Raw genomic sequence first — 57671 nt, 5'->3', positions numbered from 1 at the left:
ATCCAGACCACCGAAGCCGACGAATTCATCTACCACGAAATGCTCACCCACGTGCCGATCCTCGCCCACGGCACCGCCAAGCGCGTGCTGATCATCGGCGGCGGTGACGGTGGCATGCTGCGCGAAGTGACCAAACACGCCAGCGTCGAGCACATCACCATGGTCGAGATCGACGGCACCGTGGTCGACATGTGCAAGGAATTCCTGCCGAACCACTCCAAGGGCGCCTATGACGATCCACGCCTGAACCTGGTGATCGACGACGGCATGCGTTTCGTTGCCACCACCACAGAAAAATTCGACGTGATCATCTCCGACTCCACCGACCCGATCGGTCCGGGCGAAGTGCTGTTCTCGGAGAACTTCTACCAGGCCTGTCACCGTTGCCTGAACGAAGGCGGGATCCTCGTGACCCAGAACGGCACGCCGTTCATGCAGATCGACGAAGTCAAAACCACCGCCGGTCGCCTGCGCAGCCTGTTCCCGGACTGGCACTTCTATCAAGCGGCCGTGCCGACCTACATTGGCGGTTCGATGACCTTCGCCTGGGGTTCTACCAACCCGGCTTACCGCAAGCTGAGCCGTGAAACCCTGCAGCAGCGCTTCATCGGCAGCGGCATCGTCACCCGCTACTACAACCCGGAAATCCACATCGGCGCGTTCGCGCTGCCACAGTACGTGCTGCAGGCGATCAACAAGCCAAGCAACGACTGACGCACTATTCCCGGATCGGTGATAGATCCCCTGTGGTGAGGGGATTTATCCCCGACCGGCTGCGCAGCAGTCGTAAAATCGGCAGACGCGTTGGAACTGACACTATGCGTTCGCTGAATTCAGGGACGCTTCGCGCCCATCGGGGATGAATCCCCTCGCCACACAAGCCTGTTTCCCCATCGGTTAATTTTTTTTCATGTTCGTGCGCCGCAATCCTTTTGAACGATCAATCTCGCCAAAAGTCGAGATACTAGTAAGCCCATTTGCGGGTTTGATCGAGGAGGCACCGATGCAAAAGTGGAAAGTCACTTTCGTGGACGATCATGGTGAAATTGTCGATGAGGTGTTCGAGCGCGCGGAATGCCCCAGTGATGACGAGGCTGCACGCCTGATCAAGGAACGGCTCCTGCCGGTGGCCGCCAAACTGGATCTGAACGATCTGGAAGGGCGAACCCCTGATGCGGGCGTCAAAAGCCTCGAAACCCAGAACAGCATCAAGATCCGCAGCATCACTCCAATCTGAAAATCTTCCTTTCATCCGAAACAACCAGGCCTTGGCAGCAGCTCTATCTTGGGGCTACTCTGCAAGCGAGATCAGCGAACGAATCGCTAAGGTCTGGTCTTGTCAGCTACATGCTTGTTTCCCGCCGGCAACCGGGTTGCCGATGTACTTCTGGCCTGTAAGGCCCGGGGCGGGAATACGGAAAGTCTATCCATCTATCCGAGGGGGACGTTTCATGAGCACAGCCTATCAAGAAGACATCAGCAGCAACGTACTGCGCCGCATGAAAGAAGGCGGTTTCGACTTTTCCCGGTTCCATCCCATCGAGTTCTACGCCATTTTCCCGGACGAGGAGCGGGCGCGCAGGGCGGCGGGCAAATTTCGTGGTGAATCCATCAATGCCCAGGTCAGTGCGCGCGAAGATGGCGCCTGGTCACTGGAACTGAGCAAAGTGATGCACGCGACCTATGACGACATTGGCGATTTCGAGCAGGGCTTTTCTGCCGTGGTCGAGCCGCTGGGCGGCATCATCGAGGGCTGGGGCGTCAAGCAGGAGGTGCGCAACCGCCATCGTCTGAACTGATCTCTGGTTTCAGGTATTGAGCAACGGCTGACCTTCGGGTTGGCCGTTGTCGTTTTCAAAGATCAAAAGATCGCAGCCTCCAGCAGCCCCTGCACCAATCACCTGCAGGAGCTGCCGGAGGCTGCGATCTTTTGCTTTTTACTTTCAAAACATTTCAGAAAGGCAAAAAAAAGCCACCGGAGAGGGTGGCTAAAAGGGAAGACCGATAAGGAGAGGAAACCGGTCAGGGTTACGGCCTGCGGGGACTGCGTGGGCAGTCCGGATCAGTGGAGCTGAAGCCTTCAGTGGGGAAGTTTTCAGCGGATGCGCCGATTATCCGCAGCCCGACGCAAGCAGTGAAATCAACTCTGACTATGCTGGTGATAGGCGATGCAGTGCGTCGCAATGAAGCGGGGGCAATCCTGTTGGAGCATTTGCCGCACAGGAATGGTGCGGTGTTTGCGGCTTGATTATCCAACCGATTGAAATCAAAGCGTTTATGCCGATGGCACGGGCCTTGCGAAGGCCTGTAGGTCCGGGTGACAAGGAGTACGGCATGATCCGCACCTATTTTGATGAAATGTACGATGCCGGCGGCCAGGTCCGCCCGCATTACCGGGAGTTCGCCCGCTGGCTTGCCGACACGCCTGACGAGTTGCTGGCGCAACGGCGGCGCGAGGCCGACCTGCTGTTCCACCGGGCCGGGATCACCTTCACGCTCTATGGCGACGAGCAGGGCACCGAGCGCCTGATTCCCTTCGACACCATTCCGCGCAGCATCCCCGCCAGCGAGTGGCGGACCGTCGAGCGCGGCTGCATCCAGCGGGTCAAGGCGCTGAACATGTTCCTCGCCGACCTCTATCACGAACAGCGCATCATCAAGGCCGGGATCATCCCCGCCGAACAGGTGCTGGCCAACGAGCAGTACCAGTTGGCGATGCAGGGCCTGGACCTGCACCGCGATATCTATTCGCATATCTCCGGCGTTGATCTGGTGCGCGACGGCGACGGCACCTACTACGTGCTCGAAGACAACCTGCGTACCCCGAGCGGCGTCAGCTACATGCTTGAAGACCGCAAGATGATGATGCGCCTGTTTCCGGAGCTGTTCGCTGCCCAGCGCATCGCGCCCATCGATCACTACCCGAACCTGTTGCTCGACACCCTGAAAAGCTCCAGCCCGATCGACGACCCGAGCGTGGTGGTACTGACGCCGGGGCGCTTCAACAGTGCGTTCTTCGAACACGCCTTTCTGGCACGGGAAATGGGCGTCGAGTTGGTGGAGGGCGCGGATCTGTTCGTGCGTGACGACAAGGTCTTCATGCGCACCACCGACGGGCCGAAAGCGGTGGACGTGATCTACCGGCGTCTCGACGACGCTTTCCTCGACCCGCTGGCGTTCCGCCCGGACTCAATGCTCGGCGTGCCGGGACTGTTGTCTTCCTATCGCTCGGGCAACGTGGTGCTGGCCAACGCCATTGGCACCGGCGTGGCGGACGACAAGTCGGTGTACCCGTTTGTCACCGACATGATCCGCTTTTACCTCGACGAAGAGCCGATCCTGAAGAACGTGCCGACCTGGCAGTGCCGCAACCCTTCGGAACTTTCCCACGTCCTGGCCAATCTGCCGGATCTGGTGGTCAAGGAAACCCAAGGCTCCGGCGGTTACGGAATGCTGGTGGGGCCGGCGGCGACGGCGGCGGAAATCGATGCATTCCGCGAGCGGATCAAAGCCAAACCCCACGCGTACATCGCGCAGCCGACGTTGTCACTGTCGACCTGTCCGACCTTTGTCGAAAACGGCATTGCACCACGCCATATCGACCTGCGTCCGTTTGTACTGTCTGGCCGCGAAACCCGGGTCGTGCCCGGCGGTTTGACCCGTGTCGCCCTGCGTGAAGGCTCCCTGGTGGTGAATTCCTCCCAGGGTGGCGGAACCAAGGACACCTGGGTGGTCGAGGATTGAAGGAAGCTTGCCATGTTAAGTAGAACTGCCTCGGATCTGTACTGGATGTCGCGTTACCTGGAGCGGGCGGAAAACCTCGCGCGGATGCTCGATGTCAGTTATTCGCTGTCGCTGATGCCGCAGGACGGTCGCGGCGACGGTCTGCACGAGCTGGCCATGCCGCTGCTGATTACCGGCACCCTCGACGATTACCTGGAGCGTCATGGCGAACTGCATGCCGAACGCCTGCTGCACTTTTTCGCCCTCGATGCGGCCAACCCGGCGAGCATCTACAGCTGTCTCGGCGCGGCGCGGGCCAGTGCGCACGCGGTGCGTGGACGAATCACCGCAGACATGTGGGAGAACATCAACGCCACCTGGCTGGAGATTCGCGGCATTGCCGAGCAGGGCCTCAGCCGATACGGAATGAGCCGTTTCTGCGAGTGGATCAAGGAGCGCTCGCACCTGTTCCGGGGCGCGTCCTACGGCACGATCATGCGCAACGATGCATTCCGCTTCATTCGCCTGGGCACCTTCATCGAGCGTGCAGACAACACGCTGCGCCTGCTCGATGCGCGCTACGAAATGGCTGGCGATCAGGCCGAGGCCGTCAGTGACGGCACCGCCCACGCTTACTATCAATGGAGTGCGCTGTTGCGGGCGCTGTCGTCTTTCGAGGCCTACACCGAGATCTACCGCGACGCCCCCGGCGCCCGGCATGTCGCCGAGCTGCTGCTGTTGCGCGCCGATGTCCCGCGTTCGTTGCGTGCCTGCACCGAGGAAATCGACCAGATTCTCGCCCAGTTGCCGGGGGCCAACGGCCGTCCGGCGCAACGTCTGGCCGCTGAGATGGACGCGCGTCTGCGCTACACCGGCATCAACGAAATCCTTGCCGAAGGCCTGCACGCCTGGCTCACCGAATTCATCCCGCTGGTGCGCCAGTTGGGCAATGCGATTCACAGTTCATACCTGGAGGCTGCATGAGACTTTCCATTAGCCACGAGACCACCTATCACTATGAAGATCAGGTGCGGGCGAGCATCCAGTATCTGCGCCTGACCCCGCACGACAGCGAGCGTCAGCACGTATTGAGCTGGCAGCTTGACCTGCCGCGACCGGTGCGCGCGCAGCTCGATCCGTTCGGCAACATCTTGCATGTGCTGACCATGGACGAACCGCACGAAGCGATCATTATCGGCGCCCGCGGCCAAGTGGATATCGACGAGTTGCGTGAGGCCGAGCATGAGAGTCAGTCGGCGCTGCCGTTCCTGCGTTTCACTCGCCTGACCGAGGCGGACGAAGCGTTACGTACGTTTGCCGAAAAATCCTGCAAGCAGCGACGTGACCGCACCGCCCTGATCGATCTGATGCACGGCTTGAATCAGCACATGACCTACACGCCGGGCTCCACCGAAGTCGACACCAGTGCCGCCGAAGCCTTTGCCGGGCGCGCCGGGGTTTGCCAGGATCACACTCATGCCTTTCTCGCCTGTGCACGCAGCCTGGGGATCCCGTCACGCTACGTTTCCGGCTATCTGTACAGCGAGGACGCCGAGCATCTGGCCAGCCATGCCTGGGCCGAAGCATGGCTGGATGACGCCTGGTACAGCTTTGACGTGACCAACCAATTGGCCCGCCCGGAGCGGCACTTGAAACTGGCGGTGGGCCTGGATTATCTGGATGCCTGCCCGGTGCGCGGCATGCGCCGGGGCGGGGGGAGCGAGCAGATGCATGCGAAGGTGTTGGTGTCGCCGACGCCAGTCATTTCCGTGCAGCAACAGTAGATCCGGGATACCGCTATCGCTGGCAAGCCAGCTCCCACAGGTTATGCGCTGACTCTGAAGCCGCGGTAATCCTGTGGGAGCTGGCTTGCCAGCGAAGAGGCTGGTGATATCACCGCAACGCTTATGGCTTGATCTTGCGCCCAGCCATGTGCTGCAAATAGCCAATCAACAACTGCAAATCCGCCTCCGGCAACACCTCCGCCGAAAACCCCGGCATCTTCGCCTGCGGCCACTGGCGCAAACTCTGTGGATCACGAATGTAGCGCTTGAGGAAGTCCGCGTCGAAATACTCGGTTGGGTTGTACGGGATGTTCAGGTCCGGTCCGAACTGCGCATCGCCCGCACCGTTCAAGCGGTGGCAGGCCAGGCAGTTCTTCTGGAACAGCGCAAAACCCTGATTCACCGGGTCATTCGCTTTCAGCGCGGGATCCGGCAACAGGGCAGGGAAGCGCTCGGCCACTGGCGCCATGCGCTTGATGCTTGCCACCTGGAACGGCCATTGTTCCGGGCTGATATTGCCGGCCTGCGCGTCGGTCCATACCAGATAGAACGGCCCTGCGCTGTGCTTGCCTTCGGACAGCGGCGGCCACGGCTGCGCCGGGTCTTCGATCGCCAGCCAGGCCCGTGCGCCTTTGGTATTGAGCAACGGTGCAGCGCTGAGCTCGGCGGCAAAGCCGTCCAGCGCCACCGCTTGCAGATGATCGCCCGGTTTGATGCCCGTGAGCAGCGCCGCGACCGGGACGGCGCGATAAGTCATGTCCTTCTTGTAAGACACATCATTTTTGATGGTCAGGGTTTGTACCTGAGGGTGCTTGAGCAATTCCTCGGTCTGCCAGGTGTGATGGGTTGCGCCGAGCTGCAGATCCAGCTGTGCGGCAGACAAGGGCATGCTCAGCAGCAAGGCCCAGAACACAATGAGCGTTTTCAAATGATCGCCTTCCATGTCGTAGGAGTGCGCAAAGGTTGGCACAGCCACGCTGGCCCGGGAAGCGGGCCAGTCACATTGTTGATGGCAATGAAATGCACCCGGCCGTTGAGTCAGCCAATGACCTTGGTCAGGTTCGGCAAAATCAGCAACAGCGTGGTGGCGAAAAGAATGAGCCCGGCTTGACGAACTTTCGGTTGTTTGAACATGGCTTGACCGCCTTTATTGTTATTTCCTGATGTTTGCCTGCATATCCATGACGGCAAACGCTGCACTTCCTGTAGAAGAACGTCGGCCCCGGCAAAACCCGACGACCCTGACGTACATGTACTACCTTAGAGCCCGCGTCACGCGCGGCTTAGATCCATTTCGTATGTATTTACTGCTGCTGGCAATAAAAAAGACATGAGGCGTATTGCCAGCTTCTGCGCCGACCGCTTGCTAGACAACTCGCTGACCTGAACCGGTTCACCTGAAGGTGGATGACCGTCCGTCTGAGCGTGCGCGTCAACATCATTGAGCGCTGTGGTCATTGAATCCTCGACGGCGCGGGATAACAGTGAAACCACGAAATTCACTCACCGCACAGGTTCGAGGACGTCATGACCCAAGCTTTGATTTTCGATGCGCTGCGTACGCCCCGCGGCAAAGGCAAGGCCGATGGCGCGCTGCACAGCGTCAAACCGGTGAATCTGGTCGCGGGGCTGTTGACCGCACTGCAGAGCCGTACCGCGCTGGACACCAGCCAAGTCGATGACGTGGTACTCGGTTGCGTCACGCCGATTGGCGATCAGGGTTCCGATATCGCCAAAACCTCGGTGCAGGTGGCGGACTGGGACGTCAGCGTTGCCGGTGTACAGATCAACCGCTTCTGCGCTTCCGGTCTGGAAGCGGTGAATCTCGGCGCCATGAAAGTCCGCTCCGGTTTCGAGGATCTGGTGGTGGTCGGTGGCGTCGAGTCGATGTCGCGGGTGCCGATGGGCAGCGACGGCGGCGCCTGGGCGCTGGACCCGCAGACCAACCTGCACAGCCACTTCACCCCGCAGGGCGTTGGCGCGGATCTGATCGCTACCCTTGAGGGCTTCAGCCGTGAGGATGTCGATACCTATGCGTTGCACTCGCAGCAGAAAGCTGCGCGGGCACGGGCCGACGGTTCGTTCAACAAGTCGTTGGTGCCGGTGCAGGACCAGAACGGCATTATCCTGCTCGACCACGACGAATTCATTCGCGCCGAATCGACGATGGAAGGCCTGGGCAAACTCAAGCCAAGTTTCGAAATGATCGGTCAGATGGGGTTTGATGCCACCGCGCTGCGGGTTTACAGCCACGTCGAGCGAATCAACCACGTACACACGCCGGGCAACAGCTCCGGGATCGTCGACGGTGCGGCGCTGATGTTGATCGGCTCCGAAGCCAAGGGCCGTGCGCTGGGTTTGCAGCCTCGGGCGCGTATCGTCGCCACGGCGGTGACCAGTACTGACCCGACGATCATGCTCACCGGCCCGGCGCCGGCCACCCGCAAGGCACTGGCCAAGGCCGGTTTGCGCGTGGAAGACATCGACCTGTTCGAGGTCAACGAGGCGTTTGCTTCGGTGGTACTCAAGTTCATCAAGGACATGGCGGTCGACCCGGACAAGGTCAACGTCAACGGCGGCTCGATCGCCATGGGCCATCCGCTGGGCGCCACCGGTTGCGCGATCCTCGGCACCTTGCTCGATGAGCTGGAAACCCGGGGTCTGCGTTACGGCCTGGCGACGCTGTGCGTCGGCGGCGGCATGGGCATTGCCACCATCATCGAACGCCTTTGAGCCCCGAATTCAAGGAATCTTGTTATGAGCGAAGCCATTCGTTACGAAAAAGGTCAGGACGCCATCGTCGTGCTGACCATCGACATGCCGGGCCAGAGCGCCAACACCATGAACGCCGTATACCGCCAGGCCATGGGCGCCTGCGTCGCGCGGCTGGTGGCGGAAAAAGACAGCATTGCCGGGGTCATCATCACCTCGGCGAAGAAAACCTTCTTTGCCGGCGGCGATCTCAATGAGCTGATCAAGGTCGGTAAACCCGAGGCCAAAGCGTTCTATGACATGGTGCTGGGCCTCAAGGGGCAATTGCGCACCCTGGAAACCCTCGGCAAACCGGTGGTCGCAGCGATCAACGGTGCGGCGCTCGGCGGAGGCTGGGAAATCTGCCTGGCGTGCCATCACCGGGTGGCGCTGGACGATGCGGCGGTGCAACTCGGTCTGCCGGAAGTAACCCTCGGACTGTTGCCGGGCGGCGGCGGGGTGGTGCGTATGGTGCGTATGCTGGGGATCGAAAAGGCGCTGCCGTATCTGCTCGAAGGCAAGAAGATCCGCCCACAGCAGGCGTTGCAGGCCGGTCTGATCGATGAGCTGGCGGCGGATCGTGACGAGTTGCTGGCCAAGGCGCGCGCCTGGATTGTCGCCAACCCGAGTGCGGTGCAGCGCTGGGATGTGAAGGGCTACCAGATTCCCGGCGGCACGCCGTCGAATCCGAAGGTCGCGCAGATGCTGGCGATTGCGCCGTCAATCCTGCGCAGCAAGACTCAGGGCACGCTGCCCGCGCCGGAGAAAATCCTCTGCGCGGCGGTGGAGGGCGCGCAGGTCGACTTCGACACCGCGCACCTGATCGAAACGCGTTACTTCACCGAACTGACCACCGGGCAGATTTCGAAAAACCTGATCGGCACCTTCTGGTTTCAGCTCAACGAAATCAATGCCGGCGGTTCGCGGCCGCAGGGCTTTGAGCCCTATGTCACGCGCAAGGTCGGTGTGCTCGGCGCAGGCATGATGGGCGCCGGTATCGCCTTCGTCAGTGCTTCGGCCGGTATCGACGTGGTGCTCAAGGACATCAACCTGGCGGCGGCCGAGAAGGGCAAGGCCCACTCGGCGGCATTGCTGGACAAGAAAGTCGCCCGTGGGCAGATGACGGCTGAAAAACGCGAGGCGGTGCTGGCACGGATCCAGGCCAGCGAGAGCGATGCCGATCTGGCGGGTTGCGATCTGATCATCGAGGCGGTGTTCGAAGACCGTGAACTGAAGGCCAACGTTTCCTCTGCAGCGCAAAAGATTGTCGGTCCTGACGCGGTGATTGCCTCCAACACATCAACGTTGCCGATCACCGGACTGGCGACGGCAGTACCCGATCAGAGCAAGTTCATCGGTCTGCATTTCTTCAGCCCGGTGGACAAAATGCCGCTGGTGGAAATCATCAAGGGTGCGCAGACCAGTGCTGAAACCCTGGCGCGTGGTTTCGACTTCGTCCTGCAGATCAAGAAAACCCCGATCGTGGTCAACGACAGTCGTGGCTTCTTTACCTCGCGGGTGTTCGGCACTTTCACCAACGAAGGTATCGCCATGCTCGGCGAGGGTGTGAGTGCGCCGATGATCGAGACCGAAGCGCGCAAGGCCGGGATGCCGGTCGGGCCGCTGGCGATCTCCGACGAAGTTTCCCTCAGCCTGATGAGCCATATCCGTCAGCAAACGGCCAAGGACCTGCAAGCGGAAGGGAAACCGCTGACAGAGCATCCGGCGTTCGCTGTGATTGACTTGCTGCTCAACGAATACAAGCGCCCGGGCAAAGCTGCCGGCGGGGGCTTCTACGATTACCCGGCGGGTGGTCAGAAGCATCTGTGGCCGGAGCTGAAGACGCGTTTCGAGAAGGCTGACGGGCAGATTTCGCCGAAGGATGTGCGTGATCGTCTGCTGTTCGTGCAGGCCCTGGAAACCGTGCGCTGTGTGGAGGAGGGCGTGCTGACTTCGACGGCGGATGCCAACGTCGGCTCGATCTTCGGCATTGGATTTGCCCCATGGACCGGCGGCGCATTGCAATTTATCAATCAGTACGGCGTGCAGGACTTCGTCGCACGCGCGCAGTATCTGGCCGAGCAGTACGGCGAGCGCTTTGCGCCACCGGCGTTGTTGCTGGAAAAAGCCGCGAAAGGCGAGTTGTTTTAAGTGATCGGCTGAGCGCTGCGGGGCTTGCCTTGCCGGGGTGTTTCAAGGCAGGCTCTGGGTGTTCATTATTCCCATCACGTGTCAGGTATTTTTTATGTCGCTACGCATCTGCATTCTGGAAACCGACATCCTGCGTCCGGAACTGGTCGATCAATATCAGGGTTACGGGCAGATGTTCCAGCGCCTGTTCTCGCAGCAACCGATTGCCGCCGAGTTCACCGTGTACAACGTGATGCAGGGTGAATACCCAAGCGACGATCTGACCTTCGATGCGTACCTGATCACTGGCAGCAAGGCCGATTCGTTCGGCACCGACCCGTGGATCCAGACTCTCAAGCAATACCTGCTGACCCGTTACGAGCGTGGCGACAAGCTGCTCGGCGTGTGCTTTGGCCATCAACTGCTGGCGCTGTTGCTGGGCGGCAAGAGTGAGCGCGCCACTCAGGGCTGGGGTGTCGGCACCCACAACTACAAACTGGCGGCCAAGGCGCCGTGGATGAGCCCGGTGCGGGAAGAGCTGACGTTGCTGATCAGCCACCAGGATCAGGTCACGGCGTTGCCGGAAAACGCCACGGTCATTGCCTCCAGCGATTTCTGCCCGTTTGCCGCGTACCACATCAACGATCAGGTGCTGTGCTTCCAGGGCCACCCGGAATTCATCCACGACTATTCGCGGGCACTGCTGGATCTGCGCCAGGACGCGCTGGGGTCACAGATCTATTCCCAAGGCGTGGCCAGCCTGGAGCAGGAGCACCATGGCACCACCGTGGCGGAATGGATGATGCGGTTTGTGGCGCACAAGCCAGAAGCTGCTTGATAGCAGATCAAAAGATCGCAGCCTGCGGCAGCTCCTACAGGGTGTACACCATCCCAATGTAGGAGCTGCCGCAGGCTGCGATCTTTTGCATTTGCTTCCCTATAACCACCCCGACCTCTTGAAACTCGCCCACAAACTCACGCACCCCACCGTGATAAACCCCAGCACAGCGAAATAGCCGTAATGCCAGCTCAGCTCCGGCATGTTCTGGAAGTTCATCCCGTAAATCCCCGCCACCGCCGTCGGGAACGCCAGAATCGCCGCCCACGCGGCAAACTTGCGTTGCACCACACTTTGCCGTGACGCCTCCAGCAACACGCCGATCTCGATGGTCTGGCTGGCAATGTCCGCCAGCGTTGTCAGGTCTTCCATCTGCCGCGTGACGTGAATCTGCACGTCGCGGAAGTACGGGCGCATGTTCTTGTCGATGAACGGGAAACTCAGTTTCTGCAGCTCCTCGCCAATCTCCACCATCGGCGCTGCATAACGGCGCAGGCGCAACACATCGCGGCGCAGGCCGTGAAGTTTCTGGATGTCATGCTCGTTCAACGCACTGCACAGCACGTTGCGCTCCAGTTCATCAATCTCGGCATGAATCGCTTCGCCGACTGGCTGGTAGTTTTCGATCACGAAATCCAGCAGTGCATAGAGGACGAAATCTTCGCCGTGCTCGAGCAACAGCGGCCGCGCCTCACAGCGCTGGCGGACATGCGCATAGGACGCCGAGTGGCCGTTGCGGGCGGTGATGATGTAGCCCTTGCCGGCGAAGATATGCGTTTCGATGAACTGCAAAATCCCATGCTCGCGGATCGGCGAGTAGGTGACGATAAACAAGGCGTCACCAAAGGTTTCCAGCTTTGGCCGGCTGTGTTTTTCCAGGGCGTCTTCGATGGCCAGTTCGTGCAGGTTGAACTGGCGTTGCAGATTGGCCAGCTCCTGAGCGTCCGGCTCTTCCAGACCGATCCAGACAAAATGCCCGGTTTTTGCGGCCCAGGCGGCGCCTTCGTCAAGCGTGATATTGGTGACTTTCTTACCGGCGCTGTAAACCGCAGCAGCAACAACTCGACCCATGGTGGTGATTCACTTCTTCTTGGCAGATGGCAGGGAATACAAGGCTTCAGCTTAGCCGTGTCGCTGCTTGAGAGTCAGTGAAATCTGCACAGTTCACCCGGCAAAAGAAAACCCGCACGAGGCGGGTTGGTTTTTCACGCAGCTTGCAGCTGCTGATCCATCGCGGCGATGCATTCCCGCATCTGTTCACGGCACTGGGACATGAGCATGGGCATGTCATCCATGGTCAGCCCGGCTGTAGGAATCGCCGGCAGCGAGCGTATGAGAATTTTCCCGCTGCGCCAGCGGTTCAGGCGCATGTGCTTGATGTAGCTGCTGACGCATACCGGCACAATCGGCACACCGGCGGCGATCGCCATCTGGAACGCGCCTTTCTTGAATGGCAGCAGTTCTTCACCGAGGTTGCGCGTGCCTTCCGGGAACACCCAGATCGACGTGTCTTCGTGTTGCAAGGTGTGGGTGGTGGTGAGCATCGACTTGCGCGCCTTGTGCGCGTTCCCACGATCAATCAACACGTTGCCTGCCAGCCAGAACAGTTGCCCGAACAGCGGCACCCATTTCAGGCTTTTCTTGCCGATGCACACAGTCCGCCGGGGCACCACGTTGCCGAACACGAACAGGTCGTAGTTGGACTGATGGTTGGCAACGATCACGCAGCTGTCGGGCTTGTTCATCAACGGGCCGACATCAGCCTTCACACGCAAACGCAAAATACACATGGCAGGTAGCGCGTAGAGGCGGGCGCACAGTCGGCTGTTGTCCGGGTTGAACGGACGGCACAGCCCGAGGATCACGCCCAGCACGCCGGCCAGAATAAAGTGCAGGCCCATCAATAACATACGAAACACAAACAGCATTTTCAGGCCCCACCGGGACAAAAGGTGGCGCAGTGTACGGATGTGCACTGTTTTCGGCAATTGCTGCTATAGAGTGCGGAGATAGGCGATGTTTAAGCGCATGTTTCCGAGTCGACCGTCAGACCCGTCCTAGAGCCGTTGATGCTTGATCAACCGAACGCGCAGGAAAAAGCCCGACACGACGGTCGGGCTTTTCTTCGGCTTGGGAAGCGTGGGTTTAACCCAGATGCTCCTGATCCTGAATGATCGCGTTGTCGAGGGCTTCGAGCAGTGCCTTGCGCACTTTGAGCTTGGTGTTCTTGTGCGCGTTCATGTTGATCTTCTTCAACTGACGCGCTGCTGCCAGGGCTGCACCTTGCAGCTCTTCGGCAGCCACCACCTTGTCGAGGAAACCGGCATCCACCGCGCTTTTTGGATCAAACATCTCGCCGTTGATCACCGAGCGGTGGAACGCCGAGCGACGCAGGCGATCACGGGCCAGCTCGATGCCGGCGTGGTGCATGGTCATGCCGATCTGCACTTCGTTCAGGCCGATGCTGAACGGGCCCTCAACGCCGATGCGGTAATCGGCAGACAACAGCAGGAACGCGCCTTTGGCCACCGCGTGACCAGGGCAGGCGACAATCACCGGGAACGGATGAGAGAGCAGGCGGCGGGCGAGGGTCGAGCCAGCAGTGACCAGCGCCACGGCTTCTTTAGGCCCGGCGGTCATCACCTTCAAGTCATAGCCGCCCGATAGAATTCCCGGCTGACCGGTAATGATCACGATGGCACGATCAGTCTTCGCCTGATCCAGCGCCGCGTTGAACGCCGCAATCACGTCCGGGGAAATGGCATTGACCTTGCCGTTGTTCAAGGTCAGGGTCGCGATACCGTCTTCGAGGTGGTAGGCAATCAACTCACTCATGACGCTATTCCTTGTAAGAAAGATGGGCAGACGTTACCCACCACCGCAGGCCAGGTAAAGCGCCGTGACTGACCCACCAGTCACCGTTTCCGGCCGCGCCCGGCGTAGCACGCCGTTCTGCTTCTATATAAAAGGGTGGCCGTCACCAGAGATTGTCCGGTTTGCCATCGGCCAAGGTGGGACGAAACGCCTTTATGCCTTAAGCGCATGAAAATTCTGAAAAAAAGTTTGCCATCAGAAAAGCTTTCGACTACATTAGCGCGCCTCGACAGACAGAACATGTTTGAAGAGATACGGTGAAGTGTCCGAGTGGCTTAAGGAGCACGCCTGGAAAGTGTGTATACAGGAAACTGTATCGAGAGTTCGAATCTCTCCTTCACCGCCAAATTCAATACACAAAACCCCTGATTTCGAAAGAGATCAGGGGTTTTGTGGTTTCTGGCGTCTGGATTTTAATCCGCTGCGCAAGTTGCGCTGGCAGTGTTCGGCCAGGAGGGTCATAGCACATTACAATCGCCACTTTATCCGCAGAAAAAGGACGGTTCCCATGATCATCTCCACCACCCACGCCATCGAAGGCCGCCAGATCACCGCGTACCTGGACATTGTCAGCGCGGAGTCGGTGCAGGGCGTCAATGTGATTCGTGATCTGTTTGCCGGCATGCGCGACTTTTTCGGTGGGCGCTCGCAGACGCTGGAGCGGGCGTTGAAAGAGGCGCGGGTTCAGGCGACGGACGAGATCAAGGAGCGGGCTCGAGCGTTGCAGGCGGATGCGGTGGTCGGGCTGGATTTCGAGATCAGTATGCCGGCGGGCAAGGGCGGCATGGTTGTGGTGTTCGCGACCGGCACAGCGGTCAAGTTGCGTTGAGGTTGTGCAGGTCAGCGCCATGGCTTGGATCCCTTAAGCTTCAGGGCGCCTTCGGGCACTGGGATGTTGAAGAGGTGTAGGCCATTCGTCGGGCATCGGTCGAACTGAACCACAAGTCCAGTAATGACCGGCTAGTCTCAAAAGCCTTGGAGGTCGATATTTTTTCGGGCAAAAGGGCTTTGCCGGTGTCGATCTATTGCAAAGGGGAGAGGCTATGACTGATCCGTATATCGAAGATGATGGAGCCGAGTTTTCATTCAACAACTGTGTCCGTTGCGGCCAGACGGAGTACCAATCGGGCTTTGGCGAGGACCCGGTGCAGACCGGCAAGATCAAGTCCACTACGCCCAAGGGGCCGAAAGCCAAATTCCTTCCGAAGGTTTCGGCCCGTTCAAGAAAGTAAGGTGAGACCAAACAACCCCGTCTATTAACGGGGTTTTTTATGCCTGATGTTTATGAAAGGAAATCTCCTACAAGTGATAGGGCAGATTCGGTTTTTTTTCACAAACTTTTCACGTCCACGGACGTAGGGTGAAGCCATCCGTTAGAAAGCAAGTCTCCAGCCCGTCTCCCCAGCGGGCTTTTTTTTGCCTGCAATAAAACCTTTTGCAAAAACGCTGTCCAATCGGCGCCTAGTGCTCGGCGGCAGCTGATTTTTCTGGACTTCAGCGCGTCGGCAGCTTTCAATCTCGGCCCCTTTTTGGTCTCCCTATTTTTGAGGTTTTTGTCATGCGTCTAACATTGCCCGCTCTGGTTCTGGGGCTTCTGGTTGCTCAAGGTGCGGTGGCTGGTGAAGGCACTGCGGCACTCGGCGGCGGTCTGGGTGGTGCGCTGGGTAATGTGGTCGGCCAGAAAATGGGCGGCAGCACCGGCGCGGCGATTGGTGCCGGTGTTGCAGGCGCGGCCGGCAGTGCGATGGCCGCCGGCAAAGGCAGCCGCACCAAGGCGGCTATCGGCGGTGGTGTCGGCGCGGCCGGTGGTTCGGTGATCGGCAACAGCCTGGGCGGCCGAAATGGCGCGACCATTGGCGCCGGCCTGGGTGGCGCTGCCGGTGGTGCCGTCGGCGCCAACCTGTCCAAAGGTCACAAGCGTCACTGATTGCGAACGTTGTCAGAAAAAGCCCGGCTCGACCGGGCTTTTTCATGGCTGAACGTTTTTCCGAAAAATGTCTCCAATCTGACATAGGCCCTGTGGGCATTCCGTCCCGATTCGGGAACTGTGAGGTTCAAATGCGTTTGTCATTATCTGCACTGTTTTTCGGATTACTGGTCGCCCAAGGTGCGATGGCCGCCGGCGATGGTAGCGCCGCCGTCGGTGGCGGACTGGGCGGTGTGCTCGGTAACGTGGTCGGTGGCCAGCTCGGCGGCAGCACTGGTGCCGCGGTTGGCGCAGGCGTCGGTGGCGCAGCAGGCAGCGCGGTCGGAGCGAATAAACACAATCGCACCGAAGCCGCCATTGGCGGTGGCTTGGGTGCTGCCGGCGGCTCGGTGGTTGGCAATAGCCTGGGCGGCTCCACCGGCTCCGCCATCGGTGCCGGTTTGGGCGGTGCAGCCGGTGGTGCGGTGGGCAACAACCTGGGTGACGATGGCGGAAGCGGGCATTCCGGCGGGGGGCACAAGCACAACAAGTACAAACACAAAAACCGCCATCATTGATTGAATATTCGAAAGGAAACCCGGCCTGGTGCCGGGTTTTTCGTGTCTGGCGGTCGGACACTGGAACGATTGGCTGTAGGGCTTTTCGAACGTTATACAACCCACCCGACATAGAGGTTTGCCATGACGCCCGAAACCGAAGGCAAGGAAGAAAAAGGCCCGAGCGGTTTACCGTTTATCAATGATCCGGGCAACGAGGATCCCGGGTCGCTGATGGATGATGCGACCGTGCCGTTGAATGATGCGGATGAGGCTTTGGATGATTATGAAGAGGAGGAGGACGAGCAGTGATTGCTTGTCTGTCCAATGAGGAATAGCCCGGCTACTCAGTCGCGCACTTGAAAAAAGTGCGCGGACTTTGCGGGGATCACAAGGAAAAAAGTCGGGAAATCAGGCGTTATCTGTAGGGCATTTCGCTAAACATCAGCGAGTCATTCCACGGCCGGTAAGCATTGCCCGTTGCTCAATGTCTGCTGGCCTCGCTATGCTGCTGAACCCATTAATCAGATCCAAGCAGCGGCGCCGGCCGCGCCGCCCGGGATGTTTTTGATAACGGATCCGATGATGAATGCACCGATGAAGACGTTTGGCCCGATCAAGGCCGTGATTTTCGACATGGACGGTTTGCTGCTGGACACCGAGGGCATCTACACTGAGGTCACCTCGCTTATTGCCGAGCGTTACGGGCGGACCTTCGACTGGAGCGTTAAACAGAACATCATCGGTCGCGGCGCCAATGATCTGGCGAACTACGTGGTGCAGGCGCTTGATCTGCCGATCAGCGCTGAAGAGTTTCTGGTGATCCGCGAGCCGCTGATGCGTGAACGCTTTCCCAATGCTCAGGCGATGCCGGGCGCGGAGGAGCTGATTCGCCACCTCAAGGCACACAACATCCCGATCGCCGTGGGCACCAGTTCGTCGCGACAGTCGTTCGGCCAGAAAACCACCTTGCACCGCGACTGGTTTGCGCTGTTCGACTTCATTGTCACGGCGGACGACCCGGAAGTCGGCGCAGCCAAGCCGGCGCCGGACATCTTCCTCACTGCGGCCCGGCGTCTGGGTGTCGCGCCTGAGGATTGCCTGGTGTTCGAGGATTCGCCGTTTGGCGTTACCGCTGCGAAAGCGGCGGGGATGACGGCCATCGCGATTCCCGACGCGGCCATGGCTGATGAAAAATACGCTCACGCCGACGGGATTCTGCGCACGCTCAAGGCGTTCACCCCGAGTGCCTGCGGTTTGCCAGCGCTGGAGTGGGCTTGATCTCCCAGTAACGCGCCCATAAAAAACGCCGCTCTCTGTAAAGAGGTGCGGCGTTTTTTGTACCCGGGATTCAGCGCAATCAGGCGCCGAAACCACCGTCTATGGTCAGGCTGGCACCAGTGATGTAGCCGGCTTCCGGGCCCACCAGATAGGCGACGAAACCGGCGATTTCATCGGCAGTACCGTAACGGCCCACCGCCATCAGCGGGATCAGGCTTTCAGCGAAATCACCGTGCGCGGGGTTCATGTCGGTGTCGACCGGGCCGGGTTGCACGTTGTTGATGGTGATGCCACGCGGGCCGAGGTCGCGGGCCAGGCCTTTGGTCAAACCGACCAGTGCCGATTTGCTCATCGCGTACACACCGCCACCGCCGAAGGGCATGCGGTCGGCGTTGGTACTGCCGATGTTGACGATGCGCGACCCTTCGCCCATGTGCTTGGCGGCTTCCTGAGAAGCGATGAACACGCTGCGTACGTTGATCGCCAGCGTCTGGTCGAAGTCTTCCAGTTTGAAGTCTTCCAGCGGCGCGATGGCCAGGACGCCGGCGTTGTTCACCAGAATATCCAGGCGGCCAAAGGCGTCGACGGTGGCGCTGACGGCGTTGCGGATAGCGCCTTCGTCGGCGCTGTCGGCCTTGATCGCCAACGCTTTGCCGCCGTTGGCGGTGATGCTGTTTTGCAATTCTTCGGCCTTGGCGGTGGAGCTGACGTAGGTGAATGCGACAGCGGCGCCTTCGGCGGCCAGACGTTTGACGATGGCGGCGCCGATACCACGGGAACCGCCTTGAATCAGAGCGACTTTGCCGCTGAGGTGTTGAGTGGTCATGTTCGATCTCCAGAAAATTCAAGGCGGGGTGCCTTGTTGTTGGAGCCGAGTATCGGCCTCGCATCGACAACCGTGTAGCCCATGATTGCTATAGTCTGTGTAAACCAGAAGTTTATAGTGGCGATCATGGAAACTTTCAGCAGTATCGAATGCTTCGTGCGCAGCGCCGAAGTCGGCAGCTTTGCCGAGGCCGCCCGGCGCTTGAGCCTGACCCCGGCCGCCGTCGGCAAGAGTGTGGCGAAGCTCGAGGTGCGGCTCGGTGTACGGCTGTTCCAGCGTAGTACACGCAGCCTGACCCTGACCGAGGCCGGCAAGCTGTTTTTGAGTCAGGTCAGTGGCAGTTTGACGACGATTCAGAATGCGGTGGCCAATCTGTCGAGTGTGGAAGGACTGCCGGCGGGGACGTTGAAAGTCAGCATGGGCACGGTGTTCGGGCGTTTGTACATCGTGCCGTTGCTGCAAGAGTTTTTACGTCGGTTTCCGGCGATCAACCCGGACTGGCATTTTGATAACCGTCAGGTCGACTTGATTGGGCAGGGTTTCGACGCGGCGATTGGCGGGGGCTTTGAATTGCCCCAAGGCGTGGTCGCACGCAAGTTGGCACCCGCGCATCGTGTGTTGGTGGCGTCTGCTGACTACCTGCAAAAGCACGAGGCGATTGCCGAACCGGACGACCTGCAACGTCACGATGGCATCCTGATTCGTTCGCCGCAAACCGGTCGTGTGCGCTCCTGGCAGTTGATCAGCAGCGGCAGTCAGCTCTGTCAGCCCTTGACCCTGAAGACGCGAATGACCATGAGCGACTCCGAAGCCGCCTGCGCCACGGCAGCGCAGGGGCTGGGGATCGCGCTGGTCAGCATGCCGTTTGCCGTAGGGTATCTGGAGGCTGGCACATTGCAGCGCGTACTGCCGGACTGGTACATCGATGACGGCAACATTTCGATCTACTACGCCGAGCATAAATTGTTGCCGGGCAAGACTCGGGCGTTTGTCGATTTTGTGATTGAGCAGTTTGCTCAGAAGGGGTTGGCGCAGCGGTTCAGTGCTGTTTGAGCAGGACTTTGGGACCGAGGTGTGGCCATCGCGGGCAAGCCACGCTCCCACAGGTTCTTCGTCGTTCACATGATGGTGATACAACGCGAAACCTGTGGGAGCGAGGCTTGCCCGCGAAGAACGATAACGCGGTCTACCGGGCAAACCGCTCCGCCCAGCCTATGATCTGTTTCGGCCGCGGCGTCGCATAGGTCCGCACCTTGGACGTCGACAACCCCAGCCGCACCAGCGATTCAGCAATGGTCACCGCCGCCGTCACGCCGTCCACCACCGGCACCCCGGTACGGCGACGAATCTGTTCGTCCAGCCCGGCCATGCCGCCGCAGCCCAGACAGATCACTTCGGCCTTGTCCTGGGTGACTGCCAGTTCCGCCTGTTGCACGATGGCTTCCAGCGCCCGTTGTGGCTCGTGCTCCAGTTCCAGCACCGCCAGACCGCTGGCCCGCACCGATGCACAGCGATCCCACAAGCCGGACAGTTTCAGCCGATCCTCGATCAGCGGCACGGTGCGATCCAGCGTCGTGACCACCGAATAGGCGTGGCCGAGAAACATCGCAGTGCTGGCGGCGGCGTCGGTGATGTCCACCACCGGCACGTTGAGCAGTTCCTGCAAACCTTCGCGACCGTGTTCGCCGTAACCCGCCTGAATCACCGCGTCGAACGGTTGGTCGTAGGACATCACCCGATCCATCACGGCGATGGCCGCCAGATAACTTTCGAAATTGCCTTCCACCGAGTCGGCGCCGAAGAACGGCGTCAGACCGACGATTTCCGTACCGGGGGCAGCGACCGCTTGCGCCGAGCGGGCGATGGCCTGGGTGATGGATTCGGTGGTGTTGACGTTGACCACAAGAATACGCATGAGAAGTCCTTATTGCGGGCAGTTCAGCGGCCCGAAGTCCGGGCCGCGAGGAAATTAATGGCTGACGTTATCGACGGCGATGGATTCGCCGCTGACGTCGGCGTAGTGCGGCTGACGCTTGGCGATGATCAGGTAGAGCAGGGCGGCGATGCCGGCACCCACCAGCCAGGAGAATGGCGAAATGCTGTGGAAACCCGGGACCAGCGCCAGGACGATGGCAATCAGCGCTGCCGGAATGAACGCCGCCACCGCGCGGAAATTCACCCCGCGGCTGTAGTAATAGGCACCGTCGGGATCTTCGCTGTACAACTGCGGGACGTGGATCCGGCCTTTGCGGATCAGCCAGTAGTCGACCATGATCACGCCGTACAACGGGCCGAGCAGGGCGCCGAGGCCTGAGAGGAAATACACGATTACCAGTGGGCTGTTGTAGAGGTTCCACGGCAGGATCAGCACGGCGATGGTCGCGCTGATGAGCCCGGCGCGGCGGAAGGTCAGGTATTTCGGCGCCAGGTTGCTGAGCACGAAGGCCGGGGCGACGAAGTTGGCCATGATGTTCACCGCCACGGTGACGATCAGGAACGCCAGGCAACCGAGCACCAGAAAGAATGTGTTGGGAATCGAAGCGATGATTTCGGTCGGGCTTTCGATGACCCGCCCGTTGATCTGAAATTGCGCGCCGCAGAGCAGGACGGTGATGGCAGCGAACACCAGAATATTGACCGGCAGGCCCCAGAAATTGCCGACCTTGATGGTTTTGCGGCATGGCGAGGAGCGGGCGAAGTCGCAGAAATTCAGGATCAGCGTGCCGTAGATCGCCAGCCACAGCGCGCCGCCGGCAAAGATGTTGCGCCACATCTCGCCACCGGTCAGCGGGTCGCGGATCGACCAGGCGATGGTCGCATTGGCCTGGGTGTACATCCACGCGGCGAGCGCGGCGACGGTCAGCAGAATCACCGGCCCGGCAAAGGCTTCGTAACGGCGGACCATTTCCATGCCATAGGCGAGGATCGCCAGTTGCACGAACCAGATCACCACGAAGCACACCCAGCCCAGCGTTGACAGGCCGAGAATCGAGTTGTGGTCGTAATCGGCGAACCCGGGGTGAATCGCCGTCAGCAGCACGCGAAATACCACCGACGCCAGATACGTCTGAATGCCGAACCAGGCGATGGCGATCACCGCGCGAATCAACGCCGGAATCTGCGCGCCGTGAATGCCGAAACTGATCCGGCTGATCACCGGAAACGGCACCCCGGTTTTCTGCCCCATGTAGCCGGACAGGTTCATGAAGAAGTACACCAGCGCCGCACCGATCCCCAGTGACAGCAGAATCTGCCAGCCGCCCAGGCCCAACGCATACAGGCCGATGGCGAACGAGTAGTTGGCGATGTTGTGCACATCGTTGGTCCACAGCGCGAAGATGCTGTATTTGCCCCAGCGCCGACCTTCGGCCCGGGTCGGTGCGAGGTCACTGTTGTGCAGGCGTGGGCTCAGTTGTAGCGGGGCGGCCAGAGCCGCGTCGGGTGATGGTTGGTCGAGGGCAGAGGCGGGCAGATTCAACGCGATGTTGTTGGAGAGACTTGTACGCATTCCGGCAGGCTCCTGATGGGCGGGGCCGCGATGACTGTGCATGAGCTCAGGGCTCGACAAATCTTCGTCGCGGCCAGCAAACATCACTGGTTACGGGGCATCTGCAGCCTGTACGGGATAGGGCGCTTCAGGCTTGCGGATCGAAAGTGTGGATAGATGTTTTGCAGTTTTGTATACAAAACATGTATGCATCAAAGCCAGATCTGTGCCAGTTAGCGATCTATGGAGCGCTGCGCTCATTTCGAAAAGTTATCAATGAACGCTAAGTGGTTGAAAATATTTGGTTATAAATTGACCGATTGAACAGGTATTTATTTTTTGCGGGGGATTTTGCGGAGGTGGCAAGACAGAGGCGTTTTGCCAAGGGATGTAACTTTTCAGGGCGCTAAAACAAAAAGTGCACACATAAATGGCACCGATGGTGACATTCGTGTGTACACATTTTTAAGGTCGCACAGGTGCAAAAAAGTGGGAGCGAGCCTGCTCGCGAATGCGTTGAATCAGTCAGCGAAGATGTCGACTGAGATTCCGCATTCGCGAGCAGGCTCGCTCCCACAGGGGATGTCAATGGATTTAGAGATCAGGCCTTGCTGATGATATTTCCCGCATGCAGCCCGCACTCTTTCTGCGTGGCTTCTTCCCACCACCAGCGGCCTTCGCGTTCGTGCTGGTTCGGCAGGACCGGGCGGGTGCAGGGTTCGCAGCCGATGCTGATGAAGCCGCGCTCATGCAGGCTGTTGTAGGGCAGCTCGAGCATGCGGATGTAGCCCCAGATCTCTTCGCTGGTCATTTGCGCCAGCGGGTTGAATTTGTACAGGGTGCGTTCCGGGGTGGAGAACGCGGTGTCGATTTCCAGCACCGCCACGGCGCTGCGGGTGCCCGGGCTCTGGTCGCGACGCTGGCCGGTGGCCCAGGCTTTGACGCCAGACAGTTTGCGGCGCAGCGGCTCGATCTTGCGGATGCCGCAGCATTCGCCATGACCGTCCCTGTAGAAGCTGAACAGGCCTTTTTCCTTCACGAACGGTTCGAGTTTCGTGTAGTCCGGCGACACCAGTTCGATATCGATCTTGTAGTGCTCGCGCACCTGATCGATGAAGCGATAGGTTTCCGGATGCAGGCGGCCGGTGTCGAGGCTGAACACCTTGACGTTCTTGTTCAGCTTCCAGGCCATGTCCACCAGCACCACATCCTCGGCGCCACTGAAAGAGATCCACAGTTCATCACCGAACTCGGCGAACGCGAGTTTCAGGATGTCCTGGGCGGATTTGTTGGCATAGGTCGTGGCGAGTTCCACGACATCGAACGTTGGGCTCATCAGGGCGGCTTCCTACAGGTCGGTGGCGCTGGGCGCTCTATATGGCGCCGATGGTAACAAAAAGCGGCGGAGTAAGGGGCGCCCGCTGCGTTGCGCGGTCGCGGGGGAGTCGCTAGAGTTCGGGCTCGCTCGACTCGATAATCACTACAAACGGGAGTGTCTTGTGGAAATTGCTTGCCTGGATCTTGAAGGGGTACTGGTACCGGAAATCTGGATCGCCTTCGCCGAAAAAACCGGAATCGAATCCCTCAAGGCCACGACCCGGGACATTCCCGATTACGACGTGCTGATGAAGCAGCGTCTGCGCATCCTCGACGAGCACGGCCTGAAGCTCTCGGACATTCAGGAAGTGATCGCCACCCTCAAGCCGCTGGACGGCGCGGTGGAGTTCGTTGACTGGCTGCGCGAGCGCTTCCAGGTGGTGATTCTCTCGGACACCTTCTACGAATTCTCCCAGCCGCTGATGCGCCAACTGGGCTTCCCGACCTTGCTCTGCCATCGCCTGATCACTGACGACAGTGGGCGGGTGACCAGTTATCAACTGCGTCAGAAAGACCCCAAGCGTCAGTCGGTACTGGCATTCAAGAGCCTGTACTACCGAGTGATTGCGGCGGGCGATTCGTACAACGATACGAGCATGCTCGGCGAGGCGGACGCGGGGATTCTGTTCCATGCGCCGGACAACGTGATTCGCGAGTTCCCGCAGTTCCCGGCGGTGCATACGTTTGCCGAGCTGAAGCAGGAGTTCCTCAAGGCTTCGAACCGCGACCTGTCCTTGTAACCCTCAATCCCTCTGTAGGAGCTGCCGAAGGCTGCGATCTTTTGATCTTGATCTTGATTGTTTAAAAACAGGATCAAAAGATCGCAGCCTTCGGCAGCTCCTACAGGGGTTGCGTCATTCAGAGGTTTTGCAGGGTTTCGAGGAGGATTCGGACCTTGGTAATCGACTCCTGATACTCCGCCTGCCAATCCGAATCAGCCACGATCCCGCCACCCCCCCAGCAACACACCTGCCCATCCTTGACCAACAGACTGCGAATCGCGATGGAGCTGTCCATCTCGCCGCGTACGTCCAGGTACAGCAGCGAGCCGCAATACAACCCGCGTCGCGTCGGCTCCAGTTCGTCGATGATCTGCATCGCGCGGATCTTCGGGGCGCCGGTGATCGAGCCGCCGGGGAAGCTGCCGGCGATCAGGTCGAGTGCGTCGCGGTCATCCGCCAGTTCCCCGGTCACGCTGCTGACCAGGTGATGCACGTTGGGATAGCTTTCCAGGCTGAACAGCTCCGGTACCCGCACCGAGCCGATGCGGCAGGTGCGGCCGAGGTCGTTGCGCAGCAGGTCGACAATCATCAGGTTTTCCGCGCGATCCTTGGGGCTGGCCAGCAGTTCGGCGGCGTTGGCCGCGTCTTCGGCAGGCGTCAGACCGCGCGGGCGAGTGCCTTTGATCGGGCGGGTTTCCACCTGGCGCTGGCTGACTTTGACGAAGCGCTCTGGCGACAGGCTCAACACCGCGTCGCCGTCGGGCAGGCTCTGGAAACCGGAAAACGGTGTCGGGCAAGCCTCGCGCAACGCGCAGTAAGCCAGCCATGGATCGCCTTGGCAGGTTGCGCGGAAACGCTGGGCGAAGTTGACCTGATAGCAGTCGCCGGCCTGGATGTATTGATGAATGCGTTCCAGCGCCTGGCGATAGTCGTCCGGCGAAAGATCGGCAGTCATCGGCGTGTGCAGCTTGAACGGCATCAGCGCCGCTGAGGTCGGTTGGCTGAACAGCGCAATCAGTCGTTGCCGCTCGCTGTCGGCCAGTGACGGGTGAAACACCAATTGACTGGTGGCGGTCTGGTGATCGCTGATCAGCGCCCAGTCGTACAGGCCGAACCGCGCGTCGGGCAGTTGCAGATCGTCCCGGGCCAGGCTCGGCAGATTCTCGAGATGTCGGCCGAAGTCGTAGCTCAGATAGCCGATCAGGCCGCCGGCGAAGGGCAGTTCATGGCTCGCAGGCAGTTGCGCTTCGCCCAGGCGAGTCAGATTATCCCGCAGGCGTTGCAGGAATACGTCGCCGCTTTCATCGGGCAACACCGCCAGTTGTGCCAGCGGCCAGGCGCTGAGCAGGTCATAACGGCCACGGTCGGCACTTGGCCGGCCGCTGTCGAGCAGCACGGCGCCGGGCGCATGGCGGATGGCCGCGAAGTAGTCGGCGGGGTTGGCACGGTAGGGCAGCGGGTGTACGGAACAGGTCAACATGGGCGGGGCAGATCGGCCATCGAGGCGGGGTGGGGATTGTAGTCCTCTGCGGGAATTGCTCCTAGAGGGGATGTCGGGGATTGGCAGATCCGCAGCGGCTGACGAGCAACCTGTGGCGAGGGAGCTTGCTCCCGTTGGAGTGCGAAGCGCTCCCCAAAAATCTTACGACTGCTGCGCAGCCGAGCGGGAGCAAGCTCCCTCGCCACAAGGATCAGCCCTCGACCGCCGGAATATGCCCAAACATCTCCTGAGTAAACGCCACCCGTTCCTCGACCGACTCGGTCACGCCACGCGCCTTCAGCTCCTCCAGATGCGCTTCGACTGCATGCGTACGCTGAGTCAGCCCGCAGTCGTTGGCTATCTGGATATTCAGCCCCGGCCGCGCATTCAGTTCGAGAATCAGCGGGCCTTTTTCCTGGTCCAGCACCATGTCCACACCGATGTAGCCCAGGCCGCACAGTTCATAACAGCCGGCGGCGAGTTTCATGAAACCGTCCCAGTAGGGCAGTTGCACGCCGTCCACCGCGTTGGTGGTGTCGGGGTGTTTGTTGATGATGTTGTTCAGCCAGGTGCCGCGCAGGGTCAGGCCGGTGGCGAGATCGACACCGACGCCGATGGCGCCCTGGTGCAGGTTGGCCTTGCCGCCGGACTGACGGGTTGGCAGGCGTAGCATGGCCATCACCGGATAGCCCATCAACACGATGATGCGGATGTCCGGCACGCCTTCGTAGCTGATGCTCTTGAAGATCTGATCCGGGGTCACCCGGTATTCGATCAGCGCGCGGTCGCGGTGGCCGCCCAGCGAATACAGGCCGGTGAGAATGCTCGAGATGTGGTGCTCGAGTTCTTCGTGGGCAAGGATCTTGCCCGAGACCGTGCGATAGCGGCCTTCGAAGCGGTCGGCGATGACGATGATGCCGTCACCGCCCGCACCTTGAGCCGGCTTGATCACGAAATCGTTGCGCCCGCCGATGATCGCGTCGAGCTTGTCGATTTCCTTCTCCGTGGAGATCACGCCATACAGCTCCGGCACATGAATGCCGGCCTCGATCGCGCGCTCCTTGGTGATGATCTTGTCATCGACGATCGGGTACAGGCTGCGCTTGTTGTACTTGAGCACGTAGTCGGCGTTACGCCGATTGATGCCCATGATGCCCCGCGCCTCCAGAGCCTTCCAGGTCTTCCAGAAACCGAACATCAGGCGTCAGCCTTCTTCAGGAAAGCCTTGAAGCGCACCAGTTCGGTCAGGCGGTAACCTCGATAGCGACCCATCGCCAGCATGAAACCGACCAGAATCAGCAGGATCGCCGGGAAGGTAAACACGAAGTACACCAGCTCCGGCACGGTCATGATCAGGTGGGCCAGCGAGGCGGCGAACAGGGTGCCGATCGCCACTTTCATGGCATGGCTGGCGCCGCGTTCTTCCCAGGTGATCGACAGGCGTTCGATGGTCATGGTCAGAATCACCATCGGGAACAGCGCCACCGACAAACCGCGCTCCAGCCCCAGCTTGTGGCTGAACAGGCTGATGGCGGCAATCAGCACCACCACGAAGGTCAACACCACCGACAGGCGCGGCAGCATCTGCAGCTTCAGGTGTTCCAGGTACGACCGTAAGGACAGGCCCAGCGCGGTGATCACGGTAAACAGCAGGATGCCGAAGCCCAGTTGCGTTTCGCGGAAGGCCAGGGCGATCAGCACCGGGGTAAAGGTGCCGAGGGTCTGCAGGCCGATCAGGTTGCGCAGGATCAGGATCACCAGCACGCCGATCGGGATCATCACCATGATCATGAACGTCTGCTGGGTCTGCAGCGGCAGGCCGTACAACGAGTATTCGAGGAAGTTGGCATCGGTGTTTTCGTCGGTCAGCTTGGCCAGACGAATCGCGTTCATCTCGCTGTTGTTCAGGCTGAAGGTCACGTTGGCTTTCTTCGCGCCGTCGACGGTGATCAGGTTTTCATCACCGGTCCACCACAGCAGGCGGTCGGTCGGCAGCCCTTGCTCACCGGTTTCCGGATTGAAGTACAGCCAGTCGTTGCCATTGAAGCTGCGCAGCCACAGCTCCGGGGTTTGCGGTTGATCGGCAACGAGGCGGATGGTGTGGACTTTTTCTACCGGTACGTGGGCGATCGACAACAGCAGTTCGACGATCTTCGCCTTGTGCGGCGTTGACGGGTCGCCGGCCAGCAGCAGTTTGACGTTGTCGTCGTTGACGTTGTTGACGCGTTTGATCGCTTCGCCGATGAAGGTCTCGACGTCAGCCGAGTGCTGGCGGATCGGTGCGAGCAGGGCTTCGGCGGCGATTTTTTCCGGGCCTTCGATGGCGATGCTGTCGCGGAAGGTCGGGCCTTTGATCTTGGATTTTTCTGCGGTATAGCGTTTGGTCAGCACCAGACGGTAATAAAGGGTCTGGTTGCCCTTGGCCCGGCGCGCGGACCAGGTGACCTTGCGGTTGCCGTCGACGCGGTTGACTGCCACGCCGTAATTATTGGAGATAAAGCTTTCGTTGAGGCTGACGTAATCGCGGCTCAGCGGCGGCACGAACATCTGGACTTTCACCGGATCCTTGGTGCTGGCGACGAACTCGACTTTGGCGTCGATGTTCCACAGGTCGTCGGTAGCGTCTTCGGTCACCGGGATGCCGAGCACGAAAATCTGATAGGCCGTAACCGAAACGCCCAGAAGCACCAGAATGGTGATCAGGATTTTCAGGTGGAAGGTTAGAGAACGCATGGAAATTACTCGGCGGTATGAGCGGCGATGGTGCAGGCGGGTTTGCCGGCAGCGTATTTAAGACTGGGGTCGACCAGCGCGTCGAAGCGTTTCAGCGCTTCGGAGCCGATCAAAAGCGGGTATTGGAACGCACTACGGTCGGTCAGGTTCACTTCGATGCTGCGCAGCGCCGTGCCCATGCAGATGTCCAGCTCGATCACCGGACGCGCGGTGTACTTCTTGCCTTCTTCCGGGTCGTAGTCGCCGGCGCGGCGCTTGATCTTGCTGACCCGGGCCAGCGGCCGTTCGATCGGGTGCGAATGCGCAGCGTCGATCGCCAGGTAGAAACGCACCCACGACTCGCCATTGCGTTTGAAGCGTTTGATGTCGCGGGCACTCAGTGAGGCGGTTTTGGCGCCGGTGTCGAGTTTGGCCGCGACTTGCAGATTGATGCCGTCAAGCGATGCATATTCGTTGAGGCCGTACACGGTTTTTTCCCCCGCCGCGGCGAGGCCGGGCAGGCAAAACAGCGCAAAAAATGTGGGGAAGGGCTTGAGTCTCATAAATCCTGGTGCGCAGCGTTCCGTTTACGGTTCAGGTTCCTGGCAAAACTTGCGCAAGCGCCTGCGTGTGCCTATCAGCTTTTTATGACAAGCCGTACAAATGGCCAGCAAATGCGGGCGGCATTCTAGCACGGTGGTTTTATGGCGCCAGCGCTCGCGCCGGTTATACCCCTTCGCAATTCCTGTGGGAGCGAGCTTGCTCGCGAAAGCGGTAGATCAGTCGACATTGATGTTGAATGTCAGTACGTCTTCGCGAGCAAGCTCGCTCCCACAGGGTTAAGCGCTAATGAAGGGTCGCGTAGGGTTATTAGACGATTGTCGACAATATCCATTTATCCTTTGACTGGGGCCAGCTAATTGGCTAGTTTTTGCCGCATTGGATTTGAAGGTGTCGACAATCATGCTGGATCAACTCGATCCCCCGGTCATCAGCGGCGACGATTCCGAGACGCTCTCGGAAAACGTCTTCCGGCGCATCCAGGCGGCCATCGTCAAAGGTGAGATCGCCCCCGGCAGCAAGATCTCCGAGCCGGAGCTGGCGCGCACCTACGGCATCAGCCGCGGGCCGCTGCGCGAGGCCATTCATCGGCTTGAAGGTCAACGCCTGCTGGTGCGCGTACCGCATGTCGGCGCGCGAGTGGTGTCGCTCAGCCATGCCGAATTGCTCGAACTCTACGAAATCCGCGAATCCCTTGAAGGCATGGCCTGCCGTCTGGCGGCCGAGCGCATGAGCGTCGAAGACATCGACGAACTGCGCCGGGTGCTGGAAACCCACGAGCGCGACGCGGCGTTTCAGGCCGGCGTCGGCTATTACCAGCAGGAAGGCGATTTCGACTTTCACTATCGAATCATTCAGGGCAGCGGCAATCGCACCCTGACCCAGATGCTCTGCGGCGAGTTGTATCAACTGGTGCGCATGTACCGCATCCAGTTTTCCACCACGCCCAATCGGCCACGTCAGGCGTTTGCCGAACACCACCGGATTCTCGATGCCATCGCCGACCGTGACGGCGAGCTCGCGGAATTGTTGATGCGCCGCCACATCGGCGCCTCGAAACGCAACATCGCCCGTCATTACCAGGACGGCGCCGACAATAAGACAGCCACTGAACGAGGTGAGTCATGAGTTCCAAGCAGAACACTCCAGGCCAGCGTTTCCGCGATGCGGTCGCCAGCGAGCATCCATTGCAGGTGGTCGGCGCGATCAACGCCAACCACGCGCTGCTGGCCAAGCGTGCCGGTTTCAAGGCGATCTACCTGTCCGGTGGCGGGGTGGCCGCAGGCTCGCTTGGCGTGCCGGACCTGGGCATCACCGGCCTGGATGACGTGCTGACCGACGTGCGGCGCATTACCGACGTCTGCGACTTGCCGCTGCTGGTGGACGTCGACACCGGTTTCGGCGCCTCGGCGTTCAACGTGGCGCGCACCGTGAAGTCGATGATCAAGTTCGGCGCGGCGGCGATTCACATCGAAGACCAGGTCGGCGCCAAGCGCTGCGGCCACCGTCCGAACAAGGAAATCGTCACCCAGCAGGAAATGGTCGACCGCATCAAGGCAGCGGTCGATGCCCGTACCGATGACAGCTTTGTGATCATGGCGCGCACTGACGCGCTGGCGGTTGAAGGCCTGGAGTCGGCACTGGATCGCGCCGCCGCGTGCATCGAGGCCGGCGCCGACATGATCTTCCCGGAAGCCATCACCGAACTTGAGATGTACAAGCTGTTCGCCAACCGCGTGAAGGCACCGATCCTCGCCAACATCACCGAGTTCGGCTCGACACCGCTGTACACCACCGAGCAACTGGCTGGCGCCGATGTGTCGCTGGTGCTGTACCCGCTGTCGGCGTTCCGCGCGATGAACAAGGCAGCGGAAAACGTCTACACCGCGATCCGCCGCGACGGCACCCAGCAGAATGTCATCGACACCATGCAGACACGCATGGAGCTTTACGATCGCATCGACTACCACACCTTCGAGCAGAAGCTCGATGCGTTGTTTGCCGCAAAAAAATAAAGGCGAAGATCAAAAGATCGCAGCCTCGTTTCACTCGACAGCTCCTACAGGAATGCGGTCGATGCAGGAGCTGCCGAAGGCTGCGATCTTTTGCCAACAACACCGTAATTGCAGATTCCCTAACAAATTCAAGATTGGAGACAGCAATGGCCGAAGCAAAAGTACTCAGTGGCGCCGGGCTCCGGGGCCAGGTTGCCGGGCAAACCGCACTGTCCACCGTGGGCCAGGCCGGTGCCGGGCTGACTTATCGCGGCTACGACGTGCGTGAACTGGCAGCCGACGCGCAGTTCGAAGAAGTGGCGTACCTGCTGCTGTACGGCGAACTGCCGACCCAGGCGCAACTCGACGCCTACCAGCAAAAGCTGAGCAAGCTGCGCGATCTGCCGCCAGCACTGAAAGAAGTGCTCGAACGCATCCCTGCCGACGCTCACCCGATGGACGTCATGCGCACCGGTTGTTCGTTCCTCGGCAACCTCGAACCGGAGAAAGATTTCTCCGAGCAGCGCGACAAGACCGATCGTCTGCTCGCCGCTTTCCCGGCGATCATGTGCTACTGGTATCGCTTCAGTCACGACGGCAAACGCATCAACTGCGTCAGTGATGAGCCATCGATTGGCGGCCACTTCCTGCACCTGTTGCACGACAAGAAACCGAGCGAACTGCACGTCAAAGTGATGAACGTGTCGCTGATCCTCTACGCCGAACACGAATTCAACGCCTCGACGTTTACCGCTCGTGTTTGCGCATCGACCCTGTCCGACCTGTATTCCTGCGTCACTGCAGCGATCGGTTCGTTGCGCGGCCCGCTGCACGGCGGCGCCAACGAAGCGGCGATGGAAATGATCGAGCGCTTCTCGTCGCCGGAAGAGGCGATCAAGGGCACCCTCGGCATGCTGGAGCGCAAGGACAAGATCATGGGCTTCGGCCACGCGATCTATAAGGACAGCGATCCGCGCAACGAGGTGATCAAGGGCTGGTCGAAAAAACTCGCTGACGAAGTCGGTGACAAGGTGTTGTTCGCGGTTTCCGAAGCCATCGACAAGACCATGTGGGAGCAGAAGAAACTGTTCCCCAATGCCGACTTCTACCATGCCTCGGCGTATCACTTCATGGGCATTCCGACCAAGCTGTTCACGCCGATTTTCGTCTGCTCGCGCCTGACCGGCTGGGCCGCGCACGTGTTCGAACAGCGTGCCAACAACCGCATCATCCGTCCGAGCGCCGAGTACGTCGGCGTTGAACAGCGCAAGTTCGTGCCAATCGAACGTCGCTGAATGGTGAGGGCCAGCCACAAAGCGCAACCCCTGTAGGAGCTGCCGAAGGCTGCGATCTTTTGATTTTGTTTTTCAAGATCAAGATCAAAAGATCGCAGCCTTCGGCAGCTCCTACAGGGGGCGGTGTGGAGGGCTCTCCCTTTGAAACCACCGTGACCCGAGTCCTGACCCGATGAACACAGCATTCCGCAAAAACCTGCCCGGCAGTTCCCTGGATTATTTCGACGTCCGTGCGGCCGTCGAGGCGATTCAGCCCGGCAGTTACGACACCCTGCCGTACACCTCCCGCGTGCTGGCGGAGAACCTGGTGCGTCGCTGCGACCCGGCCACGCTCACCGACTCCCTCAAGCAACTGATCGAACGCAAGCGCGACCTCGACTTCCCGTGGTTCCCGGCGCGCGTGGTCTGCCACGACATTCTCGGCCAGACCGCACTCGTGGACCTCGCCGGCCTGCGTGACGCGATTGCCCAGCAGGGTGGAGACCCGGCGCAAGTCAACCCGGTGGTGCCGACGCAACTGATCGTCGACCACTCGCTGGCGGTGGAAGCGGGCGGTTTCGACAAGCAGGCGTTCGAGAAGAACCGCGCCATCGAAGACCGGCGCAACGAAGACCGTTTCCACTTCATCAACTGGACAAAAAAGGCCTTCAAGAACGTCGACGTGATCCCGCCGGGCAACGGCATCATGCACCAGATCAACCTGGAGAAAATGTCTCCGGTGATCCAGGTGCGCGACGGCGTGGCGTTCCCCGACACCTGCGTCGGCACCGACAGCCATACCCCGCACGTCGATGCACTGGGCGTGATCGCCATCGGCGTCGGTGGCCTCGAAGCCGAGAGCGTGATGCTCGGTCGCGCCTCGTGGATGCGCCTGCCGGAAAGCGTCGGCGTTGAACTGACCGGCAAGCTGCAACCGGGCATCACCGCCACCGACATGGTGCTGGCCCTGACCGAGTACCTGCGCAAACAGAAAGTCGTTGGCGCCTGGCTGGAGTTCTTCGGCGAAGGTGCCTCCGCGCTGACCCTTGGCGACCGTGCGACCATCTCCAACATGGCCCCGGAATACGGCGCCACGGCGGCGATGTTCTACATCGACCAGCAGACCATCGACTACCTGAAACTCACTGGCCGTGAAGACCAGCAAGTGCAGTTGGTCGAGCAGTACGCCAAACTCAACGGCTTGTGGGCCGACAGCCTGAAAGGCGCGCAATACGAGCGTGGCCTGAGTTTCGATCTGTCTTCGGTGGTGCGCAACATGGCCGGCCCGAGCAACCCGCACGCCCGTGTGGCGGTAGCGGATCTGGCGGCCAAAGGCATCTCCGGGCAGTGGGACGACGTGCCGGGGCAAATGCCTGACGGCGCGGTGATCATCGCCGCGATCACCAGCTGCACCAATACCAGCAACCCGCGCAACGTGATCGCCGCCGGCCTCTTGGCGCGTAACGCCAACAAGCTGGGGCTGACGCGCAAGCCGTGGGTCAAATCCTCGCTGGCGCCGGGTTCGAAAACCGTGGCGCTGTACCTCGACGAAGCGGGGCTGACCACGGAGCTGGAACAACTCGGTTTCGGCGTCGTCGCGTTTGCCTGTACCACCTGCAACGGCATGTCCGGCGCACTCGATCCGGTGATCCAGCAAGAGATCATCGACCGCGATCTGTATGCGACTGCTGTGCTCTCCGGCAACCGCAACTTCGACGGCCGCATTCACCCGTACGCCAAACAGGCGTTCCTCGCGTCGCCGCCGCTGGTGGTCGCTTACGCCATCGCCGGGACCATCCGTTTCGACATTGAAAAAGACGTGCTGGGCGTGGTCGATGGCAAGGAAATCCGCCTGAAAGACATCTGGCCGAGCGACGAAGAAATCGACGCGGTGGTGAAATCTTCGGTCAAGCCTGAGCAGTTCCGGCAGGTCTACATCCCGATGTTTGCCGTCCACGAAGACACCGGCCCGAAGGTCGCGCCGCTGTACGACTGGCGCGAGATGAGCACCTACATCCGTCGGCCGCCGTACTGGGAAGGCGCGCTGGCCGGGGCACGTCCGCTCAAGGGCATGCGCCCGCTGGCGGTGCTGCCGGACAACATCACCACCGATCACCTGTCGCCATCGAACGCGATCATGCTCGACAGCGCCGCCGGCGAATACCTGGCGAAAATGGGCCTGCCGGAAGAGGACTTCAACTCCTACGCCACGCACCGCGGCGACCACCTGACCGCGCAGCGTGCAACCTTCGCCAACCCGAAACTGTTCAACGAAATGGTCCAGGAAAACGGCAAGGTCAAGCAGGGTTCGCTGGCGCGGGTCGAGCCGGAAGGCAAGGTGATGCGCATGTGGGAAGCCATCGAAACCTACATGGAGCGCAAGCAGCCGTTGATCATCATTGCCGGCGCCGACTACGGCCAGGGCTCGTCCCGCGACTGGGCGGCGAAAGGTGTGCGCCTGGCAGGCGTGGAAGCGATCGTCGCCGAAGGCTTCGAGCGTATCCACCGCACCAACCTGGTGGGCATGGGCGTGTTGCCGCTGGAGTTCAAACCGGGTACCGACCGTCACACGCTGGCCATCGACGGCAGCGAAACCTACGACGTGATCGGCGCCCGCACCCCGCGTGCCGACCTGACGCTGGTAATCCACCGCAAGAATGGCGAGCGCGTTGAAGTGCCAGTGACCTGCCGCCTCGACACCGCGGAAGAAGTGTCGATCTACGAGGCCGGCGGCGTGTTGCAACGCTTCGCCCAGGACTTCCTCGAAGAGTCGGCGGTTGCCGTTTAAAACAAGTTAAGCGACCAAGGGATGATGAATCCCTTGGTGCTTTGAGGAGCAACCATGGCTCACGCAGCTCATTTCGCACCGCAGATAAAAATACCCGCCACCTACATGCGCGGCGGCACCAGCAAAGGCGTGTTTTTCAGCCTCAAGGATCTTCCCGAAACCGCGCAGATTCCCGGCCCGGCCCGCGATGCCTTGCTGCTGCGGGTGATCGGCAGCCCCGACCCGTACGACAAGCAGATCGACGGCATGGGCGGCGCCACCTCAAGCACCAGCAAAACCGTGATCCTGTCGAAAAGCATCAAGGCTGATCACGACGTCGATTACCTGTTCGGTCAGGTCTCCATCGACAAACCGTTCGTGGACTGGAGCGGCAACTGCGGCAACCTCTCGGCAGCGGTCGGTTCGTTCGCCATCAGCAACGGTCTGGTGGAGGCCAGCCGCATTCCGCACAACGGTGTCGCGGTGGTGCGCGTGTGGCAGGCCAACATCGGCAAGACCATCATCGCCCATGTGCCGATCACCAACGGCGAAGTGCAGGAGACCGGTGATTTCGAACTCGACGGCGTGACCTTTCCGGCCGCCGAAGTGCAGGTCGAATTCATGGACCCGGCGGCGGAAGAAGAGGGCGGCGGCGGTTCGATGTTTCCCACCGGCAACCTGATCGATCAGCTGGAGGTGCCGGGTGTCGGCACGTTCCAGGCGACCATGATCAACGCCGGGATCCCGACGATTTTCGTCAACGCCGCAGACATCGGCTACACCGGCACCGAGCTGCAAGGCGCGATCAACAGCGACCCGAAAGCGCTGCAGATGTTCGAAACCATCCGCGCCTACGGTGCGTTGCGCATGGGCCTGATTTCGACTCTGGATGAAGCAGCGAAGCGGCAGCACACGCCGAAAGTCGCGTTCGTCGCCAAGCCTGCGGATTACGTCGCGTCCAGCGGCAAATCGATTGCTGCCGCTGATGTCGATCTGCTGGTGCGTGCATTGTCGATGGGCAAACTGCACCACGCGATGATGGGCACGGCAGCGGTGGCTATCGGCACGGCGGCGGCGATTTCCGGGACGCTGGTGAATCTTGCGGCGGGCGGTATCGAACGCAATGCCGTGCGCTTCGGCCACCCGTCCGGGACCTTGCGCGTCGGTGCCGAAGCCAGCCTGGAAAACGGTGAGTGGGTGGTGAAAAAAGCCATCATGAGTCGCAGTGCGCGCGTCCTCATGGAAGGCTACGTGCGCATCCCTGGCGACTCCTTCTGAATCCAACACCGAACAGAACTGTAGGAGCTGCCGCAGGCTGCGATCTTTTGATCTTGATCTTGAAAAGCAAAATCAAAAGATCGCAGCCTTCGGCAGCTCCTACAGAGATTGCATTTCAAAAATAAAAATCCATCGCCTGAACCGAGGTCCCATCAACGAACCACTGCCAGAGTGAATCGAACATGAGCGCCAACGTCGACCTGAACAACCGCCCCGACTACGACCGTGTCCTGCAGGACATCGCCGATTACGTCCTCACCTTCAACATCGAATCTGCCGAAGCCCTCGACACCGCCCGCAACTGCCTGATGGATACGTTGGGCTGTGGCCTGCTGGCGCTGCGGTTCCCTGAATGCACGAAACACCTCGGCCCCATTGTCGAGGGCACGGTCGTGCCGTTCGGGGCGCGGGTGCCTGGCACTCCCTATCGCCTGGATCCGGTGAAAGCCGCGTGGGACATCGGCTGCATCGTGCGCTGGCTCGATTACAACGACACCTGGCTCGCGGCCGAATGGGGGCATCCGTCGGACAACCTCGGCGGGATTCTCGCGGTGGCCGATCACCTGTCGCAGAAGCGTGTCGCCAACGGCGAAGCGCCACTGACCGTGCGCGACGTGCTCGAAGCAATGATCATGGCCCACGAGATTCAAGGCGTGATAGCCCTGGAAAATTCCTTCAACCGCGTCGGCCTCGACCATGTGTTGCTGGTGAAAGTCGCCTCCACAGCCGTCACCGCGAAACTGATGGGCGCCAATCGCGAGCAGCTGCTGTCGGCGTTGTCCCATGCCTTCGCCGATGGTCAGGCCTTGCGCACTTATCGTCATGCGCCGAACGCCGGGTCGCGCAAGTCCTGGGCGGCGGGGGATGCGACCAGCCGCGGCGTGCGTCTGGCCGACATCGCCCTGCGTGGCGAGATGGGCGTTCCCGGGGTGTTGACGGCCAAACAGTGGGGCTTCTATGACGTGTCGTTCAGCCACACCAACAACGATCTGGCGCTCAAGCCGGAGGGCAAACGCACCTTCAGTTTTTCGCGGCCCTACGGCAGTTACGTGATGGAAAACGTGCTGTTCAAGATCAGCTTCCCCGCCGAATTCCACGCGCAAACGGCCTGCGAAGCGGCGGTGACCTTGCATCCGTTGGTGCGCAACCGCTTGCATGAAATCGACCGCATCGTCATCACCACCCATGAGTCAGCGATTCGCATCATCTCCAAAGTCGGACCGCTGGCCAACGCCGCCGACCGCGATCACTGCCTGCAGTACATGACCGCCGTGCCGCTGGCGTTCGGCAATCTGCTGGCCGAGCAGTACGAGGACGACTTCCACGCCGCGCACCCGATCATCGATGTGCTGCGCGAGAAAATGGTCATCGTCGAAGACCCGCGTTTCACCCGCGAATACCTGGAGGCTGACAAGCGCTCGATCGCCAACGCGGTGCAGGTGTTTTTCAAGGATGGATCGAGCACCGAGAACGTGGTGGTCGAATACCCGATCGGCCACCGTCGGCGCCGGGTCGAAGGTATTCCATTGCTGGAGGACAAGTTCAAGGCGAATCTGCTGACCCGATTCACTGCGCAGCGCAGCGGCGAGATCTTCGCATTGTGCAAGAATCAGGCGCAGCTTGAAGCGACCCCCGTGAATCGTTTCATCGACCTGTTTGTCATCTGACAACGCGAGCATTGAAGACCAATTGCGGGCGTGAGCCTGCTCACGCTAGCGGTGTGTCAGGCAACATCAATGCTGGATGTGCCGCCGCCTTCGCGGGCAAGCCCGCTCCCACAAGGTTTTGTGCCTGGCACAACATGCATGAACACTCTGAAACCCTGTGGGAGCGGGCTTGCCCGCGAAGGCGCCAAAGCAGACGCCGCAAATCTATTTGAAACGCCGCTCCACACCTTTCTCCACCAGAATCTTCGCCGAAATCTCTTCCACCGAAAAATGCGTGGAGTTGATGTGCGGGATGTTCTCGCGGCGGAACAGGTTTTCCACTTCGCGCACTTCGAATTCGCACTGGGCGTAGCTCGAATAACGACTGTTGGGCTTGCGTTCGTTGCGGATCGCAGTGAGGCGATCGGGGTCGATGGTCAAGCCGAACAGCTTGTGCTGATGGGCGCGCAGGGCGGTTGGCAGGGTCAGGCGCTCCATGTCGTCTTCGGTCAACGGGTAGTTGGCCGCGCGAATGCCGAATTGCATCGCCATGTACAGGCACGTCGGCGTCTTACCACATCGCGACACGCCCACTAGTATCAGGTCGGCCTTGTCGTAATAGTGGGTGCGTGCGCCGTCATCGTTGTCGAGGGCGAAGTTCACCGCCTCGATACGCTCCATGTAATTGGAATTGTGGCCGATCGAATGCGACTTGCCGACGGTGTAGGAGGAATGCTCGGTCAGCTCCTGTTCGAGCGGGGCGAGGAAGGTCGAGAAAATGTCGATCATGAAACCATTGGACGTTGCGAGAATCTCACGGATGTCCTGATTGACGATGGTGTCGAAGATGATCGGGCGGAAGCCGTCGGTTTCAGCGGCTTTGTTGATTTGTTGTACCATGGCCCGCGCTTTGTCCGCGTTGTCGATATACGGCCGCGTGAGCTTGGTGAAGGTAATGTTTTCGAACTGCGCCAGAAGGCTTTGACCCAGGGTTTCGGCGGTAATGCCGGTGCCATCGGAGATAAAGAAAGCAGATCGTTTCATTTGCACCTTGGGCCTTAAGCTAATGAGCATTCTTGGATATGATAGGCGCGATTTGCCGGCCGCCATTGGCCCGCATTCTCACTTATTTTCCAGGTCCAGGCCATACAGCCGGCCAACGCTCCCCCGAGCTGCCGGTTTCTGAGCTTTTCCAACACAGTTAGTGGAGAGATCACCTTGGTAGAGTACGTAGTTTCCCTCGATAAGCTCGGCAAACACGATGTTGAGCATGTGGGGGGCAAGAACGCATCCCTGGGCGAGATGATCAGCAACCTGGCAGGTGCCGGTGTGTCGGTCCCCGGCGGCTTTGCCACCACCGCGCAGGCCTATCGCGACTTTCTCGAACTGAGCGGCCTCAACGACCAGATCCACAAGGCTCTCGACGCCCTGGACGTCGATGACGTCAACGCGCTGGCCAAGACCGGTGCACAGATCCGTCAATGGATCATGGAAGCCGAATTCCCCGAAAAACTGAATACCGAGATCCGCACCGCGTTCGCCGCGCTGTCGGCCGGTAACCCTGACGTGGCCGTGGCCGTGCGCTCTTCCGCCACCGCCGAAGACTTGCCGGACGCCTCGTTCGCCGGTCAGCAGGAAACCTTCCTGAACATCCGTGGCGTGGAAAACGTTATCCGCGCCGCCAAAGAGGTGTTCGCTTCGCTGTTCAACGACCGCGCCATCTCCTACCGCGTGCACCAGGGCTTCGACCACAAACTGGTCGCCCTGTCGGCTGGCGTGCAGCGCATGGTGCGTTCGGAAACCGGCACCGCCGGCGTGATGTTCACCCTCGATACCGAATCCGGTTTCCGTGACGTGGTGTTCATCACCGGCGCCTACGGTCTGGGCGAAACCGTCGTACAAGGCGCGGTCAACCCGGATGAGTTCTACGTGCACAAAGGCACGCTGGAGGCCGGTCGCCCGGCGATCCTGCGTCGCAACCTGGGCAGCAAAGCCATCAAAATGATCTACGGCGACGAGGCCAAGGCCGGTCGTTCGGTGAAGACCGTCGATGTCGACAAGGCTGAACGCGCACGTTTCTGCCTGACCGACGCTGAAGTCAGCGAGCTGGCCAAGCAGGCGATGATCATCGAGAAGCACTACGGCTGCCCGATGGACATCGAGTGGGCCAAGGACGGTGACGACGGCAAGCTGTACATCGTGCAGGCCCGCCCGGAAACCGTGAAAAGCCGCACCCAGGCCAACGTCATGGAACGTTACCTGCTGAAAGAAACCGGCACTGTGCTGGTGGAAGGTCGTGCCATTGGCCAGCGCATCGGCGCCGGTAAAGTGCGGATCATCAAGGACGTCTCGGAAATGGACAAAGTCCAGGCCGGTGACGTGCTGGTCTCCGACATGACCGACCCGGACTGGGAACCGGTGATGAAGCGCGCCAGCGCCATCGTCACCAACCGTGGCGGCCGTACCTGTCACGCGGCGATCATCGCCCGTGAACTGGGGATTCCGGCGGTGGTGGGTTGCGGCAACGCCACCCAACTGCTGAAGGATGGCCAGGGCGTGACCGTGTCCTGCGCCGAAGGCGACACCGGTTACATCTTCGAAGGCGAACTGGGCTTCGACGTCAAGAAAAACTCCGTGGACGCCATGCCGGAGCTGCCGTTCAAAATCATGATGAACGTCGGCAACCCGGACCGCGCCTTCGACTTCGCGCAGTTGCCGAACGCCGGTGTCGGCCTGGCGCGTCTGGAGTTCATCATCAACCGCATGATCGGCGTACACCCGAAAGCGCTGTTGAACTACGACGGCCTGCCGCAGGAAATCAAGGACAGCGTCGACAAGCGCATCGCCGGTTACCACGATCCGGTCGGTTTCTACGTCGAAAAACTGGTGGAAGGCATCAGCACCCTCGCGGCCGCGTTCTGGCCGAAGAAGGTCATCGTGCGTCTGTCGGACTTCAAGTCCAACGAGTACGCCAACCTGATCGGCGGCAAGCTGTACGAGCCGGAAGAAGAAAACCCGATGCTCGGCTTCCGTGGCGCTTCGCGTTACATCAGCGAATCGTTCCGTGACTGCTTCGAACTCGAATGCCGCGCGCTGAAACGCGTGCGCAACGAGATGGGCCTGACCAACGTCGAAATCATGGTGCCGTTCGTCCGTACCCTGGGCGAAGCCAGCCAGGTGGTCGATCTGCTCGCCGAAAACGGCCTGGCCCGTGGCGACAACGGCCTGCGCGTGATCATGATGTGCGAACTGCCATCCAACGCGATTCTCGCTGAAGAATTCCTCGAATTCTTTGACGGTTTCTCCATCGGTTCCAACGACCTGACCCAGCTGACCCTGGGCCTGGACCGTGACTCCGGGATCATCGCGCACCTGTTCGACGAGCGTAATCCAGCGGTGAAGAAGCTGCTGGCCAACGCGATTGCCGCGTGCAACAAGGCCGGCAAGTACATCGGCATTTGCGGTCAGGGCCCTTCGGATCACCCGGACCTGGCCAAATGGCTGATGGAGCAGGGCATCGAAAGCGTGTCGCTGAACCCGGACTCCGTGCTGGAAACCTGGTTCTTCCTCGCCGAAGGCCAAGCGCAGGCGTAAGCAGATGTGAACGGCCCGTTCCCCTTGTGGGAGCGCGCCTGCTCGCGAAGACGGAGCAACATTCATCAGTGATGTTGGCTGACACTCCGCTTTCGCGAGCAGGCTCGCCCCCACGGGAGGCGGGTTTGAGATTTGAGTAGGGCGGGCTCCTGTAGATGCCGCCCTTTTTTGTGCAAGAGCATTATGCAAAGCAGCAGCAACCTGTTTCCTGTCGCCCTGATCAGCGCCGAACGTCGCGGTGATCTGAGCGAAGATGTGTATCGACTCAAACCCGGCAACAGTCCCGACTGGTCCGTGGAAATCGCCGTGACCCGCTTGGGCATGGCGGATGACACGGCGCCGCGCGGCGTGCCGGTGATTTTGCTGCATGGCAGTTTTTCCAACCGGCGCTTCTGGTTTTCCCCCAAAGGCCTGGGCCTGGGCGCTTACCTGACGCGTCTGGGCTTCGACGTGTGGATCCCGGAAATGCGTGGTCACGGCCTGTCGCAGCGCAACGAGGATTACCGGCGCAACCGCGTGGCTGACTACGCCCGTTACGATCTGCCGGCGATTGCCGCGTTCGTCCGTGAGCAGAGCGAGCAGGTCCCGCACTGGATCGGCCATTCGCTGGGTGGCATTACCCTGGCGGCGGCGCTCGGTGGCGAATACCTCGGCGAGCCGGCGGTGGCCTCGGCGGCGTTTTTCGGCACGCAGGTCAGCCGCACTTACTGGCCGTTGAAGATCCCGCCAGTGGAGTGGAGCGGGCGCTTCATTCTCAAGCGCTTCGCGCAGTTGTCGGGCTCACGCCTCAAGCGCGGACCGGAAGACGAACCCATCGGTCTGGCGCTGGAAAGCATGCGCTGGTACGGCCTGTTCGGGCGGTTTGGCGACAAGGACAAGAATTGGTGGGCGGGACTTGCCGAGGTGCAGGTGCCGGTGCTGGCCGTGACGGCAGCGGGGGATCACCAGGATCCGGCGTGGGCCTGTCGCAAACTGTTCGAGCAGATCGGCTCCGAGCACAAACAGTTCGTCAATCTGGGGCGCGAGCAGGGCTTCAGCGACAACTTCGGGCATGTCGAGATGCTGGTGAGCAAAGCGGCGCAGGCCGAGGTCTGGCCACTGGTGGCGCGCTGGTTGAGCGATCAGCAGACGCCGTTGCTCGGCGACAAGCCGGATCTTGCTGCTGCGGTCTGAGCCGGGGGCTCTGAAAAGGGCATTTCGTTCAGGTCGGCTTGCGGCTAAGATATGACGCATTGTGCGGTTCTGGTCATATTTGGTGGCTGTTTAGCTATTACGTTTCAGCGTTTGTTCAGGTTCGTTCAGCGACCATGGCATGAACTAAGGTAAACAGCGACCGCCGGGACTCGTTTCAACAGAGTGCGACATCCTAGATCGTCTTCCTTTTTACAGGAGTTTTTCGATGAACCATTACCTTACGCCTGACCTGTGCGACGCCTATCCGGAGCTGGTGCAGGTGCTGGAACCGATGTTCAGCAATTTCGGCGGCCGTGATTCCTTCGGCGGCGAAATCGTGACCATCAAATGTTTCGAAGACAACTCGCTGGTCAAGGAGCAAGCCGAACTCAAGGGTAACGGCAAGGTGCTGGTGGTCGATGGCGGCGGTTCGCTGCGTCGCGCGCTGCTGGGCGACATGATCGCCGAGAAAGCCGCGAAAAACGGCTGGGAAGGGATGGTCATCTACGGTTGCATCCGTGATGTCGACGTTATTGCCCAGACCGATCTCGGCGTTCAGGCGTTGGCCAGCCATCCGATGAAGACCGAAAAACGTGGCATCGGTGATCTCAACGTAGCGGTGACTTTCGCTGGCGTGACGTTCCATCCGGGCCATTACATCTATGCGGACAACAACGGCGTGATCGTTTCGCCGAGCCCGCTGCAGATGCCTGAATAAAGTTTTCGACAAAGGGATGCGGATGTTCGAGGAAGAAAACGCGCAGTGGGGGCTGGTGCATGCCCTGGTGCTGGACGGTAAAGGCGGTGCGCGTTCGATTGCCCGGACTGAGCTCGACGATCTGCAACTGCAGGCCCATGAGAGCCTGTGGCTGCATTGGGATCGCAGTCATCCGCAAACCCAGACCTGGCTGCGCAAATCCAGCGGCCTGAATGAATTCGCCTGCGACCTGCTGCTGGAGGAGAACACTCGGCCGCGCCTCCTGCCGTTGCCGGATGCCGAGTTGCTGCTGTTTCTGCGCGGGGTCAACCTCAACCCGGGGGCCGAGCCGGAAGACATGGTCTCGGTGCGGATTTTCGCCTCCGCCCAGCGCGTCATCTCGCTGCGTCTGCGCCCGTTGCGTGCCACCGATGAACTGCTGGCGCTGCTGAGCGAAGGCAAAGGCCCGAAAACCTCTTCTGAACTGATCCTGTATCTGGCGCAATTGCTCACCCACAAGGTGCAGGATCTGGTCACCTGCCTGTCGGAGCTGGTCGATGAAGAGGAAGAAAAGCTGGATACCGACGAACGGTATACCCCCGAACATGGCTCGATTTTGCACATCCGTCGCAGAGCGGCCGGATTGAAACGTTTTCTGGCGCCGCAGCGGGATATTTTCGGACAACTGACGCGGATAAAACTGCCATGGTTTGTCGATGATGACGCCGACTACTGGAACGAATTGAACAACAGCCTGACCCGCTATCTCGAAGAGCTGGAACTGACCCGAGAGCGCATGGGGCTTGTGCTGGAGGCCGAAGACCGGCGTTTGAACGTGCGCATGAATCGCACGATGTACCGCTTCGGCATCATCACCTGCATCTTTTTGCCGATGAGTTTTCTCACCGGTCTATTGGGTATCAACGTGGGCGGCATTCCGTTCTCGAGCAGCCCTTATGGTTTCCTGATTGCCTGTCTGACAGTGCTGGCGATGGCCTTCGGTCAATGGTGGTTATTCCGCCGTTTGCGCTGGGTGTGAATATGCAACATGTGACCCGACCAAATTTGCCCGCGTCTTTCACAGACATCACGAGAGGTGCGTATGCACGATCCGTTTGAACAGTCTTTGCGCGACATGCTCAACGCTTCGCCGTCCAGCCGCGACGACGATGCCTGCCTGGGTCGCGTACTCAAAACCGCCAACCGCCAGGTGGGCGCCGGTGATCTGTTCAGCCTGCTGGGCCGCTGGTTGCCCGCGCTGATGATCGCCCTGAATAACGGATCGGCCCACGTTTCGCCGGTTTCCCGTCTTCGTAAAACTACTGCACGCACTGCTGATAAGGCTGATTGAATATGGAACTTGATCTCTGGACTCAGAGCCTCGTCACTGCAATGACTGCGTTGTGGACCAAAGTCGCCAATTTCATCCCGAACCTGTTCGGCGCACTGGTCGTGCTGCTGTTGGGCTTCGTGGTGGCCAAGTTGCTCGATACCTTGCTGTCCAAGCTGCTGGCCAAGCTGGGCCTTGATCGCCTGATGGGCGGCACCGGTCTGACCAAATTGATGTCGCGAGCCGGCCTGCAAGTGCCGATCTCGACCTTGATCGGCAAGATCGTTTACTGGTTCGTTCTGCTGATTTTTCTGGTTTCTGCAGCAGAGTCCCTTGGACTTGAGCGAGTTTCAGCTACGCTGGACATGCTGGCGTTGTATTTGCCGAAAGTTTTCGGCGCCGCGCTGGTGTTGCTGGTGGGTGTTTTGCTCGCGCAATTGGCCAATGGCCTCGTGCGCGGGGCGGCAGAAGGCGTAGGGCTGGACTACGCTTCGGGTTTGGGCCGCATTGCCCAGGGACTCGTGATCATCATCAGCATCTCGGTCGCGATCAGTCAGCTTGAGGTCAAGACCGACCTGCTGAACCATGTGATCGTCATCGTATTGATTACCGTTGGTCTGGCCGTAGCGCTGGCCATGGGGTTGGGAAGCCGGGAAATTGCCGGTCAGATTCTTGCGGGAATCTATGTGCGTGAGTTGTACCAGGTTGGGCAACAAGTGCGTGTTGGTGAGGTCGAAGGCCAGATCGAAGAGATCGGCACGGTTAAAACCACATTGCTGACCGATGAGGGTGAGCTAGTCTCACTTTCCAATCGGATCCTGCTGGAACAGCATGTGAGTAGCCGCTAACCCGGCAAACCCTGCTAATGTATGCCGCCGCAAAATGCCCTGAGAGGGGTGCGGCGGACATTGACCTGACTGTCGGCACGACTTGTTTTGAATAAAGCCCAAACGCTATCCACGCGCTACGACCCCCGTGAGCTCTCTGATGAGGAGCTGGTCGCGCGCTCGCATACCGAGCTGTTTCACGTGACGCGCGCCTATGAAGAGCTGATGCGGCGTTACCAGAGAACATTATTTAACGTTTGTGCGAGATATCTTGGGAACGATCGCGACGCAGACGATGTCTGTCAGGAAGTGATGCTTAAGGTGTTGTATGGCCTGAAGAACTTCGAGGGGAAATCGAAGTTCAAAACCTGGCTCTACAGCATCACGTATAACGAATGCATCACGCAGTATCGGAAGGAACGGCGAAAGCGTCGCTTGATGGACGCCTTGAGTCTGGACCCGCTGGAAGAAGCGTCGGAAGAAAAGGCGCCGAAACCCGAGGAGAAGGGCGGACTTGATCGCTGGCTGGTGTATGTGAACCCGATTGACCGTGAAATTCTGGTGCTACGATTTGTCGCAGAGCTGGAGTTTCAGGAGATCGCAGACATCATGCACATGGGTTTGAGTGCGACAAAAATGCGGTACAAACGTGCTCTAGACAAATTGCGTGAGAAATTTGCAGGCATTGCTGAAACTTAGTTCAGCGCAAATATCTCTTACGTGTAGGCAAGTTCTGATAGACTTGCCGCCGAGTTGTCCCCCGGTTTGCGGGACTGCTTCACAATCACCAGATGGGGATTTAACGGATGAAACTGAAAAACACCTTGGGCTTGGCCATTGGTTCTCTTATTGCCGCTACTTCGTTCGGCGCACTGGCACAAGGCCAAGGCGCAGTTGAAGGCGAGATCAACTACAAGAAGCAGTACAACGACAGCATTGATCATGTCGAAGACGGCTTCAACCCAGGCGCCAAAATCGGTTACTTCCTGACCGATGACGTCTCGATCAACTTCGGCTGGGATCGTAACAACCACACCCGTTCGAACGACGGTACCGGCAGCCAGAAACTGCGTGGTGACAACTTCGGTCTGACCGCTCAATACCACTTCAACAACGCTGGCGACGCTCTGCGTCCATACGTTGAAGGTGGCGTTAAGCACGGCAACCTGACCAACGTAGCTGCTGACGGCCACACCGGTCGCGACCAGTCGACTTTCCTGACTGCTGGCGCTGGCGTTAAGTACTACTTCGCCGAAAACTTCTTCGCCCGTGCTGGCGTAGAAGCTGACTACAAACTGGACAACGGCCGTTGGGACTACGCTCCATCGGTTGGTCTGGGTGTGAACTTCGGTGGCGGCGGCAAGCCAGCTGCTGCTCCAGTTCCAGCTCCGGCTGAAGTCTGCTCCGACAGCGACAACGACGGCGTTTGCGACAACGTTGACAAGTGCCCGGACACCCCAGCCAACGTAACTGTTGACGCTGATGGCTGCCCAGCAGTTGCTGAAGTTGTTCGTGTAGAGCTGGACGTGAAATTCGACTTCGACAAGTCGGTCGTCAAGCCAAACAGCTACGCTGACATCAAGAACCTGGCTGACTTCATGAAGCAGTACCCAGCCACTCACACCACTGTTGAAGGTCACACTGACTCCGTCGGTCCTGACGCTTACAACCAGAAACTGTCCGAGCGTCGTGCAAACGCCGTTAAGCAAGTTCTGACCCAGCAGTACGGTGTTGAGTCGTCCCGCGTTCAGTCGATCGGCTACGGCGAATCCCGCCCAGTTGCTGACAACAAAACTGAAGCTGGCCGTGCTGTTAACCGTCGCGTAGAAGCGCAGGTTGAAGCTCAAGCTAAGTAATTAGCTGCCGCTACGAGAAAAGCCCGGCTCAGGCCGGGCTTTTCTTTGCCTGCGATTTGGCGTTGAAGCGCTACAGATCGCAACCTGCGGTAGCTCCTGCACGGGGTCTGCTCCTGTAGGCGCTGCCGAAGGCTGCGCTCCTTTGATTTTCAACAACTGCGGCCACCGCGCCAATGACCAGAATGGCCGGGCTTTTCAGTCCAAACCTGCAGGCGTCGTCACCCATGCTCATCAGATCACTGCGGCACTCGCGCTGTTCTGGCAGAGAGGCATTCTCGATCATCGCCACTGGCATATCCGCCGCCATCCCGCCGGCCAACAGTTGATCGCGGATCTCGTCCAGTTTGGCCACCCCCATGTAGATCACCAGTGTCGTCCCGCCTTGCGCCAGCGCCTGCCAGTTCAATTGGCTATCGTCCTGGGTATGCGCGGTCACCAGCGTCACCCCGCGCGCTACGCCGCGCAACGTCAGCGGAATATCGCACTGTGTCGCGCCAGCAAGGCCGGCGGTAATGCCGTTGACCAGCTCGACCTCAACCCCACGTTCGCGTAACCACTGCGCCTCCTCGCCACCACGGCCGAAAATGCACGGGTCACCGCCCTTGAGCCGCACCACGCATTGGCCTTGGCGGGCATAACGCAGCATCAGCCGGTGGATGAAGGCCTGCGGCGTCGAGCGACAGCCACCGCGCTTGCCCACGGCAATGATTCGCGCCGTAGGGCAATGCTCCAGCACGGCGTCGTTGACCAGATCGTCAATCAACACCACCTCTGCTTCGCGCAACGCGCGTACCGCTTTGAGCGTCAGCAACTCGGGATCACCGGGGCCTGCGCCCACCAGCCAGACTTTTGCATTCATGGTGTTTTCCTTCAGATGACCGATACCGGCTGCAGATCAGCGGCCAGCAAACGCTTGATTTCAGGGACACACGAGCCGCATTGCGTGCCGCACCCCAGTTGTTGTTTGAGACCTTGCAGATCCAGGCCCTGGCGAATTCCAGTACACACCGCGCTGTGGCTGACGTTTTTGCAGTTGCACAGGGTTTTGCCCGGATTGGCCTGAATGCCGGCATTGCCGGGTGGTGCGCTCATCGGCGCCAGAAGCCAGCGGCGCAGTTGTTCATCGGCGCGACCCTCCAGCCACAAGCCTTGCAGCCAGTGCTGAGCCAGGGTTTCGCCCGCGAGGCGGATTGCGGTGATACGGCCGTTTTCGATGCGTACCCGTTTGCCAATGGCGCGGCGCGGGTCGTCGTAGGCCAGCACTGGACCGTCAAGCAGCGCCAGGCACTGGTCGATATCGCGCAGCCGTTGCGGCTCTGGCGGCGTGACGCTGGCAGCGCGTATCAGCAGCGCGGGCCGCTCACGTCCGACAAGGCTGAGGCTCACGTAGGAAAACGCCTCGCAGAGGGGGCGTAGCGTCTCGAAATGCCGTTGAACATCGCCCTCGATCAGGGCGAACAAGTGCCATGGCAGATTTACCGCTTCCAGACGCACGCCGCTGTGTTTGAGTTCGGGCTGCTTCGACAGAGGATCGAAGGCCGGCAAGGTCAGACTGTTGACCCCGCCCTTGAGAAACCGGTCGCCCCAATGCATCGGCAGAAACGCCTGGCCGGGGCGCACGCTGTCATCGCTGGCGACCGCGACGATAACGGCACCGCGCCGACTCTTCAGGTTGACCAGATCCCCCGGCTGCAAGCGCTGCCGGCGTAGCTCGTCCGGGTGCAGGCTTAACACGGCTTCGCTGACATGCCCGAACAATTGCGCCGCCGTGCCGGTGCGGCTCATGCCGTGCCATTGATCGCGCAGCCGGCCGGTGATCAGCGTCAGTGGGAACCGTGCATCGCGTTGTTCTTTGGCGGCGCGATAGGGATCGGCGACGAACTGCGCACGACCGTTAGCCGTGGGAAAAATCCCGTCGCCATACAAGCGTGCCGTGCCTTGCCGGGCGCCGGCGGGGAAGGGCCATTGCTGCGGTCCCAGTTCATCGATCAATTGATGGCTGAGGCCCGACAAGTCCAGATCCCGTCCACGGGTCAGTTGTTTATATTCGTCGAACAACTGCGCCGGCTGTTCGAAAGCAAACAGGCTCGGCTGAAGTGGGCGCAGACGTTTCTCCAGCCGCTGTGCGAAATCCACGGTGATCGCCCAGTCCGGCCGTGCTTCGCCCGGTGGGAGAATGGCCTGTCGTACGTGGGAAATGCGCCGTTCGGAGTTGGTCACCGAACCTTCTTTCTCGCCCCAACTGGCAGCGGGTAACAACAGGTCGGCGAAGGCGGCGGTTTCGGTGGTGCGGAAGGCTTCCTGCAACACCACGAACGGGCAGGTCTGCAGCGCCTCGCGCACCGCCTGCTGGTCAGGCATGGACTGTGCGGGATTGGTGCAGGCAATCCACAGCGCCTTGATCTGGCCGCTGCGCATCCGCTCGAACAGCTCGATAGCGCTGAGGCCACTGGTTTGAGGCAGTTGATCGACACCCCAACAGGCTGCCACTTCGTCGCGATGCTCGGGATTGGCCGCTTCACGGTGACCGGGCAGCAAATTGGACAGGCTGCCGGTTTCCCGCCCGCCCATGGCATTTGGCTGACCGGTCAAAGAGAAAGGTCCTGCACCCGGGCGGCCGATTTGCCCGGTGGCCAGGTGCAGATTGATCAGCGCGCTGTTTTTTGCGCTGCCAGCGGTAGACTGATTCAGGCCCATGCACCACAGCGACAGGAAACTTGGCGCGGTGCCCACCCATTCGGCGCACTGCTGCAATTGCTCGACACTGATCCCGCAGAGTTGCGCAACCATTTGCGGGGTGTAGTCGCGCACCAGATTTTTCAGCTCAGGCAAGCCGTCGGTATGCGCCTGGATGAAGTCGCGGTCGATCCGGTCTTCCCACAGCAGCAAATGCAAAATCCCATGGAACAGCGCGACATCGGTGCTGGGCAGAATCGCCAGATGCAAGTCGGCTAACTCACAGGTGTCGGTGCGCCGGGGATCGATGACGATGACCTTCATCTGCGGCCGGCGCGATTTTGCCTCTTCCAGGCGTCGGAAAAGGATTGGGTGGGCGTAGGCCATGTTACTGCCGGCGATCATCACGCAATCGCTCAGCTCCAGATCCTCGTAACTGCACGGCGGCGCATCGGCGCCGAGGCTGCGCTTGTAACCGACCACCGCCGACGACATGCACAGCCGGGAATTGCTGTCGATGTTGTTGGTGCCGACCAGTGCTCGTGCCAATTTGTTGAAGGCGTAATAGTCCTCGGTCAGCAACTGCCCGGAAATGTAAAACGCCACGCTGTCCGGGCCGTGTTCGGCGATGGTCTCGGCAAAAACCTGGGTCGCGTGATCCAGCGCCGTGTCCCAGTCGCAACGGCTGCGCGCCAGGCCTTTGCCCAAGCGCAGCTCCGGGTACAGCGCCCGGGCAGCCAGATTGCCGGTCAAGTGCAGGGTCGAGCCTTTGCTGCACAGTTTGCCGAAGTTGGCCGGATGCGCCGGATCGCCGCTGACGCCGAGAATGCGCTCGCCGTCATGCTCGATCAGCACGCCGCAGCCGACGCCGCAGTAGCAGCAGGTCGAGGCGGTCGTCTGGCGGTTCATCAGACCGCTTCCCGCAGGGCCAATTGCACGCGGCCGTTTTCGACCCGGGCCGGATGATGGTGCGCGCAGCCGATGTCCGGAGCCTGGGCCTCGCCGGTTTGCAGGTCGATTTGCCAGTTGTGCAGCGGGCAGGCCACGCGTTTGCCGTAGATCAAACCTTGTGACAGCGGCCCGCCCTTGTGCGGGCAGCGGTCGTCGAGGGCGAAAACTTCATCATCACTCGTCCGAAAAATCGCGATGTCGCCTTTCGGCCCGGCAATGATTCGCGAACCGAGGGCATTGATCTCTTCCAGGGCACAGATATCGAGCCAGTTCATGCCGACACCTCCAGGTTTTTCACGGGGATCACGTCGAATTCTTTCTTCAGTTGCGGCTGCGCGAGGCGCTCTTTCCACGGGTCTTGTTCGAACGACAGGGAGAACTGCAGGCGCTCATTCAGGGCCTTGCGACGCTCGGGGTCTTCCAGCACGGCTTTCTTGATGTGCTCCATGCCGACCCGTTGCAGGTAGTGCACGGTACGTTCGAGGTAGAAGGCTTCTTCGCGGTACAGCTGCAGAAACGCGCCGTTGTATTCGCGGACTTCCTCGGCGGTTTTCAGCTTGACGAAGAACTCGGCGACTTCGGTCTTGATCCCGCCGTTGCCGCCGATGTACATCTCCCAACCGGAGTCGACGCCGATGATTCCTACGTCCTTGATCCCCGCTTCCGAGCAGTTGCGTGGGCACCCGGAGACAGCGAGTTTCACTTTGTGCGGTGACCACATGTTGAAGAGGTCGTGTTCCAGCTCGATGCCCAGCTGCGTCGAATTCTGCGTGCCGAAACGGCAGAACTCGCTGCCGACGCAGGTTTTCACGGTGCGGATGGATTTGCCGTAGGCGTGGCCGGAGGGCATGTCGAGGTCCTTCCAGACGCCGGGCAAGTCCTGTTTCTTGATCCCCAGCAGGTCGATGCGCTGACCGCCGGTGACCTTGACCATGGGTACGTTGTATTTGTCCGCCACGTCGGCAATCCGGCGCAGTTCCGAAGGGTTGGTCACGCCGCCCCACATCCGTGGCACCACCGAATAGGTGCCGTCCTTCTGAATGTTGGCGTGGGCACGTTCGTTGATCAGGCGCGATTGCGGATCGTCTTTGGCTTCGCCGGGCCAGGTGGAAATCAGGTAGTAGTTCAGCGCCGGACGGCAGGTGGCGCAGCCATTCGGGGTGCGCCAGTTGAGGTAGCTCATGGTGCCGGCGATGGTCAGCAGATGCTGTTCGCGGATCGCCTGGCGGATCTGTCCGTGGTTGAGGTCGCTGCAACCACAGATGGCTTTTTCGCTTTTCGGTTTGACGTCCGCCGCGCCGCCGACGGTGTTGATCAGGATCTGCTCGACCAGCCCGGCGCAGGAGCCGCACGAGCTTGCAGCTTTGGTGTGCTTCTTCACTTCATCGACGCTGAACAGACCGTGTTCCTGAATCGCCTTGACGATGGTGCCCTTGCACACGCCATTGCAGCCGCAGACTTCGGCGGTGTCGGCCATGGTCATGGCTTTGTCCTGGCCCTGATGTCCTACGTCGCCGATAGAATTTTCACCAAACATCAGGTGATCGCGGATCTCGCCGATGGCGTGATTCTCACGAATCTGTCGGAAATACCAACCGCCATCTGCCGTATCGCCGTACAGACAGGCGCCGACCAGCACGTCATCCTTGATCACCAGTTTTTTGTACACGCCTCCGATCGGGTCGGAGAGGGTGATGGTTTCGGTGCCTTCGCCGCCCATGAAATCGCCGGCGGAAAACAGGTCGATGCCGGTGACTTTCAATTTGGTCGAGGTGACCGAACCCTGATACCGGGCGAAACCCAGTTGCGCGAGATGGTTGGCGCACACCTTGGCCTGTTCGAACAGCGGCGCCACCAGGCCATACGCGATGCCGCGATGGCTGGCGCACTCGCCAATGGCATAGATGCGCGGATCGTAGGTTTGCAGGGTGTCGTTGACCAGAATCCCGCGATTGCACGGGATGCCGGCGCGTTCCGCCAGTTCGGTGTTGGGGCGGATGCCGGCCGCCATCACTACCAGATCGGCAGGGATGATCTCGCCGTTCTTGAACTGCACCGAGCCGACCCGGCCATTGCCCGCGTCGTGCAGGGCCTGGGTCTGCTCGCACAGACGAAAGTGCAGGCCACGGGCTTCGAGGGCGCTTTGCAGCAGTTGCCCGCTGGTCTTGTCCAGTTGCCGCTCCAGCAGCCATTCGCCGATGTGCACCACCGTGACGTGCATGCCGCGCAGCATCAGGCCGTTGGCGGCTTCGAGGCCGAGCAGGCCGCCGCCGATGACCACCGCGTGCTTGTGGGTTCTGGCGGTGTCGATCATGGCCTGGGTGTCGGCGATGTCGCGGTAGCCGATCACCCCCTGCAAGTCATTGCCCGGGATCGGCAGGATGAACGGTGTCGAGCCGGTGGCAATCAGCAGGCGATCATATTCGGCTTCAGTGCCGTCTTCGGCGATCACCCGGCGTTTGACCCGGTCGATCTGCACCACCTTGCGGTTGAGCAGCAACTTGATGTGGTTTTCCAGGTACCAGTCGAGGTCGTTGAGCACGATCTCTTCGAAGGTCTGTTCACCGGCCAGCACCGGCGACAGCAGGATGCGGTTGTAGTTGGTGTGCGGTTCGGCACCGAAGACCGTGATGTCGTACAGCTCTTTGCTCAGCTTGAGCAGTTCTTCCAGGGTGCGAACCCCGGCCATGCCATTGCCGATCATCACCAGTTTGAGTTTTTTCATCAGGTTCTCCGGGGAGCGGTGGCTGGCCTCTTGTGGGCAGTCAGGCCGTGCTCGACAAAAGTTGCGCAAACAAAAAAAGGCGTCCCGCTAGTTGCCTAGCGAGGACGCCTTTGTCCTGGTCCCGTTCTCTCGGGAAGCGCAACCTTCGTCGTTGAAGGTTGGGCTTTATGTATGGTGAAACGGGTAATGCAGTGGTTGTGCCAAGTGGGAGAGTGGCGTGTTTATTGGGCGAAAGCGGTTATAGACGGGGATTTTTTGCACCGAATCGACGCGGGTTGCTCGTTCGCGGGGCATTCAGGCAGACAGAATTGCTGTGATTGGGCTGGCCTCTTCGCGAACAGGCTCGCTCCCACAGTGGATCGGTGTCGTTCACAAAAAACCTGTGGGAGCGAGCCTGTTCGCGAATGACGCGACGCGGTCTCAGCCGTGAAACAACACAACCAGCAGCACCAGATTCCCCAGCAGGGCCAGCAACGCCACCGTCCGCCAGACCTTCAACGGCTCGCGCTCCAATAAAGGCCTGGGCCGCACACTCAAACTGCGTCGTTCGCCTTGCTCCAGCACCAGCAACCATTCTTCAGCCGTTTCAAAGCGCTGTTGCGGATCGGCAGCCACGCCTCGCTCCAGACTCTGCGCAAGCCATTCCGGCACGTCCGGGCGGTAGCGACCGGCACTCACCGGCACACCGAAGCGCGGCCGTTGAAAGGCTTCGATTTCGCCATAGGGAAAATGCCCCGTGAGCAGGAAATACAAGGTCACGCCCACCGCGTACAGATCCTGTTGCGCACTCGGTGGCTCGCCGCGAAACGCTTCCGGGGCGATATAACTCGGGGTTCCCGGCAGCGTTGACGGTGCGTCTTCGGACAGGCCGGGGCAATACGCCAGACCGAAATCCAGCAGGCGCAACTCGCCATCGTCGCCCAGGTGCAGATTCTCCGGTTTGATGTCGCGGTGCAGAATCTGCCGTCGATGCAGCAGGCCCACCGCCCGCAGCAGACGCTCGGCAATGTCCTGCCACTGTGCCAACGGTAACGGGCTGCTGTGTTGAAACAGCCGCGCCAGGGTCATCCCGGAATATTCGCGCATCACGTAGTACAAATGCTGACGCTGCGTGCCGCTGTGGACTTCAGGAAAATGCCGCCCGGCGACACGCCTGAGGAACCATTCTTCCGACAACAAGGCTTGCCCGGCCTGTGGATCATCGGCCAGCCGTGGCGGCAGGGTTTTCAACAACCAGCTCCGACCTTGCCCGTCCAGCACGCGATACAGCAGCGATTGCTGGCTCTGGGCGACAACGCCCTGCACCTGCCAGCCTTCGAACATCTGCGCGGTTTTCAACGCTGGCGGCAGTGGCCATTGCTGCAAATGGATCAGCGCGTCGCCAATACTCGCTTCACCCAGCGCATCGACCCGCACCAGCAGAGCACTGGCGTTGTCCTGGCTGCCGGCCAGATGCGCGGCGTTGACCAGCGTGTGTGCGGCGCTGTCGAGATCCGGTTGATCGCGCAGGATCGCTGCAATCGCGGTATCGCCCACAGTCGACCACACGCCGTCGCTGACCAGCACGAAGCATTCACCCTCGCGCAATTCGCCGTCGAGAAAGTCCAGCACCAGATGCTGATCCAGCCCCAGCGCACGCTTGAGCACGCGCTGCATGCCCGGCTGCTCCCAGACATGGTCCTGCGAAATCCGCTGCAAAGCGTCGGCGTGCCAGCGATAGACCCGGCAATCGCCGACGTGGGCCAGGGTGAAACGCTGGCCGCGCAGGATGAGCGCGCTGACGGTGGTGAGCAGTGGCTGTCCGCCGCCGTTGGCCTGTAACCAGCGGTTTTGTGCGAGCAGCAGGCGATCCAGTGCCTGGGCCACGCTCCAGGTTTGCGGCGTGGCGTAGTAGTCCAGCGCCAGTGCTTGCAGGGTTGAGCGTGCGGCCAGGCCGCCGTCGGCGCACTGGCTGACCCCATCGGCAATGGCGACCAGATAGCCTTTGCTCGCGGCCAGCGCCGGGGCGGGTGTCACCAGGCGCAGGGCGTCCTGGTTTTCCGCGCGCGGGCCGGTGGCGCTGGCCTGGGCAAAGCTCAGTTGCAGGGGCATTGCCGCCTCACACGCGTGCAGCAGTGACCGCCGCCGAACCCCAGGTGGTTCTCCAGCGCCGCTTGACCCCGTGCAGGCCGAACCACGCCAACACGCCGAGGCTGGCGAACAACCACAGCGCCAGTTGATAGCTGCCGGTGCTTTGCTTGATCGCGCCCATGCCGGCCGCCAGGGCAAAGCCGCCAATGCCACCGGCCATGCCGATCAGTCCGGTCATCACGCCGATCTCCAGACGGAAGCGTTGCGGCACCAACTGGAACACCGCGCCATTGCCGGCGCCGAGCCCGAGCATGGTGCAGACGAATAGCGCCAGGGCGGCGTAGGAACTGGGCAGGTTGAAACCGACGGCGGCGATGCAGATCGCCGCCACGGTGTACATCGCCAGCAAGGTGCGGATGCCGCCGAAACGATCCGCCAGCGCACCACCCAGCGGGCGCATCAGGCTGCCACCGAACACGCAGGCCGCGGTGTAGTAACCGGCGGTCACCGGGCTCAGGCCGTACTGATCGTTAAAGTAGCCGGGCAGGGCGCTGGCCAGGCCGATGAAGCCGCCGAAGGTCACACTGTAGAAAAACATGAACCACCAACTGTCGCGGTCGCCGAGGGCCTTGAAGTAGTCGGCCATGGCTTTGGCCTTGGGCCGCTGCGGGGCGTTTTTCGCCAGCCAGGCGAACAGCACCAGCGTCAGGATCAACGGAATCAGGGCGAAACCGAACACGTTGCTCCAGCCGAACGACGCGGCCAGCACCGGGGCGATCAGCGCGGCGAACACGGTGCCGGAGTTACCGGCGCCAGCGATGCCCATCGCCTTGCCTTGATGTTGTGGCGGATACCATTGCGAGGCCAGCGGCAGGGCCACAGCAAACGAGGCACCGGCCATGCCGAGGAACAGTCCCAGCAGCAGCGCCTGTTCATAACTGTGGATACCGAGTTTCCACGCGCCGAACAGCGCGCAGATCACGATCACCTGGCCGATCAGCCCGGCGGTCTTCGGCGACAGACGATCGGCCAGCATGCCCATCACAAAGCGCAGCACCGCACCGGCGAGTATCGGCGTCGCCACCACCAGCCCGCGTTGTTGGGTGCTCAGGTGCAGGTCGGCGGCGATCTGCACCGCCAATGGGCCGAGCAGGTACCAGACCATGAAGCTCAGGTCGAAATACAGGAACGCTGCGAACAGGGTCGGGGTGTGGCCGGATTTCCAGAAGCTTGAATTCATCGCGCACCTCAGCTGAAAAGAGTCTCGAAAGGAGTCACAGCAGGTGGAGCGCCGCCACGGCCGCACCACCGGCCCCGGGCTGTGGGGCCAAAACGCAAAAACGCCGCTACCTGGTTCGCCGATGGGGCGAGCGGGGTGAGCGACGTCTTTGTCGTGGGTGGGGCAACCGCCGTTGGTTACCTGTGCTGAATGCTTAGCCAGATTTGTGCCAACAGTTCTTGACGGGGGGCGGCGATTCGCGAGCAGGCTCGCTCCCACAGGGGAATGCATTTCCAGTGTGGGAGCGAGCCTGCTTGCGAAGAGGGCTTACGGGCTCTGAAAGAATTCAGCCAAGCAACTCACTCATGGCAATGATCTGCTCCGCCACCTGAATCAGTTTCTGCTGACGGCTCATGGCCTGGCGGCGCATCAGGGTGTAGGCCTCTTCTTCGTTGCAGTCCTTCATTTTCATCAGCAGCCCTTTGGCCAGCTCGATGCGTTTGCGCTCGGCCAGTTGCTGGTCGCGGGCCAGCAGTTGCGCGCGCAAGGCCTGATCGCTTTCGAAGCGGGCCATGGCCACATCAA

General features: G+C 60.4%; 51 protein-coding genes and 1 tRNA gene (2 of these 52 cut by a window edge). 32 read left to right on the top strand and 20 right to left on the bottom strand.

Translation table 11 applies throughout. The annotated features are described in order from the left end of the window. From speE to L6D63_RS20505, 6 genes are all read left to right on the top strand, one after another. Positions 1 to 714: the 3' portion of a polyamine aminopropyltransferase gene (speE, locus tag L6D63_RS20530; protein ID WP_041068886.1), read on the top strand. It extends 162 nt beyond the left edge of the window; the window shows 714 of its 876 coding nt (coding positions 163-876); the start codon falls outside the window, past its left edge; the stop codon is at positions 712 to 714. A gap of 289 nt (positions 715 to 1003) precedes the next feature. Beyond that, the gene (locus tag L6D63_RS20525) at positions 1004 to 1237 is read left to right on the top strand and encodes a hypothetical protein (protein ID WP_041068889.1); all 234 of its coding nucleotides are present in this window, start codon (positions 1004 to 1006) and stop codon (positions 1235 to 1237) included. Positions 1238 to 1451: 214 nt separating this feature from the next. Further along, positions 1452 to 1799 (top strand): ribonuclease E inhibitor RraB, encoded by a 348-nt coding sequence (locus tag L6D63_RS20520; protein WP_041068892.1) that lies wholly within the window; start codon positions 1452 to 1454, stop codon positions 1797 to 1799. A 535-nt stretch (positions 1800 to 2334) separates the two neighbouring features. Then, entirely contained in the window at positions 2335 to 3744 is a 1410-nt protein-coding gene (locus L6D63_RS20515; protein WP_047292962.1) for a circularly permuted type 2 ATP-grasp protein, read from the top strand. Between the two features lie 12 nt (positions 3745 to 3756). Beyond that, the gene (locus L6D63_RS20510) at positions 3757 to 4707 is read left to right on the top strand and encodes an alpha-E domain-containing protein (protein WP_007960702.1); all 951 of its coding nucleotides are present in this window, start codon (positions 3757 to 3759) and stop codon (positions 4705 to 4707) included. Further along, positions 4704 to 5507: a transglutaminase family protein gene (locus tag L6D63_RS20505; RefSeq protein WP_047292964.1), complete on the top strand. Its 804-nt coding sequence runs from the start codon at positions 4704 to 4706 to the stop codon at positions 5505 to 5507. Before L6D63_RS20510 ends, L6D63_RS20505 begins: the two co-directional genes overlap by 4 nt. Before the next feature lie 121 nt (positions 5508 to 5628). Here the strand turns inward: L6D63_RS20505 and L6D63_RS20500 are convergent, their stop codons facing one another. Further along, positions 5629 to 6450 carry a c-type cytochrome gene (locus tag L6D63_RS20500; protein ID WP_047292965.1) on the bottom strand — a complete coding sequence of 274 codons (822 nt, stop codon included), beginning with the start codon at positions 6448 to 6450 and terminating at the stop codon, positions 5629 to 5631. 584 nt (positions 6451 to 7034) lie between these two features. On the opposite strand from L6D63_RS20500, the gene L6D63_RS20495 reads away from it, so the two are divergent. The 3 genes from L6D63_RS20495 (at position 7035) to L6D63_RS20485 (ending at position 11226) form a co-directional block, all read left to right on the top strand. Continuing rightward, positions 7035 to 8240 carry an acetyl-CoA C-acetyltransferase gene (locus L6D63_RS20495; protein WP_047292966.1) on the top strand — a complete coding sequence of 402 codons (1206 nt, stop codon included), beginning with the start codon at positions 7035 to 7037 and terminating at the stop codon, positions 8238 to 8240. Between the two features lie 24 nt (positions 8241 to 8264). Then, a complete protein-coding gene (locus L6D63_RS20490; RefSeq protein ID WP_047292968.1) occupies positions 8265 to 10409 on the top strand; it encodes a 3-hydroxyacyl-CoA dehydrogenase NAD-binding domain-containing protein in 2145 nt (714 codons plus the stop codon). Between the two features lie 94 nt (positions 10410 to 10503). Next, positions 10504 to 11226, top strand: coding sequence for an amidotransferase (locus L6D63_RS20485; RefSeq protein ID WP_047292969.1), 723 nt, complete (start codon positions 10504 to 10506; stop codon positions 11224 to 11226). A 99-nt stretch (positions 11227 to 11325) separates the two neighbouring features. On the opposite strand, the gene L6D63_RS20480 is transcribed toward L6D63_RS20485, so the two are convergent. From L6D63_RS20480 to L6D63_RS20470, 3 genes are all read right to left on the bottom strand, one after another. Beyond that, positions 11326 to 12297: a magnesium and cobalt transport protein CorA gene (locus L6D63_RS20480; protein ID WP_027613314.1), complete on the bottom strand. Its 972-nt coding sequence runs from the start codon at positions 12295 to 12297 to the stop codon at positions 11326 to 11328. Positions 12298 to 12431: 134 nt separating this feature from the next. Next, complete coding sequence (locus tag L6D63_RS20475) at positions 12432 to 13154, bottom strand: 1-acylglycerol-3-phosphate O-acyltransferase (RefSeq protein WP_047292972.1); 723 nt, start codon at positions 13152 to 13154, stop codon at positions 12432 to 12434. Between the two features lie 217 nt (positions 13155 to 13371). After that, a complete protein-coding gene (locus L6D63_RS20470; RefSeq protein WP_095667100.1) occupies positions 13372 to 14061 on the bottom strand; it encodes a crotonase/enoyl-CoA hydratase family protein in 690 nt (229 codons plus the stop codon). A gap of 295 nt (positions 14062 to 14356) precedes the next feature. Between L6D63_RS20470 and L6D63_RS20465 the strand changes: the two genes are divergently transcribed. The 7 genes from L6D63_RS20465 (at position 14357) to L6D63_RS20435 (ending at position 17844) form a co-directional block, all read left to right on the top strand. Continuing rightward, positions 14357 to 14446 (top strand) — tRNA-Ser (locus L6D63_RS20465). A 162-nt stretch (positions 14447 to 14608) separates the two neighbouring features. Beyond that, entirely contained in the window at positions 14609 to 14929 is a 321-nt protein-coding gene (locus tag L6D63_RS20460) for a YbjQ family protein (protein WP_007960724.1), read from the top strand. Between the two features lie 214 nt (positions 14930 to 15143). Beyond that, the gene (locus L6D63_RS20455) at positions 15144 to 15332 is read left to right on the top strand and encodes a hypothetical protein (protein ID WP_041067596.1); all 189 of its coding nucleotides are present in this window, start codon (positions 15144 to 15146) and stop codon (positions 15330 to 15332) included. Between the two features lie 326 nt (positions 15333 to 15658). Continuing rightward, the gene (locus L6D63_RS20450; RefSeq protein ID WP_007960728.1) at positions 15659 to 16027 is read left to right on the top strand and encodes a glycine zipper domain-containing protein; all 369 of its coding nucleotides are present in this window, start codon (positions 15659 to 15661) and stop codon (positions 16025 to 16027) included. A gap of 131 nt (positions 16028 to 16158) precedes the next feature. Further along, a complete protein-coding gene (locus L6D63_RS20445) occupies positions 16159 to 16584 on the top strand; it encodes a YMGG-like glycine zipper-containing protein (protein WP_041067599.1) in 426 nt (141 codons plus the stop codon). Positions 16585 to 16707: 123 nt separating this feature from the next. Next, positions 16708 to 16875 carry a hypothetical protein gene (locus L6D63_RS20440; protein WP_174377150.1) on the top strand — a complete coding sequence of 56 codons (168 nt, stop codon included), beginning with the start codon at positions 16708 to 16710 and terminating at the stop codon, positions 16873 to 16875. Positions 16876 to 17148: 273 nt separating this feature from the next. Beyond that, positions 17149 to 17844, top strand: a complete 696-nt coding sequence (locus L6D63_RS20435) for an HAD-IA family hydrolase (protein ID WP_131670036.1) — start codon at positions 17149 to 17151, stop codon at positions 17842 to 17844. A 79-nt stretch (positions 17845 to 17923) separates the two neighbouring features. On the opposite strand, the gene L6D63_RS20430 is transcribed toward L6D63_RS20435, so the two are convergent. Further along, complete coding sequence (locus L6D63_RS20430) at positions 17924 to 18670, bottom strand: 3-oxoacyl-ACP reductase family protein (protein WP_047292979.1); 747 nt, start codon at positions 18668 to 18670, stop codon at positions 17924 to 17926. Between the two features lie 126 nt (positions 18671 to 18796). Between L6D63_RS20430 and L6D63_RS20425 the strand changes: the two genes are divergently transcribed. Then, on the top strand, positions 18797 to 19723 hold the full coding sequence (locus L6D63_RS20425; protein WP_095669232.1) for a LysR family transcriptional regulator: 927 nt from the start codon (positions 18797 to 18799) through the stop codon (positions 19721 to 19723). Positions 19724 to 19856: 133 nt separating this feature from the next. Here the strand turns inward: L6D63_RS20425 and L6D63_RS20420 are convergent, their stop codons facing one another. The 3 genes from L6D63_RS20420 to L6D63_RS20410 form a co-directional block, all read right to left on the bottom strand. Next, entirely contained in the window at positions 19857 to 20585 is a 729-nt protein-coding gene (locus L6D63_RS20420) for an aspartate/glutamate racemase family protein (RefSeq protein ID WP_047292982.1), read from the bottom strand. 54 nt (positions 20586 to 20639) lie between these two features. Next, positions 20640 to 22178: an NCS1 family nucleobase:cation symporter-1 gene (locus L6D63_RS20415; RefSeq protein WP_047292984.1), complete on the bottom strand. Its 1539-nt coding sequence runs from the start codon at positions 22176 to 22178 to the stop codon at positions 20640 to 20642. A 580-nt stretch (positions 22179 to 22758) separates the two neighbouring features. Continuing rightward, entirely contained in the window at positions 22759 to 23493 is a 735-nt protein-coding gene (locus L6D63_RS20410; RefSeq protein WP_047292986.1) for a phosphoadenylyl-sulfate reductase, read from the bottom strand. A gap of 163 nt (positions 23494 to 23656) precedes the next feature. Here L6D63_RS20410 and thrH point away from each other — a divergent pair, with 163 nt between their 5' ends. Then, a complete protein-coding gene (gene thrH / locus L6D63_RS20405; RefSeq protein WP_041067615.1) occupies positions 23657 to 24274 on the top strand; it encodes a bifunctional phosphoserine phosphatase/homoserine phosphotransferase ThrH in 618 nt (205 codons plus the stop codon). Between the two features lie 118 nt (positions 24275 to 24392). On the opposite strand, the gene pabB is transcribed toward thrH, so the two are convergent. The 4 genes from pabB to rloA form a co-directional block, all read right to left on the bottom strand. Further along, positions 24393 to 25736, bottom strand: coding sequence for an aminodeoxychorismate synthase component I (gene pabB, locus L6D63_RS20400; protein ID WP_121184480.1), 1344 nt, complete (start codon positions 25734 to 25736; stop codon positions 24393 to 24395). 211 nt (positions 25737 to 25947) lie between these two features. Then, positions 25948 to 26934, bottom strand: coding sequence for an alpha-L-glutamate ligase-like protein (locus tag L6D63_RS20395; protein ID WP_041067621.1), 987 nt, complete (start codon positions 26932 to 26934; stop codon positions 25948 to 25950). Then, positions 26934 to 28469 carry an osmotic stress tolerance membrane protein RloB gene (rloB, locus tag L6D63_RS20390; protein WP_041067624.1) on the bottom strand — a complete coding sequence of 512 codons (1536 nt, stop codon included), beginning with the start codon at positions 28467 to 28469 and terminating at the stop codon, positions 26934 to 26936. Before rloB ends, L6D63_RS20395 begins: the two co-directional genes overlap by 1 nt. 5 nt (positions 28470 to 28474) lie before the next feature. Beyond that, positions 28475 to 29011, bottom strand: coding sequence for a retropepsin-like aspartic peptidase RloA (gene rloA / locus L6D63_RS20385; RefSeq protein ID WP_025110318.1), 537 nt, complete (start codon positions 29009 to 29011; stop codon positions 28475 to 28477). A 403-nt stretch (positions 29012 to 29414) separates the two neighbouring features. On the opposite strand from rloA, the gene L6D63_RS20380 reads away from it, so the two are divergent. The 6 genes from L6D63_RS20380 (at position 29415) to prpD (ending at position 37989) form a co-directional block, all read left to right on the top strand. Continuing rightward, complete coding sequence (locus L6D63_RS20380; protein WP_174377155.1) at positions 29415 to 30137, top strand: GntR family transcriptional regulator; 723 nt, start codon at positions 29415 to 29417, stop codon at positions 30135 to 30137. Next, entirely contained in the window at positions 30134 to 31024 is an 891-nt protein-coding gene (gene prpB / locus L6D63_RS20375; RefSeq protein WP_041067638.1) for a methylisocitrate lyase, read from the top strand. Before L6D63_RS20380 ends, prpB begins: the two co-directional genes overlap by 4 nt. A 146-nt stretch (positions 31025 to 31170) precedes the next feature. Next, the gene (gene prpC, locus L6D63_RS20370) at positions 31171 to 32298 is read left to right on the top strand and encodes a bifunctional 2-methylcitrate synthase/citrate synthase (RefSeq protein WP_047292992.1); all 1128 of its coding nucleotides are present in this window, start codon (positions 31171 to 31173) and stop codon (positions 32296 to 32298) included. Positions 32299 to 32470: 172 nt separating this feature from the next. Further along, a complete protein-coding gene (gene acnD, locus L6D63_RS20365) occupies positions 32471 to 35065 on the top strand; it encodes a Fe/S-dependent 2-methylisocitrate dehydratase AcnD (RefSeq protein WP_131670037.1) in 2595 nt (864 codons plus the stop codon). A 54-nt stretch (positions 35066 to 35119) separates the two neighbouring features. Further along, on the top strand, positions 35120 to 36322 hold the full coding sequence (gene prpF, locus L6D63_RS20360; RefSeq protein ID WP_131670038.1) for a 2-methylaconitate cis-trans isomerase PrpF: 1203 nt from the start codon (positions 35120 to 35122) through the stop codon (positions 36320 to 36322). A 182-nt stretch (positions 36323 to 36504) separates the two neighbouring features. Beyond that, positions 36505 to 37989 (top strand): 2-methylcitrate dehydratase, encoded by a 1485-nt coding sequence (gene prpD / locus L6D63_RS20355; RefSeq protein WP_047292995.1) that lies wholly within the window; start codon positions 36505 to 36507, stop codon positions 37987 to 37989. A gap of 204 nt (positions 37990 to 38193) precedes the next feature. Here the strand turns inward: prpD and ppsR are convergent, their stop codons facing one another. After that, on the bottom strand, positions 38194 to 39012 hold the full coding sequence (ppsR, locus tag L6D63_RS20350) for a posphoenolpyruvate synthetase regulatory kinase/phosphorylase PpsR (RefSeq protein ID WP_007960912.1): 819 nt from the start codon (positions 39010 to 39012) through the stop codon (positions 38194 to 38196). Between the two features lie 174 nt (positions 39013 to 39186). On the opposite strand from ppsR, the gene ppsA reads away from it, so the two are divergent. From ppsA to L6D63_RS20310, 8 genes are all read left to right on the top strand, one after another. Then, complete coding sequence (gene ppsA, locus L6D63_RS20345; RefSeq protein WP_041067660.1) at positions 39187 to 41562, top strand: phosphoenolpyruvate synthase; 2376 nt, start codon at positions 39187 to 39189, stop codon at positions 41560 to 41562. A gap of 183 nt (positions 41563 to 41745) precedes the next feature. Then, the gene (locus L6D63_RS20340) at positions 41746 to 42735 is read left to right on the top strand and encodes an alpha/beta fold hydrolase (RefSeq protein ID WP_131670039.1); all 990 of its coding nucleotides are present in this window, start codon (positions 41746 to 41748) and stop codon (positions 42733 to 42735) included. 226 nt (positions 42736 to 42961) lie between these two features. Beyond that, positions 42962 to 43453 (top strand): ribonuclease E activity regulator RraA, encoded by a 492-nt coding sequence (rraA, locus tag L6D63_RS20335; protein ID WP_041067666.1) that lies wholly within the window; start codon positions 42962 to 42964, stop codon positions 43451 to 43453. A gap of 22 nt (positions 43454 to 43475) precedes the next feature. Further along, positions 43476 to 44471: a zinc transporter ZntB gene (locus tag L6D63_RS20330; RefSeq protein ID WP_131670040.1), complete on the top strand. Its 996-nt coding sequence runs from the start codon at positions 43476 to 43478 to the stop codon at positions 44469 to 44471. Between the two features lie 63 nt (positions 44472 to 44534). Next, entirely contained in the window at positions 44535 to 44783 is a 249-nt protein-coding gene (locus tag L6D63_RS20325) for a hypothetical protein (protein ID WP_003223293.1), read from the top strand. Between the two features lie 2 nt (positions 44784 to 44785). Then, a complete protein-coding gene (locus tag L6D63_RS20320) occupies positions 44786 to 45610 on the top strand; it encodes a mechanosensitive ion channel family protein (RefSeq protein ID WP_007916401.1) in 825 nt (274 codons plus the stop codon). Between the two features lie 87 nt (positions 45611 to 45697). Beyond that, positions 45698 to 46288: an RNA polymerase sigma factor SigX gene (gene sigX, locus L6D63_RS20315; RefSeq protein ID WP_011333251.1), complete on the top strand. Its 591-nt coding sequence runs from the start codon at positions 45698 to 45700 to the stop codon at positions 46286 to 46288. Positions 46289 to 46395: 107 nt separating this feature from the next. Beyond that, the gene (locus L6D63_RS20310; protein ID WP_027613290.1) at positions 46396 to 47445 is read left to right on the top strand and encodes an OmpA family protein; all 1050 of its coding nucleotides are present in this window, start codon (positions 46396 to 46398) and stop codon (positions 47443 to 47445) included. Between the two features lie 70 nt (positions 47446 to 47515). Here the strand turns inward: L6D63_RS20310 and cobA are convergent, their stop codons facing one another. From cobA to L6D63_RS20275, 7 genes are all read right to left on the bottom strand, one after another. Further along, positions 47516 to 48304 (bottom strand): uroporphyrinogen-III C-methyltransferase, encoded by a 789-nt coding sequence (gene cobA / locus L6D63_RS20305; protein WP_131670041.1) that lies wholly within the window; start codon positions 48302 to 48304, stop codon positions 47516 to 47518. Positions 48305 to 48315: 11 nt separating this feature from the next. Beyond that, a complete protein-coding gene (locus L6D63_RS20300; protein WP_131670042.1) occupies positions 48316 to 51030 on the bottom strand; it encodes a nitrate reductase in 2715 nt (904 codons plus the stop codon). After that, complete coding sequence (nirD, locus tag L6D63_RS20295) at positions 51030 to 51347, bottom strand: nitrite reductase small subunit NirD (RefSeq protein ID WP_041067740.1); 318 nt, start codon at positions 51345 to 51347, stop codon at positions 51030 to 51032. Before nirD ends, L6D63_RS20300 begins: the two co-directional genes overlap by 1 nt. Next, a complete protein-coding gene (gene nirB, locus L6D63_RS20290) occupies positions 51344 to 53797 on the bottom strand; it encodes a nitrite reductase large subunit NirB (protein ID WP_047293007.1) in 2454 nt (817 codons plus the stop codon). Before nirB ends, nirD begins: the two co-directional genes overlap by 4 nt. A gap of 420 nt (positions 53798 to 54217) precedes the next feature. Then, positions 54218 to 55888: a bifunctional protein-serine/threonine kinase/phosphatase gene (locus L6D63_RS20285; RefSeq protein ID WP_131670043.1), complete on the bottom strand. Its 1671-nt coding sequence runs from the start codon at positions 55886 to 55888 to the stop codon at positions 54218 to 54220. A 7-nt stretch (positions 55889 to 55895) separates the two neighbouring features. Then, the gene (locus tag L6D63_RS20280; protein ID WP_041067749.1) at positions 55896 to 57107 is read right to left on the bottom strand and encodes a nitrate/nitrite transporter; all 1212 of its coding nucleotides are present in this window, start codon (positions 57105 to 57107) and stop codon (positions 55896 to 55898) included. A gap of 325 nt (positions 57108 to 57432) precedes the next feature. Then, positions 57433 to 57671, bottom strand: the 3' portion of a protein-coding gene (locus L6D63_RS20275; RefSeq protein ID WP_047293011.1) for an ANTAR domain-containing response regulator. The gene runs 337 nt beyond the window's last position; only the last 239 of its 576 coding nucleotides appear in the window; its start codon lies off the right edge, out of view; the stop codon is at positions 57433 to 57435.

Origin of the sequence: Pseudomonas parakoreensis, from assembly GCF_021602155.1 — a bacterium.
In the GTDB taxonomy this organism is placed as follows: domain Bacteria; phylum Pseudomonadota; class Gammaproteobacteria; order Pseudomonadales; family Pseudomonadaceae; genus Aquipseudomonas; species Aquipseudomonas parakoreensis.
Note: the sequence above shows the minus strand (reverse complement) of the source record. Positions and strands in the feature narration are given on the sequence as shown.

Coding starts and splice junctions, on each gene's coding strand:
- L6D63_RS20490 (WP_047292968.1), top strand. CDS start 8,265: ATGAGCGAAGCCATTCGTTACGAAAAAGGTCAGGACGCCATCGTCGTG.
- L6D63_RS20280 (WP_041067749.1), bottom strand. CDS start 57,107: ATGAATTCAAGCTTCTGGAAATCCGGCCACACCCCGACCCTGTTCGCA.
- L6D63_RS20485 (WP_047292969.1), top strand. CDS start 10,504: ATGTCGCTACGCATCTGCATTCTGGAAACCGACATCCTGCGTCCGGAA.
- L6D63_RS20410 (WP_047292986.1), bottom strand. CDS start 23,493: ATGAGCCCAACGTTCGATGTCGTGGAACTCGCCACGACCTATGCCAAC.
- L6D63_RS20395 (WP_041067621.1), bottom strand. CDS start 26,934: ATGTTCGGTTTCTGGAAGACCTGGAAGGCTCTGGAGGCGCGGGGCATC.
- ppsR (WP_007960912.1), bottom strand. CDS start 39,012: ATGAAACGATCTGCTTTCTTTATCTCCGATGGCACCGGCATTACCGCC.
- rraA (WP_041067666.1), top strand. CDS start 42,962: ATGAACCATTACCTTACGCCTGACCTGTGCGACGCCTATCCGGAGCTG.
- L6D63_RS20440 (WP_174377150.1), top strand. CDS start 16,708: ATGACGCCCGAAACCGAAGGCAAGGAAGAAAAAGGCCCGAGCGGTTTA.
- L6D63_RS20300 (WP_131670042.1), bottom strand. CDS start 51,030: ATGAACCGCCAGACGACCGCCTCGACCTGCTGCTACTGCGGCGTCGGC.
- L6D63_RS20425 (WP_095669232.1), top strand. CDS start 18,797: ATGGAAACTTTCAGCAGTATCGAATGCTTCGTGCGCAGCGCCGAAGTC.
- L6D63_RS20320 (WP_007916401.1), top strand. CDS start 44,786: ATGGAACTTGATCTCTGGACTCAGAGCCTCGTCACTGCAATGACTGCG.
- L6D63_RS20340 (WP_131670039.1), top strand. CDS start 41,746: ATGCAAAGCAGCAGCAACCTGTTTCCTGTCGCCCTGATCAGCGCCGAA.
- L6D63_RS20455 (WP_041067596.1), top strand. CDS start 15,144: ATGACTGATCCGTATATCGAAGATGATGGAGCCGAGTTTTCATTCAAC.
- L6D63_RS20445 (WP_041067599.1), top strand. CDS start 16,159: ATGCGTTTGTCATTATCTGCACTGTTTTTCGGATTACTGGTCGCCCAA.
- L6D63_RS20415 (WP_047292984.1), bottom strand. CDS start 22,178: ATGCGTACAAGTCTCTCCAACAACATCGCGTTGAATCTGCCCGCCTCT.
- L6D63_RS20330 (WP_131670040.1), top strand. CDS start 43,476: ATGTTCGAGGAAGAAAACGCGCAGTGGGGGCTGGTGCATGCCCTGGTG.
- L6D63_RS20430 (WP_047292979.1), bottom strand. CDS start 18,670: ATGACCACTCAACACCTCAGCGGCAAAGTCGCTCTGATTCAAGGCGGT.
- acnD (WP_131670037.1), top strand. CDS start 32,471: ATGAACACAGCATTCCGCAAAAACCTGCCCGGCAGTTCCCTGGATTAT.
- L6D63_RS20325 (WP_003223293.1), top strand. CDS start 44,535: ATGCACGATCCGTTTGAACAGTCTTTGCGCGACATGCTCAACGCTTCG.
- prpC (WP_047292992.1), top strand. CDS start 31,171: ATGGCCGAAGCAAAAGTACTCAGTGGCGCCGGGCTCCGGGGCCAGGTT.
- rloB (WP_041067624.1), bottom strand. CDS start 28,469: ATGCGTTCTCTAACCTTCCACCTGAAAATCCTGATCACCATTCTGGTG.
- nirB (WP_047293007.1), bottom strand. CDS start 53,797: ATGAAAAAACTCAAACTGGTGATGATCGGCAATGGCATGGCCGGGGTT.
- prpF (WP_131670038.1), top strand. CDS start 35,120: ATGGCTCACGCAGCTCATTTCGCACCGCAGATAAAAATACCCGCCACC.
- L6D63_RS20470 (WP_095667100.1), bottom strand. CDS start 14,061: ATGAGTGAGTTGATTGCCTACCACCTCGAAGACGGTATCGCGACCCTG.
- L6D63_RS20515 (WP_047292962.1), top strand. CDS start 2,335: ATGATCCGCACCTATTTTGATGAAATGTACGATGCCGGCGGCCAGGTC.
- L6D63_RS20510 (WP_007960702.1), top strand. CDS start 3,757: ATGTTAAGTAGAACTGCCTCGGATCTGTACTGGATGTCGCGTTACCTG.
- L6D63_RS20420 (WP_047292982.1), bottom strand. CDS start 20,585: ATGCGTATTCTTGTGGTCAACGTCAACACCACCGAATCCATCACCCAG.
- cobA (WP_131670041.1), bottom strand. CDS start 48,304: ATGAATGCAAAAGTCTGGCTGGTGGGCGCAGGCCCCGGTGATCCCGAG.
- L6D63_RS20500 (WP_047292965.1), bottom strand. CDS start 6,450: ATGGAAGGCGATCATTTGAAAACGCTCATTGTGTTCTGGGCCTTGCTG.
- L6D63_RS20450 (WP_007960728.1), top strand. CDS start 15,659: ATGCGTCTAACATTGCCCGCTCTGGTTCTGGGGCTTCTGGTTGCTCAA.
- prpD (WP_047292995.1), top strand. CDS start 36,505: ATGAGCGCCAACGTCGACCTGAACAACCGCCCCGACTACGACCGTGTC.
- rloA (WP_025110318.1), bottom strand. CDS start 29,011: ATGAGACTCAAGCCCTTCCCCACATTTTTTGCGCTGTTTTGCCTGCCC.
- L6D63_RS20520 (WP_041068892.1), top strand. CDS start 1,452: ATGAGCACAGCCTATCAAGAAGACATCAGCAGCAACGTACTGCGCCGC.
- L6D63_RS20505 (WP_047292964.1), top strand. CDS start 4,704: ATGAGACTTTCCATTAGCCACGAGACCACCTATCACTATGAAGATCAG.
- L6D63_RS20310 (WP_027613290.1), top strand. CDS start 46,396: ATGAAACTGAAAAACACCTTGGGCTTGGCCATTGGTTCTCTTATTGCC.
- L6D63_RS20475 (WP_047292972.1), bottom strand. CDS start 13,154: ATGCTGTTTGTGTTTCGTATGTTATTGATGGGCCTGCACTTTATTCTG.
- L6D63_RS20525 (WP_041068889.1), top strand. CDS start 1,004: ATGCAAAAGTGGAAAGTCACTTTCGTGGACGATCATGGTGAAATTGTC.
- L6D63_RS20460 (WP_007960724.1), top strand. CDS start 14,609: ATGATCATCTCCACCACCCACGCCATCGAAGGCCGCCAGATCACCGCG.
- L6D63_RS20480 (WP_027613314.1), bottom strand. CDS start 12,297: ATGGGTCGAGTTGTTGCTGCTGCGGTTTACAGCGCCGGTAAGAAAGTC.
- nirD (WP_041067740.1), bottom strand. CDS start 51,347: ATGAACTGGCTCGATATCTGTGCCCTGGAAGAGATCAATGCCCTCGGT.
- pabB (WP_121184480.1), bottom strand. CDS start 25,736: ATGTTGACCTGTTCCGTACACCCGCTGCCCTACCGTGCCAACCCCGCC.
- L6D63_RS20435 (WP_131670036.1), top strand. CDS start 17,149: ATGAATGCACCGATGAAGACGTTTGGCCCGATCAAGGCCGTGATTTTC.
- L6D63_RS20495 (WP_047292966.1), top strand. CDS start 7,035: ATGACCCAAGCTTTGATTTTCGATGCGCTGCGTACGCCCCGCGGCAAA.
- L6D63_RS20285 (WP_131670043.1), bottom strand. CDS start 55,888: ATGCCCCTGCAACTGAGCTTTGCCCAGGCCAGCGCCACCGGCCCGCGC.
- prpB (WP_041067638.1), top strand. CDS start 30,134: ATGAGTTCCAAGCAGAACACTCCAGGCCAGCGTTTCCGCGATGCGGTC.